Source organism: Helicobacter suis (assembly GCF_902196125.1).
Lineage (GTDB): Bacteria > Campylobacterota > Campylobacteria > Campylobacterales > Helicobacteraceae > Helicobacter > Helicobacter suis_B.
Map to the genome: position 1 here is coordinate 1 of NZ_CABIKG010000010.1, position 57,671 is coordinate 57,671.

Annotated in this window: 57 protein-coding genes, 1 rRNA gene and 3 pseudogenes (1 of these 61 running past the window's edge); 32 read left to right on the top strand and 29 right to left on the bottom strand. The window is 40.1% G+C overall.

Annotated features, from left to right (window positions below):
- Positions 1 to 81: ribosomal RNA gene (rrf, locus tag G6Q00_RS04850) — 5S ribosomal RNA — on the bottom strand; the annotation flags it as partial.
- Positions 82 to 380: 299 nt separating this feature from the next.
- Between rrf and G6Q00_RS04855 the strand changes: the two are divergent.
- Positions 381 to 574, top strand: a pseudogene (locus G6Q00_RS04855) (BglII/BstYI family type II restriction endonuclease); the annotation flags it as partial.
- 1 nt (position 575) lies between these two features.
- Here G6Q00_RS04855 and G6Q00_RS04860 read toward each other — a convergent pair.
- Both G6Q00_RS04860 and G6Q00_RS04865 read right to left on the bottom strand, forming a co-directional pair.
- Positions 576 to 1,565 (bottom strand): C45 family autoproteolytic acyltransferase/hydolase, encoded by a 990-nt coding sequence (locus G6Q00_RS04860; protein ID WP_205426517.1) that lies wholly within the window; start codon positions 1,563 to 1,565, stop codon positions 576 to 578.
- A gap of 345 nt (positions 1,566 to 1,910) precedes the next feature.
- The gene (locus G6Q00_RS04865) at positions 1,911 to 2,552 is read right to left on the bottom strand and encodes a polysaccharide deacetylase family protein (protein WP_163532258.1); all 642 of its coding nucleotides are present in this window, start codon (positions 2,550 to 2,552) and stop codon (positions 1,911 to 1,913) included.
- A 226-nt stretch (positions 2,553 to 2,778) separates the two neighbouring features.
- Between G6Q00_RS04865 and G6Q00_RS04870 the strand changes: the two genes are divergently transcribed.
- Positions 2,779 to 3,912, top strand: a complete 1,134-nt coding sequence (locus tag G6Q00_RS04870; protein WP_163532259.1) for a glycerate kinase — start codon at positions 2,779 to 2,781, stop codon at positions 3,910 to 3,912.
- A 366-nt stretch (positions 3,913 to 4,278) separates the two neighbouring features.
- On the opposite strand, the gene fliY is transcribed toward G6Q00_RS04870, so the two are convergent.
- The 14 genes from fliY to fliI form a co-directional block, all read right to left on the bottom strand.
- On the bottom strand, positions 4,279 to 5,160 hold the full coding sequence (gene fliY, locus G6Q00_RS04875; RefSeq protein WP_163499259.1) for a flagellar motor switch protein FliY: 882 nt from the start codon (positions 5,158 to 5,160) through the stop codon (positions 4,279 to 4,281).
- A complete protein-coding gene (gene fliM, locus G6Q00_RS04880; protein ID WP_163532260.1) occupies positions 5,157 to 6,218 on the bottom strand; it encodes a flagellar motor switch protein FliM in 1,062 nt (353 codons plus the stop codon). Before fliM ends, fliY begins: the two co-directional genes overlap by 4 nt.
- Positions 6,211 to 6,921 (bottom strand): RNA polymerase sigma factor FliA, encoded by a 711-nt coding sequence (locus tag G6Q00_RS04885; RefSeq protein WP_163532261.1) that lies wholly within the window; start codon positions 6,919 to 6,921, stop codon positions 6,211 to 6,213. Before G6Q00_RS04885 ends, fliM begins: the two co-directional genes overlap by 8 nt.
- A gap of 3 nt (positions 6,922 to 6,924) precedes the next feature.
- Complete coding sequence (locus G6Q00_RS04890; protein WP_163499262.1) at positions 6,925 to 7,236, bottom strand: hypothetical protein; 312 nt, start codon at positions 7,234 to 7,236, stop codon at positions 6,925 to 6,927.
- 8 nt (positions 7,237 to 7,244) lie between these two features.
- The gene (locus tag G6Q00_RS04895; RefSeq protein ID WP_006564388.1) at positions 7,245 to 8,117 is read right to left on the bottom strand and encodes a P-loop NTPase; all 873 of its coding nucleotides are present in this window, start codon (positions 8,115 to 8,117) and stop codon (positions 7,245 to 7,247) included.
- Positions 8,114 to 9,445: a flagellar biosynthesis protein FlhF gene (gene flhF, locus G6Q00_RS04900; protein ID WP_163532262.1), complete on the bottom strand. Its 1,332-nt coding sequence runs from the start codon at positions 9,443 to 9,445 to the stop codon at positions 8,114 to 8,116. The genes G6Q00_RS04895 and flhF overlap by 4 nt, the downstream gene beginning before the upstream one ends.
- Positions 9,442 to 9,924 (bottom strand): 2-amino-4-hydroxy-6-hydroxymethyldihydropteridine diphosphokinase, encoded by a 483-nt coding sequence (gene folK / locus G6Q00_RS04905; protein ID WP_163532263.1) that lies wholly within the window; start codon positions 9,922 to 9,924, stop codon positions 9,442 to 9,444. The genes flhF and folK overlap by 4 nt, the downstream gene beginning before the upstream one ends.
- Before the next feature lie 7 nt (positions 9,925 to 9,931).
- Entirely contained in the window at positions 9,932 to 10,951 is a 1,020-nt protein-coding gene (locus G6Q00_RS04910; protein WP_163532264.1) for an aminopeptidase P family protein, read from the bottom strand.
- Positions 10,948 to 11,439 (bottom strand): type II 3-dehydroquinate dehydratase, encoded by a 492-nt coding sequence (gene aroQ / locus G6Q00_RS04915; protein ID WP_163499266.1) that lies wholly within the window; start codon positions 11,437 to 11,439, stop codon positions 10,948 to 10,950. The genes G6Q00_RS04910 and aroQ overlap by 4 nt, the downstream gene beginning before the upstream one ends.
- Positions 11,440 to 11,496: 57 nt before the next feature.
- A complete protein-coding gene (locus G6Q00_RS04920) occupies positions 11,497 to 13,137 on the bottom strand; it encodes a methyl-accepting chemotaxis protein (RefSeq protein ID WP_163532265.1) in 1,641 nt (546 codons plus the stop codon).
- A 93-nt stretch (positions 13,138 to 13,230) separates the two neighbouring features.
- Positions 13,231 to 14,031 (bottom strand): HpaA family protein, encoded by an 801-nt coding sequence (locus tag G6Q00_RS04925; protein ID WP_163532266.1) that lies wholly within the window; start codon positions 14,029 to 14,031, stop codon positions 13,231 to 13,233.
- Positions 14,032 to 14,107: 76 nt separating this feature from the next.
- Positions 14,108 to 15,088 (bottom strand): iron-sulfur cluster assembly scaffold protein NifU, encoded by a 981-nt coding sequence (locus tag G6Q00_RS04930; RefSeq protein ID WP_006564382.1) that lies wholly within the window; start codon positions 15,086 to 15,088, stop codon positions 14,108 to 14,110.
- Positions 15,089 to 15,097: 9 nt separating this feature from the next.
- Positions 15,098 to 16,279 (bottom strand): NifS family cysteine desulfurase, encoded by a 1,182-nt coding sequence (locus tag G6Q00_RS04935; RefSeq protein WP_163532267.1) that lies wholly within the window; start codon positions 16,277 to 16,279, stop codon positions 15,098 to 15,100.
- Between the two features lie 133 nt (positions 16,280 to 16,412).
- Positions 16,413 to 17,717 carry a flagellar protein export ATPase FliI gene (gene fliI / locus G6Q00_RS04940; RefSeq protein WP_163532268.1) on the bottom strand — a complete coding sequence of 435 codons (1,305 nt, stop codon included), beginning with the start codon at positions 17,715 to 17,717 and terminating at the stop codon, positions 16,413 to 16,415.
- Between the two features lie 95 nt (positions 17,718 to 17,812).
- Between fliI and tig the strand changes: the two genes are divergently transcribed.
- From tig to G6Q00_RS04970, 6 genes are read left to right on the top strand one after another with little or no spacing between them, the layout of a single operon-like run.
- Positions 17,813 to 19,117: a trigger factor gene (gene tig / locus G6Q00_RS04945; RefSeq protein ID WP_163532269.1), complete on the top strand. Its 1,305-nt coding sequence runs from the start codon at positions 17,813 to 17,815 to the stop codon at positions 19,115 to 19,117.
- Positions 19,118 to 19,119: 2 nt separating this feature from the next.
- Entirely contained in the window at positions 19,120 to 19,713 is a 594-nt protein-coding gene (clpP, locus tag G6Q00_RS04950) for an ATP-dependent Clp endopeptidase proteolytic subunit ClpP (RefSeq protein WP_064429811.1), read from the top strand.
- Entirely contained in the window at positions 19,713 to 20,228 is a 516-nt protein-coding gene (gene def, locus G6Q00_RS04955; RefSeq protein ID WP_205426518.1) for a peptide deformylase, read from the top strand. The genes clpP and def overlap by 1 nt, the downstream gene beginning before the upstream one ends.
- Before the next feature lie 44 nt (positions 20,229 to 20,272).
- Positions 20,273 to 21,754 carry a YifB family Mg chelatase-like AAA ATPase gene (locus tag G6Q00_RS04960; protein ID WP_205426525.1) on the top strand — a complete coding sequence of 494 codons (1,482 nt, stop codon included), beginning with the start codon at positions 20,273 to 20,275 and terminating at the stop codon, positions 21,752 to 21,754.
- A gap of 18 nt (positions 21,755 to 21,772) precedes the next feature.
- Positions 21,773 to 23,830: a heavy metal translocating P-type ATPase gene (locus G6Q00_RS04965; RefSeq protein WP_163532270.1), complete on the top strand. Its 2,058-nt coding sequence runs from the start codon at positions 21,773 to 21,775 to the stop codon at positions 23,828 to 23,830.
- Positions 23,831 to 23,883: 53 nt separating this feature from the next.
- Positions 23,884 to 24,348, top strand: a complete 465-nt coding sequence (locus tag G6Q00_RS04970; protein WP_163532271.1) for a DUF1104 domain-containing protein — start codon at positions 23,884 to 23,886, stop codon at positions 24,346 to 24,348.
- Here the strand turns inward: G6Q00_RS04970 and G6Q00_RS04975 are convergent, their stop codons facing one another.
- A complete protein-coding gene (locus G6Q00_RS04975) occupies positions 24,349 to 24,798 on the bottom strand; it encodes a Sua5/YciO/YrdC/YwlC family protein (RefSeq protein WP_240330996.1) in 450 nt (149 codons plus the stop codon).
- 240 nt (positions 24,799 to 25,038) lie between these two features.
- Here G6Q00_RS04975 and G6Q00_RS04980 point away from each other — a divergent pair, with 240 nt between their 5' ends.
- The 6 genes and pseudogenes from G6Q00_RS04980 to gyrB all read left to right on the top strand — a co-directional run bounded on the left by G6Q00_RS04980 (position 25,039) and on the right by gyrB (position 33,504).
- The gene (locus G6Q00_RS04980; protein WP_163532272.1) at positions 25,039 to 26,355 is read left to right on the top strand and encodes a methyl-accepting chemotaxis protein; all 1,317 of its coding nucleotides are present in this window, start codon (positions 25,039 to 25,041) and stop codon (positions 26,353 to 26,355) included.
- A 13-nt stretch (positions 26,356 to 26,368) separates the two neighbouring features.
- A pseudogene (locus tag G6Q00_RS04985) lies at positions 26,369 to 26,866 on the top strand (methyl-accepting chemotaxis protein); the annotation flags it as partial.
- 830 nt (positions 26,867 to 27,696) lie between these two features.
- Positions 27,697 to 29,373 (top strand): methyl-accepting chemotaxis protein, encoded by a 1,677-nt coding sequence (locus tag G6Q00_RS04990; RefSeq protein WP_163499277.1) that lies wholly within the window; start codon positions 27,697 to 27,699, stop codon positions 29,371 to 29,373.
- 3 nt (positions 29,374 to 29,376) lie between these two features.
- On the top strand, positions 29,377 to 29,844 hold the full coding sequence (ruvC, locus tag G6Q00_RS04995; protein ID WP_163532273.1) for a crossover junction endodeoxyribonuclease RuvC: 468 nt from the start codon (positions 29,377 to 29,379) through the stop codon (positions 29,842 to 29,844).
- The gene (gene dnaA, locus G6Q00_RS05000; protein WP_163532274.1) at positions 29,838 to 31,139 is read left to right on the top strand and encodes a chromosomal replication initiator protein DnaA; all 1,302 of its coding nucleotides are present in this window, start codon (positions 29,838 to 29,840) and stop codon (positions 31,137 to 31,139) included. The genes ruvC and dnaA overlap by 7 nt, the downstream gene beginning before the upstream one ends.
- Positions 31,140 to 31,200: 61 nt before the next feature.
- A complete protein-coding gene (gene gyrB, locus G6Q00_RS05005; RefSeq protein ID WP_163532275.1) occupies positions 31,201 to 33,504 on the top strand; it encodes a DNA topoisomerase (ATP-hydrolyzing) subunit B in 2,304 nt (767 codons plus the stop codon).
- On the opposite strand, the gene ruvB is transcribed toward gyrB, so the two are convergent.
- Together ruvB and panB are read right to left on the bottom strand one after the other, a co-directional pair.
- Entirely contained in the window at positions 33,501 to 34,508 is a 1,008-nt protein-coding gene (gene ruvB / locus G6Q00_RS05010; protein WP_163532276.1) for a Holliday junction branch migration DNA helicase RuvB, read from the bottom strand. The genes gyrB and ruvB overlap by 4 nt on opposite strands.
- Positions 34,505 to 35,311: a 3-methyl-2-oxobutanoate hydroxymethyltransferase gene (panB, locus tag G6Q00_RS05015; RefSeq protein ID WP_163532277.1), complete on the bottom strand. Its 807-nt coding sequence runs from the start codon at positions 35,309 to 35,311 to the stop codon at positions 34,505 to 34,507. Before panB ends, ruvB begins: the two co-directional genes overlap by 4 nt.
- Positions 35,312 to 35,416: 105 nt before the next feature.
- Between panB and G6Q00_RS05020 the strand changes: the two genes are divergently transcribed.
- From G6Q00_RS05020 to rimP, 12 genes are read left to right on the top strand one after another with little or no spacing between them, the layout of a single operon-like run.
- Positions 35,417 to 36,124 (top strand): hypothetical protein, encoded by a 708-nt coding sequence (locus tag G6Q00_RS05020; protein WP_430750788.1) that lies wholly within the window; start codon positions 35,417 to 35,419, stop codon positions 36,122 to 36,124.
- Positions 36,114 to 36,791, top strand: a complete 678-nt coding sequence (locus tag G6Q00_RS05025; RefSeq protein WP_240330998.1) for an outer membrane beta-barrel protein — start codon at positions 36,114 to 36,116, stop codon at positions 36,789 to 36,791. Before G6Q00_RS05020 ends, G6Q00_RS05025 begins: the two co-directional genes overlap by 11 nt.
- 11 nt (positions 36,792 to 36,802) lie before the next feature.
- The gene (locus G6Q00_RS05030) at positions 36,803 to 37,864 is read left to right on the top strand and encodes an outer membrane beta-barrel protein (RefSeq protein ID WP_240329554.1); all 1,062 of its coding nucleotides are present in this window, start codon (positions 36,803 to 36,805) and stop codon (positions 37,862 to 37,864) included.
- Between the two features lie 10 nt (positions 37,865 to 37,874).
- Positions 37,875 to 39,203, top strand: a complete 1,329-nt coding sequence (locus G6Q00_RS05035) for a M23 family metallopeptidase (RefSeq protein WP_240329555.1) — start codon at positions 37,875 to 37,877, stop codon at positions 39,201 to 39,203.
- 15 nt (positions 39,204 to 39,218) lie between these two features.
- Entirely contained in the window at positions 39,219 to 39,827 is a 609-nt protein-coding gene (locus G6Q00_RS05040; protein WP_240329556.1) for a septum site-determining protein MinC, read from the top strand.
- Positions 39,824 to 40,726 carry a UDP-3-O-acyl-N-acetylglucosamine deacetylase gene (lpxC, locus tag G6Q00_RS05045; protein ID WP_163532278.1) on the top strand — a complete coding sequence of 301 codons (903 nt, stop codon included), beginning with the start codon at positions 39,824 to 39,826 and terminating at the stop codon, positions 40,724 to 40,726. Before G6Q00_RS05040 ends, lpxC begins: the two co-directional genes overlap by 4 nt.
- Positions 40,723 to 41,205, top strand: a complete 483-nt coding sequence (locus G6Q00_RS05050; RefSeq protein WP_240330999.1) for a hypothetical protein — start codon at positions 40,723 to 40,725, stop codon at positions 41,203 to 41,205. The genes lpxC and G6Q00_RS05050 overlap by 4 nt, the downstream gene beginning before the upstream one ends.
- 40 nt (positions 41,206 to 41,245) lie before the next feature.
- Positions 41,246 to 42,136 carry a homoserine kinase gene (gene thrB / locus G6Q00_RS05055; protein ID WP_163499286.1) on the top strand — a complete coding sequence of 297 codons (891 nt, stop codon included), beginning with the start codon at positions 41,246 to 41,248 and terminating at the stop codon, positions 42,134 to 42,136.
- A complete protein-coding gene (locus G6Q00_RS05060; protein ID WP_163499287.1) occupies positions 42,126 to 42,389 on the top strand; it encodes a DUF448 domain-containing protein in 264 nt (87 codons plus the stop codon). Before thrB ends, G6Q00_RS05060 begins: the two co-directional genes overlap by 11 nt.
- Complete coding sequence (gene infB / locus G6Q00_RS05065; protein WP_163532279.1) at positions 42,382 to 44,991, top strand: translation initiation factor IF-2; 2,610 nt, start codon at positions 42,382 to 42,384, stop codon at positions 44,989 to 44,991. The genes G6Q00_RS05060 and infB overlap by 8 nt, the downstream gene beginning before the upstream one ends.
- Positions 44,991 to 45,329: a 30S ribosome-binding factor RbfA gene (gene rbfA / locus G6Q00_RS05070; protein WP_163532280.1), complete on the top strand. Its 339-nt coding sequence runs from the start codon at positions 44,991 to 44,993 to the stop codon at positions 45,327 to 45,329. The genes infB and rbfA overlap by 1 nt, the downstream gene beginning before the upstream one ends.
- Entirely contained in the window at positions 45,329 to 45,784 is a 456-nt protein-coding gene (gene rimP / locus G6Q00_RS05075; RefSeq protein WP_205426520.1) for a ribosome maturation factor RimP, read from the top strand. Before rbfA ends, rimP begins: the two co-directional genes overlap by 1 nt.
- Before the next feature lie 3 nt (positions 45,785 to 45,787).
- On the opposite strand, the gene G6Q00_RS05080 is transcribed toward rimP, so the two are convergent.
- Together G6Q00_RS05080 and G6Q00_RS05085 are read right to left on the bottom strand one after the other, a co-directional pair.
- Positions 45,788 to 45,985 carry a tautomerase family protein gene (locus G6Q00_RS05080; protein WP_163532281.1) on the bottom strand — a complete coding sequence of 66 codons (198 nt, stop codon included), beginning with the start codon at positions 45,983 to 45,985 and terminating at the stop codon, positions 45,788 to 45,790.
- Between the two features lie 93 nt (positions 45,986 to 46,078).
- The gene (locus G6Q00_RS05085; RefSeq protein ID WP_163532282.1) at positions 46,079 to 46,285 is read right to left on the bottom strand and encodes a tautomerase family protein; all 207 of its coding nucleotides are present in this window, start codon (positions 46,283 to 46,285) and stop codon (positions 46,079 to 46,081) included.
- 200 nt (positions 46,286 to 46,485) lie between these two features.
- Between G6Q00_RS05085 and G6Q00_RS05090 the strand changes: the two genes are divergently transcribed.
- The 6 genes from G6Q00_RS05090 (at position 46,486) to G6Q00_RS05115 (ending at position 52,425) form a co-directional block, all read left to right on the top strand.
- Positions 46,486 to 47,547, top strand: coding sequence for a DNA-methyltransferase (locus tag G6Q00_RS05090; RefSeq protein WP_163532283.1), 1,062 nt, complete (start codon positions 46,486 to 46,488; stop codon positions 47,545 to 47,547).
- A 243-nt stretch (positions 47,548 to 47,790) separates the two neighbouring features.
- Positions 47,791 to 49,476, top strand: a complete 1,686-nt coding sequence (locus G6Q00_RS05095) for an outer membrane beta-barrel protein (protein ID WP_163532284.1) — start codon at positions 47,791 to 47,793, stop codon at positions 49,474 to 49,476.
- 123 nt (positions 49,477 to 49,599) lie between these two features.
- Complete coding sequence (locus G6Q00_RS05100) at positions 49,600 to 50,454, top strand: menaquinone biosynthesis family protein (protein WP_163532285.1); 855 nt, start codon at positions 49,600 to 49,602, stop codon at positions 50,452 to 50,454.
- A 9-nt stretch (positions 50,455 to 50,463) separates the two neighbouring features.
- On the top strand, positions 50,464 to 51,378 hold the full coding sequence (locus G6Q00_RS05105) for an alpha/beta fold hydrolase (protein WP_163532286.1): 915 nt from the start codon (positions 50,464 to 50,466) through the stop codon (positions 51,376 to 51,378).
- A 210-nt stretch (positions 51,379 to 51,588) separates the two neighbouring features.
- On the top strand, positions 51,589 to 52,071 hold the full coding sequence (locus tag G6Q00_RS05110; protein ID WP_163532287.1) for an SEL1-like repeat protein: 483 nt from the start codon (positions 51,589 to 51,591) through the stop codon (positions 52,069 to 52,071).
- Positions 52,072 to 52,089: 18 nt separating this feature from the next.
- Positions 52,090 to 52,425 (top strand): SEL1-like repeat protein, encoded by a 336-nt coding sequence (locus tag G6Q00_RS05115; protein ID WP_034375074.1) that lies wholly within the window; start codon positions 52,090 to 52,092, stop codon positions 52,423 to 52,425.
- Positions 52,426 to 52,434: 9 nt separating this feature from the next.
- Here G6Q00_RS05115 and G6Q00_RS05120 read toward each other — a convergent pair whose 3' ends face one another.
- The 7 genes and pseudogenes from G6Q00_RS05120 to G6Q00_RS05145 form a co-directional block, all read right to left on the bottom strand.
- The gene (locus tag G6Q00_RS05120) at positions 52,435 to 52,806 is read right to left on the bottom strand and encodes a hypothetical protein (RefSeq protein WP_163532288.1); all 372 of its coding nucleotides are present in this window, start codon (positions 52,804 to 52,806) and stop codon (positions 52,435 to 52,437) included.
- A gap of 59 nt (positions 52,807 to 52,865) precedes the next feature.
- On the bottom strand, positions 52,866 to 53,738 hold the full coding sequence (locus G6Q00_RS05125; protein ID WP_205426521.1) for a DUF2156 domain-containing protein: 873 nt from the start codon (positions 53,736 to 53,738) through the stop codon (positions 52,866 to 52,868).
- A complete protein-coding gene (locus tag G6Q00_RS08770; RefSeq protein ID WP_430750789.1) occupies positions 53,728 to 54,423 on the bottom strand; it encodes a chorismate mutase in 696 nt (231 codons plus the stop codon). Before G6Q00_RS08770 ends, G6Q00_RS05125 begins: the two co-directional genes overlap by 11 nt.
- Positions 54,424 to 54,426: 3 nt before the next feature.
- A pseudogene (lysA, locus tag G6Q00_RS08775) lies at positions 54,427 to 55,656 on the bottom strand (diaminopimelate decarboxylase); the annotation flags it as partial.
- Between the two features lie 3 nt (positions 55,657 to 55,659).
- Positions 55,660 to 56,226, bottom strand: a complete 567-nt coding sequence (locus G6Q00_RS05135) for a 2-oxoacid:acceptor oxidoreductase family protein (RefSeq protein WP_205426522.1) — start codon at positions 56,224 to 56,226, stop codon at positions 55,660 to 55,662.
- 10 nt (positions 56,227 to 56,236) lie between these two features.
- On the bottom strand, positions 56,237 to 57,064 hold the full coding sequence (locus G6Q00_RS05140) for a 2-oxoglutarate ferredoxin oxidoreductase subunit beta (protein ID WP_163532290.1): 828 nt from the start codon (positions 57,062 to 57,064) through the stop codon (positions 56,237 to 56,239).
- On the bottom strand, positions 57,065 to 57,671 hold the 3' portion of the coding sequence (locus tag G6Q00_RS05145) for a 2-oxoglutarate synthase subunit alpha (protein ID WP_163532291.1). It continues 524 nt past the right edge of the window; the window shows 607 of its 1,131 coding nt (coding positions 525-1,131); its start codon lies off the right edge, out of view — the gene reads right to left on this strand; its stop codon occupies positions 57,065 to 57,067. It lies immediately after the preceding gene.

Here is a 57,671-nt window from a genome sequence, read left to right on the forward strand (position 1 = left end):
AGCAGTATCATCGGCGTTAGAGAGCTTGACTTCCAGGTTCGGGATGGAGCTGGGTATTTCCTCTCTACTAGGGACACGGGAGAAAAAGCGAAGCTTTTTCTTGGTGTAGCTTTCTTCTTCACAAAGCTTTCTTAGCAAAAAGCCCTCTTCAGTGTAGCTTTTTATAAGCAAAGTTTTTCTAGCACAGCCTTTAGTAAAGCTTTACTAGTATAGCTTTCCTCTTAAAGCTCTTGCAAGTTAACAATCCTTTGCAAAGAGTAAGCTTTAATCTTTTGCAAAAAGCAAACTTTGCTTTCTTTGCAACTTTGCCACATTCACTACACGAAAAGCCTAAATAGCTAAAACTTTAAGCTTACTTTAACTTAGACAATCTAAGAGGTTATGATCTCTTTTTCAAACACATGGCTTTTTGTGGCTAATGTGATTGATGTAGGTATTGAGATCATGCCCACAAAGGTGATGTGTGCACAGATGTCTAGTGGGATTGCCACCTTTGAGAGTGAAGTTTATAATCTTTATCAAGGGCGCAGCACCGCTAGCTGTACCTTTGATTTTGATAGGCATAGAACTTTGATCTAAAATCTCACCAAACTATAGGCCGTATTGATAGGAGTGCCGGGGGCTAAATAAAACTCTTCTCTAGATAAATCCATAATCATGCTAAAAACCGTGCTCATGCGTTTTGCCTCAGCTTCTCTGAGATCATCAAAACGACAAATGCTATCAGGGTAGCTGATTGTATCACCCAAAAATCTCTGCATGTCCTCTATACTGACCTTGCGCTTTAAGTTTTTGATGAGTTTTTTCATTCTCCCCAGCCTTTGATAGGTATCAGGCAGGGCACAGCGCGTGGTATCTTTAAAATGATTAAGTCTTGGGCTAATAAAATGATTGGTGTGAAAATCCTCATCTGCATAAAAAGCATCATGGCAAGCGGGCCCCACTTCAAGAGATATAGCCTCTCCTCTTTTATCTGCTAGCATAAAATGCGCACAACAAGCCAAATTTACACTTGTCGCCGCACGGATAGCACACTTAAGTGTAAAACTATCTAATATCCCCCTTAAGGCTATGTGTAAGGGGATGGTTTTGCCCTCTATCCTTGCATCACTTGCCAAAGCATTTAAGCACACACCTACCCCAGCGCTATTTAAGCCAATTTTACCAATGATTCCAGCCTCTGTAACCATGCTAATACTAGGCTTATTCTCTTGTTTGAGATGCAACAAAATAAGCGCGTCCTTAATACTTGTTTTCCAATCCCAGTTTTGTCCCAGTAAGACGCGCCCACTTGCACTTAAATCCGGTGTGAGTGCAAAGGTTGTACAACCATCTGTTATCACCTGCTTGCCTTGCAGTACGATCTCACTTCTAGTATTAAGCGCTAAAATTTCCTCTAGTAAAAAGCCAGAACCCTCCGCAAGACCCTTTATCTCCTCTAAATAGGCGCTATCATAGGCCTTAATGCTTGGGATAAAACTAGAAGCGTATTTTAGAGCATCCTCCCACTTGATATTAGAATAGTCCAAAAACATGGTTTTGTAGGTTTGTATGCTGCATTCCACCTGCTTTTTTGTTTGCCATGCACAAAGCCTAACTCATAGGGGCTACCCTCTGCTATGACTTTTGGAAATAACGCACTCATTGCTACCCCTTAGTCTGCAACAAAATTTGCGCCTATCTCTTTGGCCGTAGCAAACCACGCACCCCTATCCTCCATGTAAGCAATCAATTTTTCAAGCATGGTAATCATGTGGGCTCTTCTTGTTGTCTGTGGGTGTGTTGTGAGCACATAGCACGCCCCCTCTAGTTTGACTCCATAATCAAAGATAGCTGCCCACCTATCAAAAATATCCCCCGTTGGTCTTTGCCCCTCTTGTCCTCCTGTTAAATACTCGGTTTGGGGAAAATCATCTAAATACCAGAAATAGGCAATTTAAGAATTTTAGAGGGCTCACCAAATTCATTAGCTTTGTCTGAATGGGTGAAACAGGGCGTGGGTAATAGGGGTGTAAATCATTGCCCATTAGCGAGCTATCGTATTTAAACCCGTATTCCTCTAAGATACTTAGGGTATTGGGGCTAAAATCCCAGTAGGGTGAACGATAAGTTACAGGGCGAGGTGCTTTGATCCTCTCAAAGCTCTCTAATGCCATGTCCATGACCTTTTTTTCTTCCTCCAAAGTGGCATTTGTAGGATTTTCATGGATATAGCCATGGGCAGCTATTTCTGCCCTGAATGATTTCTTTACCAATTGCGCCGTAAAGCCTCTAGCTTTAGCTAAGCGGATTAAGGCGTTTTTTATGTTATAATGTTCGCCATAGAGTTGGGGCATCAACTCTTGGAGTAGAGGCTGTAAGACCCGCCAGCGGGCAAGCCTTGATGATCCCGTCAATCCCCTAGCTTTAGCTATGGGGGGTATGTCAAACACATCGCTAAAAGTATCTAGGGTATGCCCTGGAATACACCAAGTAGTGGCGATGTTATATTTTTTAAATAGTTTAAGTAAACGCGGCGTACCCACAACCGCTCCAAACTCCCCACGACTCATATAAGCCGGACTAAGCAGATTAAAAGAGCCATCCCAGATGCTCGTCTAAATCACAACCAATACTCACCGCTATTGTTTTTCCTTTTGGCAATTTGATTTTGCCAGACTTTTGACCATAAGCCATGTTTTCTCCTTTATTTTTGCCTATTTTACTCCCCCCCCCCAACGCAAGGTAAATAAGAACATTTTTTGTTGTTTTGGCTTATGATTTATTAAAGGAAAAACCATGAAATTTATTTTAGCTCCGGACTCTTTTAAAGAAAGCATGAGCGCTAAAGAAGCAGCTTTAGCAATGGAAAAAGGGATTAAACGGGTAATGCCTGAGGCGCATTGCGTACGCGTGCCTATGGCTGATGGAGGCGAAGGGACTTTAGAAAGCTTATTAGAAAGCAGAGGCGCAAAGAGGGTTTTAGTAGAAGTTAGAGATCCTCTTATGCGCAAAATACAGGCAAGCTATGGGATTTTAGAGGGAGGTAAAAGCGCTGTGATTGAAATAGCGCAGGCAAGCGGCATTCATTTAGTAAGCAGAGAGCAAAGAAACCCACTAGTAGCAAGTTCTTATGGAGTGGGCGAGTTGATTAAAGATGCCCTAGATAGAAAGGTTAAGCATATTTTAATCGGGCTTGGAGGGAGTGTGAGTAATGATGGGGGTGCGGGAATGTTAAGAGCTTTAGGGGCGCGCTTTTTAAATCAAGAGGGTATAGAGTTAGAAGAAGGCGGCGTGGCGCTGAAAAATTTAAATTACCTTGATTTAAGCGCCTTAGATCCACGGCTTAAAAGTGTGGCTATTGAAGTAGCTTGTGATGTTGATTGTGAATTAATAGGCAAGCAAGGGGCTTCTGTGATCTTTGGGGCACAAAAGGGGGCTAGTGTAGATATGATTAAAGAGCTAGATACAGCCCTAAGCCATTATGCACAAATAATTAAAAAGCAACTAGGGGTAGATATAGCCCATGTAGCAGGAGCGGGAGCGGCTGGTGGGCTTGGGGCGGGGACTTTGCTTTTAGATGCTTGTTTACAAAGAGGCATTGATCTAATCATTAAACACGCAAAATTAGAGGAAAAAATTAAGGGAGCAGACTTTGTCTTTACAGGCGAGGGGAGTTTAGATTGCCAAACCCTCTTTGGTAAAACTGCCTTAGGGGTGTCTTTGGTGGCACAAAAGGCTAAAGTGCCTGTGATAGTCTTTGCAGGCAATATAGGCAAAGAAGTAGAAGCGTTATATGATCATGGAATACAGGCTATGTTTGGGATTCTCCCCGGGGTGTGTGATCTCAAACAAGCTTTAAAAGAGGGGGCTATTAATTTACAAAATGCTACTGAAAATATTGTACGGCTTCTTAGATTAAGGTTAAACTAAATTAGATATACAACCCATAATAAAGGACAAATACAAGGCTGTGGCGATTTGGCTATGGTGGTAAAATTATTTATTTTAAAAACTTAGAGGATTGACAAAGCCACGCATGCAAACATTAGTAAAGCGCCTACCTGCTAAAGATTTGGGCTTGCTAGATTGATGTTAGCGCTCTTATAACCTATAAAATCTCATAAAACCCTACAAAATTTTACAAACTTATTTAAGAGTACGGGATTTTTGTTATACCCCATAGAAGAGTTTAGTTTTCACTCTATACCCCTGTAGGGATTTTAGTTTAAGATTAACACATTCAAAAACCCATAGGATTTTTTACAGCAAATGATTAAAAACAAACATGGGCTATTTTTAAGTTGTTTTAAGTTGTTCTAGTCGTTCTTTTTTTGTTCCAATTTCAGTAATCTGGATACCAAAGTTGCCATCTACAATCACCACCTCGCCCTTAGCAATCACCTTATCATCTACTAAAATTTCTAAAGGATCATTAACCATTTGGTTAAGCTCTACTACACTGCCAATATCCATAGAAACAACATCTTTTAAAATCATCTTTTTTTGCCCAATGCGTACCCTAACATTGAGTTTAATGTCTAAAAGCATGTTAATGTTGCGGATTTCAGTCTGTTCTAAGGGGTGATCACCCTCTGTATGATCATTATTATGCTGGATCACTGGGATATTTGGCATGGCTGGGCCCTGAATGGGCTTGGAGATATTTTTAACAGCTTCTTTTTTCTTAAAGGTTTCAATAAAAAGCCCGCCACAAAAAATAAAGAAACTAGATTGAATCTGATCTAAAGAAAAGCTAAATTCAAAGCCATCGCTATAAGGGTCTAGTAAAGAGGCATCATGGGCAAAAACCGCCCCCTCTATCTCAAAACTTAGTTTAGGGAGTACTTCTTGGGATTTTAAAGCCGTTGTAAGCGCCCCAAATACATTAGAACCAATTTCTTTAATCGCATCTAAATCATCTGGTTCTAAGGTTTCCTTACTCTTGCCCTCACCCCCTACCATTAAATCTGCTAGGGCTGTGGCCATAGGAATGGGGATAGCTAGAGTGATTGTTAAATTAGTATCTGCGATATGCACATTAATTGAAGCGTTATTGACAAAAATAAAATCCCCCACAGAAATTTCGCTTTTAAGCGCCACTTCAGGAACTTTACCTAGTAAACCACCAATGGTAGAAGTAAATTCTTGTGTGAAGAGTTTTAAGAAATCATCAATCATTCTTCTTCCTCCTTGATATTACCTATTTTGATTTTGCGTTGGTTTTCTAGCACTTCTAAGATTTCTTTAACGCGATCTTTTTCTGTTTGAATCACTTCTTTAATTTGGATAGTTTTACGATACCCCTTATACCCAACAGTGGCTAAGTAGCGCTCTTTTTTATCAATATTGACCACCACCACATCATTAGCCACTTTATTTAAGCGAATCGTATCTCCCACCACTAAATCTAAAACTTCCTTTAAAGTTAATTGCACGCCCCCTAAAAAGGCCGCTACATCTACACTAGCCCCCCCAACTAGAGCCTGCAACTCTTTATTACGGCTCTTTTTAGAACTCGTCTCAGTAAGCATCACATCGCGATTACCCATTTTAGATAAAATCCCCTCAATAGAAATCACCGGATAACACAAGTTCATCATGCCACAGCTATGCCCGATAACAATTTCCATAACCACCATGATCACAATCTCATTTTGTGCCACGATTTGTACCACATTAGCGCTTGACTCTTTAGCATCAATGGTTGGGTAAAACTCTGTAACAGGACTCCAAATTTCTTTTAAAATCTGCATCACCTGCTTTAAAATCGTATCTAAGAGGTTTAACTCAATATCGCTAAATTCGCGCATTTGATCATAAGCACTCCCCTTACCCCCTAAGAGTCGATCAATCATGGGAAATACAATACTAGGATTAACTTCTAATACCCCATTGCCCCCTACCGGTTTCATAGAAAACACATTAAAGCTAGTAGGGCTAGGCAAACTCATTAAAAATTCCCCATAGGTCATTTGATCTACGCTGTGTAGTTGAATCTCTACGATACTGCGCATAATGGCTGAAACCTGACTAGAAAGACTGCGCGCCATTTTGTCATGGATACTTCTAAAAGAGCGCAACTGTTCTTTACTAACCCGATTGGGGCGCTTGAAGTCATAAAGTGTAATTTGTTTTTGGGGGATAATTTCGCGTTTTTGTATCGTGCTAACATCATCGCCCTCATCAACTACTTCTAAAAGCGCATCGATCTCTTCTTGACTTAAAATATCAGCCATGCATGTCTCCTAGAGATTTACGGATTTTTTTAATCACCTCTTTGATGATTTGAGAAATACGCGATTCTGTAATGCCTAGAATTTCTCTAATTTCGCTTAAATTTAGCTCTTCAAAGAAATATAATTGAATCACTAATTGTTCGCGATCAGACATGGTTTTTAAAATCATCTGAGTGGCTTCTACTAGCTCTTCAAATTCTAATTTTTTAGTCATCGTGTCTTGTTCAATCACATTAAATTGTTCATCTATGGGCACATGGACATAAATATCTGAAGCCACCTTTGCATCGCGGATCTTAGAAATATCTTCCCCTAAAACCTCAGCCAAATACGCATCATCGGGTTCTTGTCCATGCACATTGTAATACTTAGAAATTTCATGATCGATATTTTTAATGAGTTTACGCGAGGAGCGCGACACCACATCTAAAGAGCGTAAATAATCAAGCATCGCCCCATTCACCCGTGTTTTAGCATAACCCCAAAACGAATCATTAAGCGCCACATCATAGCGTCTTGAAAGTTTGATTAATTCCTCAGTCCCGGCAGAAACTAGATCGTTAAAATCTACAGAACTAGGCAAGCGCTCTTTAAGACGAAATGCCATAGAACGCACGGCTGGTAAATACTGGATAGCTAATTCATTTTGGGAGTTTTGGATATGGGCATCATAAGGTGCGCTTTTTTTATAAATATCGCCCACGCCCTAATCCTCATTGTATTCGTAGTTGCGTACATAGTTAAGTAGATCTTCAATCTCTCTTTCTCGCTGTACAAATTCTTTATTAAAATAGACTAATTTACGCTCCAAATCTGCTTTGTTTAAAAGTTTTTTACGCGGAGAAACAAACCCCATATAAATAGAAGCAAAGAATAAAATAATGAGATAAAACCCTACAGTGGAGATAAGAGTGCCAAATAAAACATACTCGGGTTGATCAAATTTTAAAAGCGATAAGATCAAACCGATGAAAAACCCCCCCACAATGGAAAAATTCACAAAATTTTCTAATTTCATGTTTCACCTCACAAGTAGCGCAATAGACGCTTGAAAAACCCAATGAAATTATCCTTAGGGGTTTCTAGTACGCCTTGTTCTATTTTCATCGTTAAAATCTTGACAATTTGATTCATAGAAAAGGAAAATGCGTTAAAGGGTTCGCTTTTACAAAGTAGTTTGCGATCTTTAATGGATCGTTTGACGGCATTGTTATTTTGGATATAGCCCAAGTAATTTAAAGTCATGTTAGGGATATTTTCCTTAGCCACCCTTTGGATACCGCCAAAAATTTGTAAACCTTTTTCAGCTGAATCAACCATATTAACCAGTACAAAGGCATCATCTTTAGTTTTAGAATTAACTTTAATTGTGGTGTAGGCATCTGTAATGGCTGCTGGGTCCGAAGTGGTGATCACCACCACACAGTCGCTAGCCCGCAAAAACGCCTGAGTAAACTCCCCAATGCCAGCCCCCGTATCAATGATCATATAATCTAAATCATCTAATAGATTTTCCTCATCTACAAAACTATCTAAAATATCCTGACTAACATATTTAAAGATTTCCTCCCCGCTATCTCCGGGCACTAAATAAAACCCCTCTTCAATGGGATAAACCACCTCGCTAAAATGCGCCTCACCCCGCAAAGCGTGCAAAATATTTTTAGTGGTTTTAATGCCAAAAATAATATCTAAATTAGCTAGGCCAATATCTGCATCTAAAACCCCCACCTTATAACCAGCTTTAAATAAACTGTAGGCCAAATTAGCGCTAATTGTAGACTTACCCACCCCCCCCTTGCCACTAGTGATGGCTACAAATTTAGTCTTGCCTCGTTTGTTAAAAATACTTTGCGGTTCCATGATATGTTCTAGACCACTCGCTTGATTTTGTTTCATGCTTTCACCCTACCCGGATGGATAAATCCATCTAGCATGCAATCTACCAAATAATCATTACTAGCTACGAGTAAATCCATCGGCACTTCCTGCCCAATGGAAAGATAGCTAATGGGTTTTTTACTCTCATAAACCAAAGAGAATAAATTCCCAAACCCACGACTCTCATCTAATTTAGTAAAGATCAAACTATCAATTTCTAATGGACTAAAAGCCTGATAAATATCCTTCAAATCCTCATACTTCGTTGTTAAAGACAAAACTAGAGTCGTATCAATTTTATACCCATTTTCTGTAAATTTCTTTAAATTTTCAATCTTTTTGCTGTCATGTTGGGAATGCCCGGTGGTATCAATGAGTACCACATCGCAGTATTCTAAAGCCTGCATTTCCCTATCAAAATCTTGGGTATCCATAACCGTTTCAATGCTAATTTTCATCTTCTTAGCATACCACACCAGTTGTTCAACCGCTCCGATACGGTAAGTGTCTAAAGTCAAAATCCCCACCTTGTATTTTTTATCTAGCATTTTAGAATAGCGCGCGGCTAGCTTGGCTAAAGTGGTGGTTTTGCCCACCCCAGTAGGCCCTACTAACATCAAAATCTTTTTATAATTTAAATCTAAGCCTTCATGGCGGCAATAAATCATCTTGCGCAACACTTCTCTAAAGTAGCGCTTCACCGTAACAGAGTTTTCCCGCATTTTAACCGGCATAAGCTCTAAACTAAGGCGCATGATCTCATCTAAATGCACTTTAGCCATGCCACTTACCTTAGCCAAACGGTAAATTTCAGCAAACTCATGGGGAATGATAAAATTTTGTTCCTTTTCCTCACTCCAAACCATGTTTTGGATAAGTTTTAAATTATCATTGATCTTATTAAGTTCGCCCTTAATAGAGTGCAACGCCTCATCTTGCTTTTTAGGGTTTTCTTCTAAACGCTTTTTAGCATCTAATAAACTCGCTTGTGCGATTTTTGCTAACCCTTCAGAAGCGTTTAATATCTCTTGTTTTTCCTCAGAGGCTTCTTTTTCTACTCCGGCTAATTTGCGCATCTCTTTAATGGTCTCTGAAAGTTCCACCGCAACGCTATCTTGTGGATCTTCTTTAGGGGGCTGGCGGATATTTTCTAACCTTTGTTGTACATTGTTATTTTTAGGCACTTCTTGATCCACTGCCACCACCACCTCATAAAGTCCGGGCTGGGTTAGGGTTTTTTTGCGAATTTCTTTAGCCTTTACCACTAAGGCATTATGGCCATGCTCACTCTGGGCAAGTTTAAGCGCCTCTGCTGTGGTTTCTCCGCTATAAGTATAGAGTTTCATATCTCTTTCCATGCTAGGCGTTGTAAAATTAAAGGAATGAGTACGGATTCTCTATGCGCCCACTCTGGATGGGGGAGGGTGAGATAGGGTTGTTTATAGATCAAATGGTTATAAAAAATGAGATCAATATCTAAGGTTCTGGGGGCGTTTTTAAAAGATCTTTGGCGTGATCTACCCCAACGGCGTTCTAAGTAAAAGAGAAGCCCAAAAAGTTGGTTAATCCCCCATTTAGTCCTAAAAGAGAGGGTTGCGTTGTAAAAATCGCGCTGGTTTGTATAACCAAAGGGCGGGTTAAGATAAAGCGGGGAGGAGTGCAAACAAGAAAAAGCTTTGTGTTTAGCAAAATAACGCCATAGCGATTCAAAAATTTTTAGGGAGTTGCCCATATTGCTCCCAATCCCTAGCACCACTACATTTTTTAAGCGTTCTGTTCGTTGGCATTTTCTAGGAAAAAAAGCAGAGTACACCACAGTGCGCATCGCTCCATTAAAGAATTACAGCCCTTGCATGCTGCACCACAACTAAATCCTCAATCCGCACGCCATATTGACCGGGGATATAAATACCCGGCTCAATAGAAAAAACCATGCCCTCCTCAATAATGGTTTCACTCTTAGCAGAGATAAAGGGCAATTCATGGATATCTAAACCAACGCCATGCCCTGTACTATGAGAAAAGAATTGTCCATAACCTGATTTTTCAATCACGCCTCTAGCTATTGCATCAATTTCTCTACCTGTCATGCCCGCTCTTAAACGCTCAATGGTATCTTCTTGTGCTTTGCGCACAATATCATAAATCTTTTGTAATTCTTTGTCTTTAAAAGACTGCTCTTTATGAAAATTAAACCCATTACCAAAAAAAGCGCTACGGGTGCGATCAGAGCAATAGCGCTTATATTTAATCCCCATATCTACTAAGAGCAAATCCCCATATCCTAATGGGTCTAAACTAGGCAATGCATGGGGTTTGGCTGCATTAGCATTAATTGCAACAATGGGCTCAAAACTTAGATCAAACTCCCCTATACGGGTTAAAAATTCCTTGACTTTGAATTGTAAAAAGCGTTCTGTACATTTTGTCTTATCTTGTAAAAAATGCGCAAAGTGATCAAAGGCCTCTTTGTTGAGTTCTTGGGAGCGCTTGATGAGGGCAATTTCATCTGGATTTTTGGTGATTCGTTGTTTTCTGTGATAATCTGGCTCACCAATAAGTTTAGTAGCGCTCAAACTAGCCTCTAGGCGCTGATAAACCTGCAAGCTAATTTGATTTGAATCAAAATATAACTCTTTAGCCCCCTTAGATAAATTAAGCATTTCACCCCATAAGTCTGTAGCCTCTATTACCTCAGCGTTGTAAATATTTTGGCGTGCTTCTAAAGTGTAGCGCGCATCGGTGATAAAAAATGCCCGATCCTCTAATTGTAAAAAGATCGCATGATCACAACTGTAAGCGCAGGCAAAGTATTGGGCACTCTCATCGGTGGTAAAATGCGCCAAAATCACCCCTTAGCTTCAATGGATTGTTGGTTAGCCTGACTCTCTTTAATTGCTTTAATTTCAGCAAAAATTTGCATCATCGCAATCATAGCCACATGGTAGCCAAAAGCCCCAAAACCAGTAACCACCCCCGCACTCACCGCACCGGTATAAGTATTTTTACGGAAATCCTCGCGCGCAAAAATATTAGTAAGATGTACCTCAACAACGGGCATATCAGCTAGCATGATCGCATCAGCAATAGCAATGGAGGTGTGGGAAAATGCCCCGGGATTGATAATAATCCCATCACAATCACTCCCCACACATTCTTGGATTTTATCAATGATCTCGCCCTCAAAATTGCTTTGGAAAAACTCCAATTCTAGTTCATTTTGTTTAGCAAAGTCCTCCATTTTCTCATGGATTTGCTCCAAAGTTACAGGCCCATAAAGTCTAGGGTCTCTATGGCCTAGCATGTTTAAATTAGGGCCTTGGATCACTAAGATTTTCATACTAACTCCTTTAAAAATAAGGCTTTGATTATAGCATAAAACCCATGCCTACAAGTTTTAAAGCGTAAAATTGCGCACGATTTTTTGTAAGTTTGTAGCGGTGATCTCTAGGGCACTAATCTCTTTAGCATTACTTGCCATAGAAGAAGAAACCTCTGAAGCCATGCTAGCAATCTCTTGGATTTTAGTAGCAACTTGCTCGATTTGATCAAATTGTTGCTTAGAATATGATACGACATTTTTGACATTGTTTAAAGAATTAGTGGCTTTATCATAAATTGTTTGTAAAGCCAAAACCGCACCATCTACATATTCTTGGCTTTTTTTAATCGTATTAACCATGTTTTCCATACTCGTTGTTGACTTTTTAGTCTCCTCTTGAATCAACTGGATAATGTGGTTAATCTCTTGGGTGGCCTCACCTGTGTGTTCGGCTAATTTACGGATTTCATCAGCCACCACTGCAAAGCCGCGCCCATGTTCGCCCGCTCTAGCCGCTTCAATGGCCGCATTAAGCGCAAGTAAGTTAGTTTGATCGGCAATGCCTTGAATGAGTTCAGCACTATTGCCAATAGTTTTAACATGTTCATTAAGCGATTGGATTTGATTAGCCGATAAAGCCGCCCCTTCTCTAATGCCCTCCATGCCAGAGGCCATATCCTCCATAGATTTTTTACCCTTTTCACTCAAATCCACGCTTTGTAATGAGTTAGTCTCTGTTTGCCCTACGATGGTTTGTATTTTCTGGATACTCTTTTGTACTTCTTGCATGGAAATCATGAGTTCTGAGGCCATATTTTCCTGTTTAGTTGTCTTTTCTTTAGAAACACCGGATAGATCAGAAACAGAAAGAGATTTTTGAGAAATTTCATCAGAGGATTGGCTAATTTGTTTGATCATATGCGTAATAGAAGTTTGCATCTCTTTAATGCTATCTAAAGCACTGCCTTTAAATAGGGTAGTAACGGGTTTAGAGAGATCACCCCTTGCAATAGTGGCTATCACTTCTTTAATCTGCACAGGTTCAGCCCCTAAAGAAGCTTTGATATGGCGGGCAATGAAATAGGCAATACTCATGCCAATAGCAATCATGATCAAAGTCATAGCCAGCATGAGAAAACTAAAATGATTAGTGATTGCAACAGCTTTTGGGGTGAGTTGTTGGTTGACATGTTCTTCATAGTCAATAAAGGCATTGATAGCTGCTAACCATTTGGTAAAGTTAAGCGCTAAATGATTTTGTAAAACTAGAGTAGCGCTCTTTTCATTGTTTTGGCGTTTAAGAGCGATAATTTGTTGCATTTGGGGTAAAATTATTGCTTCAATCTGATCAATGCCCTTAGCAAGCAACCGTTCATGCTCACTGGCATGGCTACTCAAACGGGTAAGCATTTCTTTTAGATTAGTTCTATTTTGTTGGTAGTCTTGGTTAAGTTTGTTAATTAATTGGATTTGTTGGTTAAGATAGGCGCTATCTTGGGCTAGGATAACATCGCGAATCGCAATAGATCGATCGTGTACACTGCCGCGCATATTAATCGCGTAGCGTTGTTTGACAGCGTTATAATCGGTTAATTCTGTGAGGATATTGCGCACAATGCCTATTCTAACCACGCCCACAGAAGCAAGCACAACCATTAAAAGCATGGTAGCTGCAAATCCCCCAAAAAGCTTTTGAGAAATACTGAGTTTATCCATCAGTATGTTGCCCTCCTCTTAAAATATCAATTTTACCGCTAATGATCTCCAAGATGAGAGCAAGAAAGCAAAATACTTTAAAAACATAAAACCCTATTTTTTGATTTGCTCAATGGCATTTCTATACCGGTTGATATTTTTATCTGTGAGCTCATCTACTAAGCGTTTCATAACAATTCTATACACCCTATTAAGAATCCTACGAATCGCATCATCATTATTTTTATCCCGTACAAATTCAGATACAGCATTGGGTCCGGCAAATCCTCCCGAATTAGTGGGTTTATAAGTATAGATATGTGAAACAGCCTGTGCGCCACCTATTTGTATCCCAAAATTGTGGATAACCCGCCCTGTTTCTGGTTCAAAGAATTTAAGCCACACTGCACCCGAGCTTTGATCTACCATAGTGTCTGTATCTGTTTTTTCAGGATTATCCACATCCATTTTAACATCTTCTAATATCCCTATCCAGCCCCCCACATCTGAAACAGACCACATTTTATGTTTTTGCTCAGGTGTAAGCGCATCTCTATTAGCCAAAGTCTCCACTTGATACCCTCTTTTTTGGAAAATTTCTTTGATTTGATTAGCTAAGGCATTTTCAAACCGGTTAATGTAGGGTTTAAGATTATCAGTTACTTGGATATGGGGAAATAAGACGCCTACGGTGTGGTGTGTTAAAGGCTCTTGGGGAATTTCAACAGGGTAGGAAAAATCTAATAAAGTATTGCCAGAAACCTTAGGGGTTGCTTCCTTTGTTTGGGCTTTTTTCTGAGCTTTAGCAGGGCTATTAGGGCTCTTAGAATTAGAATTAGAATTAGCCGTATCCATTGCACAGCCTGAAAAAAGTACTCCGGCTAAACCTGCTAACAAAATTTTCTTATATGCCATGAATCCTCCAAAAATAATAGATGTAAAAAGCCCGCATTATACAACACACAAGGTAAAAATATCCTTTTTTTACCCCCTAAATTGGCAAAACCCGGATATGCTCATCTAGCTGATCTTGAAGGACTCCTTCAATGGCAAAGAGAGTCCCGCTTGCCGCACTCGCACACCCATCACAAGCCCCCATATAGCGGATATAAACATCTACAAATCCCCCGCCCTCTTTGATGTCTAAAATCTCTAAATTGCCCCCATCCATCATGAGCATGGGGCGGACATGGGCATCAATGGTTTTATCAATGGCTTTTACTTTTTGTACCATAGTCATTTCTTGGAAAGCCAAATCGCCTTCTAAGGATTTTTGCGCCACCTCTTTGCGTTTCTCTGCCTCCATTTCTGCGCGTACATCTCTTAAAATATCTACCAAATAATATTCTCGCTTTTCATGCCCTCCGGGTTGTACACAACTTTTACAAAAGCCCCCGGCCTTGGTGTAGTTAGTGATTTCCTCTACGCTTTTTAAATCATTGAGCCGAATCACCTCTTTAATCGTGCCCAAACTCACCCGCGCACATTCACACACAATGATTTCATCTTCAAAATCCTCCGGATTTTTGCCCAGATATTGCCCGGCTGCTTGTTTGATCACATCATAAGCCATCACTGAACAATGCATTTTTTGCCCCGGTACAGCTGGGACATCTGGGTGATCTCTAAGCCCTTTTTCTACATCTAAATTAGTGATTTTAACCGCATCTTGTACCCTTTTGCCTAAGCAAAGCTCTACCATCATATCTGAGCTAGCAATGGCCGTACCACACCCAAAGCTTTTAAATTTGGCATCAATAATGGTATCTGTTTTAGGATCAATGAGCCAATAAAGCCTAACAGCATCTCCACATGATTCAGCCCCATAGTCTGCTACAATGAGCTTAGCCCCTCTGGCTTTTGCATCTTCTTCTGTAAGTACCCCTAAATGTGTGGGATTATCCATGCGGCGGCTCACTTCTTTAGAATAAGCGTCCCATAAAGCCCCACCTAGTAGATTGTTTTTTGCCATATTTATCCTTTATTTGCTATAGCTATAAGAACTAGAAATGTTGCGTAACCTTTTTACAGCCTTTTGGAAAACCTCAATAGTGCGCTCAATTTCCTCAGGTGTGTTAAAACGGCTAAGTGAAAAACGAATCGCTGTATGGGCTAATTCTACATCTGCCCCAATGGCTACCATTACCGGATTAGCCCTTAAATCCTCACTCGCGCATGCACTCCCCGTAGAGGCTGCAATACCGGCGCGGTTTAAATCCCAAAGCATCGCCTCGCCCTCAATCCCGCGTACGCTAATCAGTGTTGTGTTAGGTACGCGCTCTATGCGATTGCCAATCACAAACACATCTTTAATTTGCAAAAGCGCATCCTCTAAGCGATTACGCAGTTGCCCTACAACCTCTCTTTCATAATCCAAATGCGTATAAGCTAAGTGCATAGCCTCACCCATTCCAATAATGTAGGGCACATTAAGCGTCCCGCTACGCCGCCCGCGCATGTGCTCGCCCCCGTGTAAAAGCGGGGTGATTTCTACGCCCGATCTAATATACAAACCGCCTATGCCTTTGGGCCCATGGAATTTATGCGCGGAGAAAGAGAGAAAATCCACTTGTGCCTTTTGCACATCTACTGGGATTTTACCAATAGCCTGAACGGCATCGCTATGGAAGAGTACGCCTCTTTGTTTACAGATTTGCCCAATTGCCTCAATGGGAAAAATCAAACCGGTTTCATTATTAGCCCACATCACGCTTACAAGCGCGGTTTTATCTGTAATGGCTTCCTCTACTTGTTTAGCTGTAATGCTGCCTTGTGCATTGATAGGCAGATAAGTTACACGCATGCCTAAGCTTTCTAAAAATTCACAAGTAGCGCGTACGGCTGGGTGCTCAACCTCTGTAGTGATGATGTGATCCTTGCCCTGTTTAAGATAGATGTCAAAATACACAGATTTTAAAACCCAGTTGTTACTCTCAGTAGCACAAGAGGTAACAATGATGTCATCTTCATCGCGGGCATTAATGCCCATGTAGAGTTTTTCTAGGGCTTTTGTGATCTCAGGGTGGGTTTCTGTGCCAAATTTATGCAAAGAATTAGGGTTTCCATAATGCTCTGAAAAATAAGGAATCATCAGATCTTGTACTAAAGGATCAACTTTAGTGGTGGCGTTGTTGTCTAAATAAATGCGGTTATGATCTTGCATACAAAGTCCTTAAGTGAAATAGGTGAAAAATATAGGGAAAACCAAAGGGTATAATTCTCATGGTCAAAGGATAATACTAGGCTATCCTTTAATTTTCCTAAATGTATGCAGTTTATGAGAATAACTATTAAAATTATTGCATGATCTCTTGGAGTTCTTGGATACTTTGATCGCTGGGCACAATTTCTTCTTCCTCTTGGGCTAAAAAAGCGTCCATTTTGCCCTTTTTATCCATCGCCTCGTCTAAATCTGGATCAAAACCTCTTTGATACGATCCAATGCGGATTAAGACCTCATTTTCTTTTAAAAGCGCGTAGAGTTTGCGGAATTTGCGGGCTGCTAGCATGTGATCGTGGCTACTTACCTCTTTACTCACCCTAGAGGCGGAGTGTAAAATATTAATAGGCGGATAAATCCCATGATCGGTTAGTTCGCGGCTTAAAACAATGTGCCCATCTAAAATACTTCGGGATTGATCGGCAATGGGATCAGAAAGATCATCGCCCTCTACAAGCACCGTAAAAAAGGCGGTGATACTCCCTTTGTTTTGTTCTTTGCCCGCTCTCTCCATTAACTGGGGCAAAAGCGTAAGAGCGGAGGGGGGATAACCCTTACTAGTGGGCGGTTCGCCTAAGGCTAGTCCGATCTCGCGCTGTGCCATTGCAAAACGCGTAACAGAATCCATCATAAAGAGTACATCATGCCCTTGATTTTTAAAATACTCCGCTACACTCATCGCACAAAAAGCCCCGTATTTGCGCATTAAAGGCGCATCATCGCTAGTGGCCACTACAAGTACGGTGTTTTCTAAATTGCCCTGTAAGTTTTTATGGATAAACTCCGGGATTTCTCGCCCCCTCTCCCCAATAAGGGCAATAACTTTAATACTTGCACTACAACCCCGCACCACCATGCCCATTAAAGTAGATTTACCCACCCCGCTACCTGCAAAGATGCCTAATTTTTGCCCCTTGCCACAGGTAAGCAAGCCATCGATGCTTTTAACCCCCACGCTAAAGGGTTCATCAATGATAGCGCGATCTAAGGGTTTAATAGGGGCTAACATCACCGGAGCAAAGCTACTTGCGCGTACAAATCCTAGCTTATCTAAAGGATTACCTAAAGGATCGAGCACGCGCCCTAAAAGCCCCTGACCTACTGGAAAACTCAAACCCTCTTTAACAAATAGTACGCGATCGCCTACTCTACAGCCTTCTACAAAGGAAAAAGGGGTAAAACCAAACTGATTTTTTTCTACCACCACCACCATACCCAAACACTCCCCCCCATCTGTGCGCTCTACTTGTACCATGTCCCCAAGGGAGGGTAAAAACCCGCTGACAAAAACCATATTAGGCAAGATTTTAACCACCACCCCATAACGCGGAGAAAGATCGCGTTTGTGTTGTAATTGCGCCCTTAAAACTTCTAAAGACACCCTAAAACACCTGCCTTTCTTTAATTTTGGATTAACCCACACTTAGGTAAAATAAGCGCCTAATTATACTTTAAAAATGGATATAGGGAGTTTGTATGGATTTAAAAACCAAAAGGCTAGATAGCGCTAATGCACGCGTGTATGCTAAGCCTTTAGTACAAGACTTTGAGAAAAAATCCCAAAGCATTGCCCAAAAGATCGCAAAAAACACCAAGCTAGATGGGTTTAGAAGGGGTAAAGTACCTTTAGACATCATCAAACAGCGCTATCAGGGGCATATTGAGCAAGAAAGCCAAAAGGAAATATTAGATGCGATTTTAAAAGAGGGTGCTAAGGCGCTTGAAATCACCAATCAGGATATAATTGGTAACCCGTCTGTAAGCAAGTTTGATAAACAGGAAGGGTATTTTGATATTGAAATTGAAATTGGTCTTAGACCCCAAATTGATCTAAGCGCTGTACTTGAATGTGTCCCTAGTTTTTCTTTAGATGCAATCCAAGAGAGCGCGATTGAGAAGCGTTTAGAAATTTTAGCCAAGCAAAGGGCTAGCTTTTCAGACGCACCGGCAGAAAAATCTGTAGCGCTAGGCGATGGGGTGATCTTTGATTTTGAAGGCTTATTAGATAACCAACCCTTTGAGGGCAATAGCGCGCAAAATTTTGCCCTTATTGTGGGTGAAAACCGCTTACTACCTAGTTTTGAAGAGCAACTAGTGGGCATGAAAGTGGGTGATGAGAAGTATTTTTCTGTAACTTTTCCTAGTGATTATGCTAATACTAATCTAGCCGGAAAAGAAGTTTCTTTCCATGTTAAATTGCATAAAATCCAGCTTAGGAAAATCCCAGAGATTGATGATGCTTTTATCAAAGCGATCTTAAATCAAGAGAAAGAACCTACTTTAGAACTACTCAAACAGCGCATTAAAGATCAATTATTCCTAGAGGCAAAAACCAAACTCTATAACCAACAACTCAAAGAGACCTTGATTGATAAACTTGATGAGTCTCTTTCTTTTGATCTACCACAAACCATTATAGAGCAAGAAATGGATTTAGCCTTAAATCAGGCTTTAGAGGGTATGTCTGCTGAGCAGGTTAAAGAATTACAAGAAAATTCTCAAAAACTCCAAGAAAAACGGGAGAGTTTCCGCCAACAGGCTAGACGCAGTGTTAAAGTAACGTTTATTGTAGACGCTTTAGCTAAACAAGAAAAGATTCAAGTTAGCGATAATGAGGTCTTCCAAACGATCTATTATGAGGCTATGATGACTAATCAAAATCCCCAACAGGTTTTAGAGTTTTACAAAAAAAACAACATGCTCCCAGCGGTTAAAATGGCGATGATTGAAGATCGCGTGTTAACCTTTTTGTTAGATAAACAACTCCCTAAAGAAAGTTAGGCATGAATTATATTCCCTATGTTATTGAAAAAACAGGACGCGGTGAACGCAGTTATGATATTTATTCCCGTCTTTTAAAAGATCGCATTGTTTTATTAAGCGGTGAGATCAACGATGCGGTGGCCTCCACTATCGTAGCCCAGTTGCTCTTTTTAGAAGCTGAAGACCCGGAAAAAGATATTAATCTTTATATCAACTCCCCCGGTGGCTCAGTTACTAGTGGTCTAAGCATTTATGACACCATGAATTATATCCATCCAGATATTTGCACGATTTGTATCGGTCAAGCCGCCTCTATGGGGGCTTTTTTACTTAGCTGTGGTACTAAGGGTAAGCGCTTTTCTTTGCCCCATGCACGCATCATGATTCACCAACCCCTAGGGGGCACAGAAGGCCAAGCCACCAATATCGCTATTTATACAAAAGAGATTTTGCGCTTAAAAAATACCCTCAATCAGATCATGGCAGAAAACACCGGCCAGACCCTTGAAAAAATTGAGCAGGATAGCGATCGGGATTTTTTCATGAGTGCAGAAGATGCTAAAGAATACGGGCTTGTAGATGCGGTTTTAAGTAAAAGCACTAAGCAGGCATAATGGCTATTTTAGAACTTGTACATTATCCGGATAAGCGCTTACGGGGTCTATCTACAGATGTGGAGGTGTTTGACACAACTTTACACACCCTTTTAGAGGACATGCAAGAAACCATGCTAGCTAATAAGGGCATTGGTTTAGCGGCTATCCAAGTGGGGGTTGCAAAACGCGTTTTAATTATCAATTTACCCCGCCAAGATGAACAGCAATACCCGGAGGATTGTTTAGAAATTATCAATCCTACTTTATTACACGCAGAGGGCCAAATTTTTTGGAGGGAGGGGTGTTTATCCGTACCAGAATTTTATGAGGAAATCCAGCGTTTTGCGCACATTAAACTAGCCTATTATGATCGCTATGGAGACCCCCAAGAACTCCAAGCTAGCGATCTATTAAGTGTGGCTATCCAACATGAAATAGATCATCTCAATGGAATTTTATTTGTGGATAGACTCACCATGCTAAAGCGTAAAAAATTTGAAAAGGAGTTTAGAAAAAACTCCAAAAGTGCATAATGCCGCCCCCTGCTAGCGCGCTTAACACTCTTTACTGTGCTACCATGCAGGCTACAGTAGCCCAAATCGTAGAAGTTGAGGCGACATTTACGAGGGCTCTTCCAGCCTTTGTTATTTCAGGTTTGCCCAATAGTGCCATTCAAGAATCCAAACAAAGGGTACAATCTGCCCTCCAAAACAATGGCTTTAGCTTCCCCCCTCTTAAAATCACGATCAATCTTTCCCCAGCAGATTTACCCAAGAGTGGGAGTCATTTTGATCTGCCTATGGCTTTACTCGTGGCTTTACAAAAAAGACCCTTAGAGGGAAAATGGTTTGCCTTCGGGGAATTAGGCTTAGATGGCCGTGTTAAATACAACCAAGCGATCTTTCCCATGCTTTTAGACATCGCCATTAAAAAACCCCATGCCCATGTAATCGTACCTAAATTGGGGCAAGAACTTTTTGCTCTTATCCCTAATTTACACTTCCACTATGTAGAAAATCTCCAAGAGGCTTTAAAAACTATTTTACACAACACCCCTGCTACAGCTCAAAAAGCCCAATTAGCCTTTGAATCTTTAGAACTTCAAGGGCAACGCTACTATTACATGCGCGATTTTGCGCTAGATTTTAAAGATGTAAAAGGACAAGAACTAGCCAAAGAAGCCGCTCTTATTGCTGCTTCTGGAATGCATAATATTATCTTTGAAGGTAGTCCGGGCTGTGGTAAAAGCATGGTGGCTAAGCGCATGCGCTATATTTTGCCCCCCACAACTCTTTCTGAAATGATTGAGGGGGTTAAGCTGCGCATTTTAAGCCACCAAGATAGCACCTATAGCCCGCTTAGAAGTTTTAGAAACCCCCACCAAAGCGCCTCAAAAGCTAGTATTTTAGGTTCTACAAATGCTAATTTGCCCAGACCCGGTGAAATTGCCCTAGCCCATAATGGCATTTTATTTTTTGATGAACTCCCCCATTTTAAAAGAGATGTTTTAGAGTCTTTACGCGAGCCAATGGAGAATAATAAACTGGTGATCTCTAGGGTGCATAGCAAAATTGAGTACAACACTTCATTTTTATTTATAGGGGCGATGAATCCTTGCCCTTGTGGGAATTTAATGGATAATAATAAAGTATGTCGCTGCCAAGAAAGAGAAATTATTGCTTATAAAAACCGCTTGAGTGAACCTTTCTTAGATCGCATTGATTTATTTGTCCAAATGGCTAGTACAAGAGAAGATGTTAAAAGTAGGGTGAGTTCAGAAGCATTGCACCAACAAATGTTAGAAGCCTTTAAAATGCAAAAGATACGGGGGCAAAGTGAGCTAAATGGAAAACTAGAAGAGAGTCAAATTGAGGAATTTTGTTTATTAACACAGGAAGCACAACACTTGCTAGATCAGGCAATTTTACGCTTTAATTTTTCAGAAAGAGCCGTACATAAAAGTAAGAAAATAGCGCGCACCATTGCTGATTTACAAAGAAGCGAGATCATACAAAAAGAACATGTGTTAAAGGCTTTGCATTTTAGAAAAGTGGCTTAAACTATATGGAGGAAGGACATGCAAAAGTATTATTTTAAAGGGCTTGATTGTCCGGATTGTGCCAACAAATTAGAAGTAGAGTTAAACAAACAAAGTTATATCAAAGCCGCTCAAGTATCTTTTAACACGGGTACTTTGTATTTAGATACAAAAGATATTCAAAAGGCTTTAAAGCTCATTAAAGAATTAGAGCCGGAGATGATTCTTTCTAGTCAGCAAGAACAACAACCTTCTACAGACTCTTTAAGTATCTATCCAATTTTAAGCTCCATTGGGCTTTATTTGGTTGCCGTTGTGGCGTTACATTTTATACAAATTACCCTAGTGCGCTATTTGGCTTATGTAATTTTAGGTGGGGTGTATGCATTTGCTGGTAAAGATGTTTTTTTAGGGGCTCTTAGAGGTGTAAAAAATAAGCGCTTTTTTGATGAAAACACCTTAATGTTAAGCGCCACCATTGCTGCCTTTTGTGTGGGGGCTTATGAAGAGTCAGTTTCTGTCATGGTCTTTTATGCAACCGGAGAATTTTTACAAAAATTAGCGATTAAGCGCTCTAAACGATCGCTACAATCTTTACTAGATGTCGCGCCTAATTTTGCCTTTCTAAAACAAGGGGATGCGTTGCAGCAAGTACGCCCGGAGGATTTAAAAATAGGCGATGTGGTGGTGGTTAAAGTGGGGGAGAAAATCCCTACAGATGGGGTTGTGCTTTTAGGAGAGAGCATGCTCGATCAAAAACCTCTAACCGGGGAGTCTTTGCCTGTAAATGTAAGAGAAAAAGATAAGGTATTAGGGGGGAGTATTAATTTAAAGGCGGTGTTAGAAATTGAGGTGAGTAAGGCTTATGCAGATTCCTCTATTGCTAAGATTGTTGACATGGTCTCTCATGCGGTTAGCCAAAAATCTCGAACCGAAAAACTCATTAGCGTATTTGCCCGTTACTATACCCCCGCTGTCTTTTGCATTGCTTTAATGATTGCTTGTATCCCGCCTCTTTTAGGACATGGGAGTTTTGATGCATGGATTTATCGCGGGCTTGTGGCTTTAATGGTGAGTTGCCCTTGCGCTTTAGTGATTTCTATTCCGCTAGGCTACTTTGGAGGAGTGGGGGCGGCTAGTAAATGTGGGGTTTTAATTAAAGATGTGCACACTTTAGAAACCCTCAATCAAGTTAAAAATATCGCCTTTGATAAAACCGGAACTCTAAGCAAGGGGGAGTTTAAAGTTATAAGAGTAGTCAGTGAGCCTCCCTTTGCTCAAGAAGATGTCTTGCGTTTTGCTAGTTGTGCACAAATTTTATCCACCCATCCTATTGCCCTTTCTATCCAAAAGGCCTATACAAGTGCTTGTAAACATAAAATTGAAGAGTATCAAGAAATTAGTGGTCTAGGCGTACAAGCTAAATGCCATGCTAATTTAATCATTGCGGGTAATGATCAAATTTTGCATAAATACAATATCCCGCATACTTGCTGTAGTTTGGAGGGTACGATTGTACATGTCGCCTCTAATGGGGAATACATCGGTTATATCGTGTTAGCGGATACCCTCAAAGAGGATGCTAAAGAGTGCTTAGAGCGCTTAAAAAAAGAAGGGATTAGTAACTTTTGTATTTTAAGTGGGGATAATGAAAGCACCACTAAAAACATGGCAAAAATTTTACAGTGTGATTATCAGGCCGGATTATTACCAGAGCAAAAAGTCCAAGCCTTTAAATTTTTCCAGCAAAACAACAAGGGTAAAAGCGCTTTTATTGGAGATGGGATTAATGATGCGCCTACTTTGGCTTTAGCCGATGTGGGCATGGGTATGGGCAGTGCTAGCCAAATTAGTAAAGATAGTGCAGATATTATCATCACAAATAACACGCTAAACTCTGTAGTGCAGGTTTTTAAAATCGCTAAGAAAACAAGACATATTGTGTTAGAAAATATCATCTTTGCTTTAGGGGTGAAAGCGGCTTTTTTAATTTTAGGGGTTTTTGGGGAGGCGACTTTGTGGGAGGCTGTATTTGGAGATGTGGGCGTTACGCTTATTGCCCTAGCTAATTCTATGCGCACGATGTGGGTTAAATAATGGTTAAATTTATTAAGTTAGAATACGCGCCTACTACATCATAAAGGATAGGAATGAAATTATTGCATGCTGTTGTTGTGTCTGGAGCACTTTGTGTGGGTCTGAATGCCCAAACAATTGGTTTGAATGCTTTTCCAGAATATAAACCCAAACCCGATCAAGAAATGCTAGATCTAGCCGGTAAAGTGAGTGCAAAAAAATTGCTTGAGTATTTAACTGAAATGCGCGTGCGCTATAATAAAATGGACGATAAAGAAAAAGCTGAATTTTTGAGACACTTCCAAGATACTTTGGCTAAAAATATTGCTAAACTCAAACCCGCACAACTAAAAAAGAGACTAGCAACCATTAAAAAAGCCTTGGAAGCACGGGCTCAACACCTTGATCTGTTAAGAAAAGAAGTGAATGAGGAATTTGAATACATTAGCTTTTGGCGAAAATCTTTAGATGCCGGGACATTTGAACAAGATCTACACAAATACGGCTTTGTTCCCCCTGTTAAACCCGTTAAAGAATAACTAACGCAAACGCCTTTTACGCCTACGCCCTAGCTTAATGATTTTTGAGGGGGGCTTAGGGGTTAACCCCCGATTATCTTCAATAATAATATCTGCTAATTGTTTGGCTATCTCTGCATTATAACTTTGCGCGCTTAAATTAGCCGAAGTGCTAAAAAGGGGGCCTAGTTGCTCTAAAAATAATAAAACCTGTGGATCATAAATCACTCTAAAGGCTTTTGAGCCTTGCGCGCTTGGATAAATAAAAGTTGCTTTTAGACGGCGCACTAGAGATCTTGCATGGGGAGGTACGCGTTTAGGGAGAGCTTTTAAACTGGGTAGTGTTTGTAAAAGTGGCTTATTAGGCGGGCTTTTTTTAACCCGGTTAAGTGTATCTCTTCTGTGGCTAAAAAATCCCACTGTGGTATCACTCTGGGCTAAAATCACACCTAAATTAAAATTTTGCTCCATTATTGCCCCCTTAATTGTGCTAACTAAAGGCTTTAATCTTGTAGTGTATTTTATCTCTTAAAACAAACGCGCTTTTATTTGCTAACTTTTGCTAACTAATATTAAGATGAATTATGATAATAATCTACAGAGTAAAATGTACATGAGGTGTTGGTGGGGTTTAAGGAAAAAATTTCTTGGGCGTTAGTTGGTGTTTTGATTGTTAGTTTTGTCGCCTTTGCTATATTTACAGAATCATTCATGCGTAGAACTATGATTCATGATGCTGAAACCGCTTTATTCTCATTGGCTAGAGCTAATACAGATTGGGTTAACTCTTGGGAACATAATATCTCTAGAATTTTTACTGTGGGGGCAAGATTTGTAACTTTAAACTGGTCAGAAACAAGGAGTAATGAACAAACTCTCACTAAAGAATTAGATTATTTAACCGAAAGTTTGGGAGCTTTGCAAGCTTTTGTAGGGCTAGAAGATGGTTCTATGCATGTTAGTAGCGGCATGGGGTCTCCTCCAAAAGGATATGATCCTAGAGAGCGCTTTTGGTATAAACAAGCGCGTACACAGAGAAAAACAGTGCTTTCTAAAGTCTTTAAAGATGCTTATAGTGGTAGGTTAGTCATTTCTTATAGCGCCCCTTTAATTGTAAATTCAAAGTTTATAGGTGCGCTAGGGGTGGATATTCCCATTGAATTTTTTAAAACCCATGCCAAGCATTTAAGTAGCAAACAGGGCGAGGAATTAGAATTTATTGATGCCCATGGGCTTGTTCTTGGATCTAGTGTATTAAAGAGTGGTTCTAATATTGCAGATGAAAATTCCCCTCTTAAAGAAGTTGCTTCTAAAATTTTAAGTATCAAAGAGGGGATTTTATATAGCACTGGGGCAAAGGGACAAAAAAGCTTTTTAATTGTACACACCACAGTACCTGAGTATAACTGGAAAGCCATAGCCCGTATCCCTGTTTCCGTTGCGTTTAAAGATATTTCTAGGTTACGCTTGATTATGATTATTACTTCCTTATTAGGACTCTTTTTTACTCTGGGGGTTATTCTTGGCTGGATTTATTACTTAATGCGCCCCTTAGATCACTTAAGACATTTAAGTTCTGATTTAACACAAGGCAGTAGAGATTTAACAAAGAGATTACCCGTTAAAAGCCAAAGTAAAAGAGATGACATTGCCATCATCACGCGCAATATCAACACATTTATAGAGAATATGTGGAGAATTATTAGCCATTTTAAAGAAATAGTTGGTAGCCAAAGGGAATTTTCCACTACTTTAGATACAGAGATTAAAATAATGCAAGAGGGGGTTAATCAGATCGTAGGGGCGGTGCAAAAATCTATTCAGATTAGTAAACATAGTGTAGAGGAGGTTTTAGATAATACAAAGCGCGCCAATAGCAATGTTGAAAGGTTAAATCAGGCAAGCACGCAATTAGAAAAGATGATTGAAGAGATCAAAGATTTAGGCAAGCATGCAGAACATAACGCCACGCAGAGTTTAGAATGCTCGCATAAATTAGGAAACAACCAAAAGTACCGATGCTATTAAAAAGGTTTTAGTGATCATCAATGATATTGCCGAACAAACTAATTTATTAGCCCTGAATGCCGCCATTGAGGCCGCACGCGCGGGTGAACATGGTAGAGGTTTTGCAGTGGTGGCTGATGAGGTTAGAAAGTTAGCCGAAAAAACCCAAAAAAGTTTAGTTGAAATTGATAGTACAATTAATGAAGTAGTACAAAGCGTGGGTGATATTAATAAAGCTTTAGGGGTTAATGCCCAAAATCTGTTAAAAACCTCTGAACTAGTCTTTAAAATGCAAAGCAGTATCCAACAAAATTCATCAAATATTTTAGCCGCTGTAGCCGACATTCATGAAAACACTAAACGGTTACAAATTATCATGCATGATAGCCAAGATGTTGATTCAGAAATTAAAAGAATTAGTGATCTAGCCAATGCACAACTAGAAAATATTACACATGTGCAAAAGGCTAATGCATCTCTAGGAAATGTTTGTTCTAATCTAAATAATGAAATCCAACAAATTAAGGTATGATGGTTTTAACAAATTATTTTGCTTAACTTAATTGGGGGGTGTTGGCTATCCCGCACCCCTAAAGAGGCTTAAAAGTGCAAAGTTAACATGGGATAGAGATTAACAAGGCGGGGTATCACGATTGGGGTTAATGTGCTTGTGTTAGCGGGCGTTTATGCGGAGCTTTGTACTAGCACGGATTAGTCTAAAGAGCTTTGTTGCAGGTTTGAAAAAAATTAATGATAGCAGAGATTTAAACTAACTGAAATTGCGCGCGTTTTAACCCGTTAAGAAATACGCATTCTCTAATACGCGCCCTTATGCAAAAATAACGCGTTTTTACTCAAAGATCGGTTTATAATGGCATTAACTTGCTTGAAAATTTTTACCCACTGCGCGCTAAAGCCCGCAAGCTTGAGCTAAGCAGATTAAGGCATTTTTGCTCATAAATCTATCATAGAGTAAGGGTTCAACTCTAAAGAGTAGGGGCTGGTAGAGCCTAGCTACCAAGCCTTGATGATCCTCTCAATCCCTAGCTTTGAGCGCGGGGAGTATGTCAAATTGTCAAATGAAAAATTGCATTGTTTGAAATTAAAAAGCGCGGTAGTTGTTCTCTTTTCTTGTAATTGAAAAACCCATATTTATATACGCTTAAAGTGGTTTTGTTTGATTAAAACCAAAAAAAGCAATTAAAGAGATTTCAAGCACTAAAAAAAACCCTCAATCAATTAAAAATAGCCTTGATATTTTGTCGTCTATACCAACCCCTTTTACTTTTAGGCTACACACTAATAAATCGTGTTAGAATGGCGCGTAAAATCTTTAAATCTTAAACTTATTGGGGTTTTGTTATGAGTCTTGGAATTAAAATCGCTGGTATTATTTTCCTATCCTTTGTTATTTTAGGAAGCTCTATTATTTACATCGCCACCCATGAACAAAATAATTTGCTCTCCTCAATCTTAGAAAGCCAAAAGCGCGGTAATACAAAGCAACGCGAAGAGGATTTGCGCTACGCCACGCTTTTAATAGAACAAGGCATAGCGGGTTTTTATGCTAGCCTTCCAAGAGAGCAAGCCCAAAAAAGGGCGCTTGAATACTTTGGCAAAATCAATAACGATAAGGGCATGATTTATATGGTGGTTGTGGATAAAAATGGTGTGGTGCTTTTTGATCCAGTCAATCCTAACACGGTGGGCAAGAGTGGTTTATTACTCTCAAGTGTAGACGGGGTGCATTATGTAGAAGGGTATATCAAAGCGGCTAATAAGGGAGGGGGTTATACTTACTACCAAATGCCTAAATTTGCTGGGGGTACGCCAGAGCCTAAAGTGGCCTATAGCCATTATGATCCGGTAAGCCAAATGGTGATTGTCTCTACCACCTATTACAGCGATATTTTGCATGCTTCAAGTAAAACCCGCAGAGAAGTGCAAGCCAGAGTTTTAAAAAATATCCACACTCTTGCCTACTGGATTGTCAGTATCGTCATTGCTTTAATTATTCTAGCTTTTATTCTTACGCATTTTGCCGCGATTAAACGGCTTGAAACTTTAGTTGCAAGGGTGCATGATTTTAGTTCAGGTGATCGCGATTTAACCCGCCGTATCCGAATCACTAGAAACAACGATGAGATTAGCAAAATTGGCGAGGGGGTTAATCACTTTGTGCAAAATATCCAAGAGTTTTTCAATGCGATTAAGTCTAATATCCGGGATAATACCGGAGTTGCTGAGAATCTAAACGCAAGTATTAGTAGCGCGCTTGCTGGCATGGGTAAAAGAACCCAAATGATCACACAAATTAAAGATAAAAGCGTAGAAATTAGCACGGTGATGAGTAAAACCGTTGGTGAGGCTCAAGAAAGCCAAAAAAGTTTAGCAGAAGTACAAGACTCTATTAAAACCTCTAATACAGCCATTACCGATTTATTTGAACAGGTTACAGAAGCCTCCCACACAGAAGAAGAACTAGCTAGCAAAGTAGAACAACTTAGTAAAAACGCTGATAGTGTTAAAAGTATTTTACATATCATTAATGATATTGCCGATCAAACTAATTTATTAGCCCTGAATGCCGCCATTGAGGCCGCACGCGCGGGTGAACATGGGCGCGGGTTTGCGGTGGTGGCTGATGAGGTGAGAAATTTAGCCGCTAGAACTCAAAAAAGCTTAGCTGAAATTAATTCAACAATTGGGGTAATTGTACAAGAAATTAATGATGTGAGTAACCAGATGAATTTAAATTCTAAAAAGATTGAGGAATTAAGCGGGGTGAGTTTAGGCGTGCAAAAGCAGTTTACAAGTATGAGTGAGAATTTGGCAAGCACGATAAAGCGCGTTAATGCTTCCATTGATGGGGTTGCTGGTACTAAAAAAGATGTTGATGGCATCTTGCATGATTTTGCTCTAGTTGAGGAAATTAATGCAAAATCGGCTAAAGAGGCCACGCAAATTATAGAAATTACCAAGTTTTTAAGCGATGCCACGGCTGATCTAAATAGTAAAATAATCCAATTTAAATCTTAATTTATGATTTTAGGCATTGATCCGGGTAGCTCTAAATGCGGGTATGGAATTATTCAGGGGGGTAAATTAATGGGAGCGGGTTTTATCCGCATTAAGGCTAAGCACTTGCAAGCACAAATTTTAGAAGTGGTGGCAGGGTTTGAGCAAATTTTAAAAACCTATGCCATTTCTGAGGTGGCGATGGAGGATATTTTTTATGCCTACAACCCTAAAACCGTGCTTAAACTAGCGCAATTTAGAGGGGCTTTAGGCTTAAAGATTTTACAAGAAATGGGGCATTTTAGCGAATACACGCCCTTGCAAGTTAAAAAGGCCATTACCGGACATGGAAAAGCAAGCAAAGAACAGGTGGCATTCATGGTTAAAAAAATCTTAGGGATTAAGAGTGCTATTAAACCCTTAGATATTACCGATGCCATCGCTATTGCCCTTACCCACGCCCAGCAAAACAAAAGCTCTTTTCCATGCTAGAGGCCATTTTAGAAACGCTTAAAGCAGATTTAAGCGAGTTTGAATTTAAAACCTATGTAGAAATTTTGCGCTTTGATGAAAAGGCTTCTAGGGCGGATTGTTTTGTGTTTTACGCCCCTAATATTTGGGTGTGTAGTTACATTAAAACGCGCTATAGTGCGCTTTTAGAAAATGCTATAGGGGCTTATAAAGGTTATCCTGTAAGTGTAGAGGTGCGCCCAAGAGATCAACAAATCAAAAACCCCCCTTTAAAACCTTTATGCCAAGCCCACCAAAACCCCTCTCTTAACCCTGCTTTTACCTTTGATACTTTGGTGGTGGGTAGTTGCAACCATTTAGCTATTAAAGTGGCTTCACAAGTGGCGCAAAATAGCGCATCGTATAACCCGGTGCTTTTCTTTGGCGGGGTGGGTTTGGGCAAAACACATATTTTAAATGCCATTGGCAATAAAGCTAGCGATCGCCTCCAAGATGTGCTGTATGTTACCGCTGAACAATTCTTAAATGACTATGTTTTTAGGCTTAATAACCACAGCATGGATAAATTCCAAGATAAATACCGCACGCGTGATTATTTGCTAATTGATGATGTGCAATTTTTTGGCGGTAAGCAAATGGTACAAGAAGAGTTTTTCCACACTTTTAACGCTTTACATAGTCAAGGTAGCCAGATTGTGATGACTTCAGATAAACCCCCAAGAGATATTAAAGGCTTAGCTGATAGATTACTCTCGCGCTTTGAAATGGGCATGATTGCAAGTATCCAACCTCCCAAGCTAGAAACCAAAATTGCTATTATCAATCAAAAATGTAAATTTAATCATATCCGTATGGACGCGCCGGTGGTGGAGTATTTAGCTAGCCACACAAATGAAAATATCCGCCAGATTGAAGGCGCGCTTTTGCGCCTTAATGCAACCGCTATGCTAACAGGCGTTCAAATTGATCTCTCTTTAGTAGAGGCGGTTTTAAAAGATACGATTAAAGAGTCTTTACAAGAAGTGAATTTAGAGCAGATTTTAAAGGTAGTGGCAAAAACCCTTAATTTAAAACCCTCAGATATTTGTAATAATTATCGCAACAGACAAGTCGCACTAGCGCGCAAACTTATTATTTATCTAGCCCGCACTCTAACTAACTCTTCTACCACAGCTTTAGCCCAATTTTTAGGCATGAAAGATCATAGCGGGGTGAGTAAGGCAAGTAAGATCGTTGCAAAGTGCATGCTAGAGGATAAGCACACTAAACTACTCATAGAGGAGATGCGCGCTAAAATTTTATCCCATGTAGATTGAAGCGTTTTCATAGTATAATCTCCCCACACAATGTACATTAAAATTAGCAAAAAGGGTGGCGATGCATTCGTATATGGGCGATAAAATTAAAGTATTGAAAGGTTTAGAGGGGGTGCGCAAACGCCCGGGTATGTATATTGGGGATACTAATATTAATGGCTTACACCACATGGTTTATGAAGTGGTGGATAACTCCATTGATGAGAGCATGGCAGGTTTTTGTACAGAAATTAAAATCACCTTAAGCCAATACGGATCATGCATTGTAGAGGATAATGGGCGGGGTATCCCGGTGGATATTCACCCTACAGAGGGCATTGCTGCAGCTACGGTGGTGTTAACTACTTTGCATGCGGGCGGGAAGTTTGATAAGGAGAGTTATAAAGTTTCTGGAGGCTTGCATGGGGTGGGGGTGAGTGTGGTTAATGCGCTTTCTGCTAAATTAATCATGACTATTAAAAGAGAGGGAAAGGTTTATGAACAAGAATTTGCTAAGGGCATTCCATTAGACACGCTGAAGCAAACAGGAATAACTAAGCAAAGAGGAACTTGTATTGAATTTTTCCCCGATGAAAGCATTATGGAAGTGGTTAGCTTTGATCCTCAGATTTTAAGAAAACGCTTTAAAGAAATGGCCTATTTAAACCACAATGTAACCATCACCTTTTGCGATCAACCCAATAATATAGAGGAAGTTTATCATTATGAGGAGGGGCTTAAACAATTCATTTTAGATACTAATAAAGCTCCCTTACTCTCTGATGTGATTACCTTTAATGGGCAGGCTGAGGACATGGAAGTAGAGGTGGCTTTGGCCTATAATGAGGGTTATTCTGAGCAAATGTTTAGCTTTGTGAATAATATCCGCACACCAGAGGGAGGCACGCATGAAGCTGGTTTTAGAATGGGTCTTAGTCGGGCAATTTTAAATTATATCCAGCAAAATGCTAGCGCGCGGGAGAAAGAGATAGGGGTGATTCAAGAGGATATTAAAGAGGGCTTAGTGGCTATAGTGTCGGCTAAAATCTTAGAACCCCAGTTTGAAGGGCAAACTAAAGCTAAATTGGGTAGTTCTTTTGTACGCCCCATTGTGGCTAAGTTAGTTTATGAAAAAATGGCACAATTTTTTGAGGAAAACCCTAGTGTGGCTAGAGCGATCATGCAAAAGGCGCTACTAGCTGCTAGAGGGCGTGAGGCGGCTAAAAAAGCTAAAGAACTCACCCGTAAAAAAGATAATTTAAGTGTGGGTACTTTGCCGGGTAAACTTGCAGATTGTCAAAGTAAAGACCCTAGAGAATCAGAAATTTATTTAGTGGAGGGGGATAGTGCGGGTGGATCGGCTAAACAAGGCAGGGATCGTACCTATCAGGCAATTTTACCCTTGCGGGGTAAGATTCTTAATGTAGAAAAATCCCATTTAAGTAAGATTTTAAAATCTGAGGAAATTAAAAATATGATCACGGCCTTTGGGTGTGGGGTAGGGGAGGAATTTAACATTGAAAAACTACGCTACCATAAAATCATTATCATGACTGATGCAGATGTAGACGGTAGCCATATCCAAACCCTTTTGATGACCTTTTTTTATCGCTACTTAAAACCCTTAATTGCTAATGGCCATGTTTACATCGCCCAACCTCCCCTTTATCGCTTTAAGAAAAAGAAGATTGAAAAATACCTTAAAGATGAAAAGGAGCTGAACCATTTTCTGATCGAACATGGGATTGATAGCGCACAGATTGAGGGCATGGGCCGTAGCGATTTATTAGCCTTGCTTAAAACTCTAAGCGCTTACCGGTTAGTGCTTAAAGAATTAGAAAAACGCCCCTTAATGGCAGAAGTGTTGCGTTATTTAGTTGAAATGCCCCAAAGACCTTCTTTAGAGGTTTTGGCTGAAGAAATCCGTGATCTTTTAGAAAAAATCCACTGCCATGTTTTAAGCCAACAGATTTTAGATCAAAGTTTACATTTCTTTGTACAGACTAAACTAGGTTTAGTAGAACTCTTAATAGATGAGGCTTTGTTTAACGATCCTTTATTTTTAGAGGCTAAGGCCTTAGTACAAAAAATCCAAGAATTTGATTTAAATTGTCTTAACATGGACGCGCTAGATTTTTTAGAAAATATTGAAGAACGCGCCAAACAGGGGGCTTATATCCAGCGCTATAAGGGTTTGGGTGAGATGAATCCAGAACAGCTTTGGGAAACAACGATGTCTGCGGCTAATCGCAATTTATTGCAAGTGTCCTTAGAAGATGAACAAAGCGCGCATGACGCCTTTAATTTACTCATGGGCGATGAGGTGGAGCCACGACGCGCCTATATCCAAGCCCATGCTAAAGATGTTAAACACCTAGATATTTAGGAAAAAAGAGAAGTTTGGGGGGGTCTTAGCTTGAGAATTTCATAAGTCTTAGGGGTGGCGATGCGCCCTTTAGCGGTGCGCTCTAAATAGCCATTAGCTAGTAAAAAAGGTTCAACAACCTCTTCAATCGTGCTTTCATCTTCATGCATGCTAGCAGCCAGAGTGCTTAAACCTAAGGGTCTATTCTTAGCATTAGCTAGTAATTCAAGATAGCGCAAATCTAAAGTATCCAAACCATAAGCATTTACCCCTAAAGCTTCTAGGGCAAGCTGGGTAGTGGCTAGATCAATGCAAGCCTTATTAGCGCTATCTGCAAAATCGCGTACGCGTCTAAGTAAGCGCAAAGCGATACGAGGCGTACCCCGACAACGCTTAGCAATTTCTAAACTCGCATCTGCATCAATGCTCTTTTTAAGTTTTAAACTTGCTTGGGTGGTGATGGTGCTTAGCTCTTCTACACTATAAAATTCTAATCTAAAATGCATGCCAAAGCGATCACGCAAAGGATTACTCAGCATTCCAGCGCGAGTAGTAGCTCCGATTAAAGTAAAAGGGGCTAGATCAATTTTAATAGTCTGTGCAGCTGCTTTTGAGCCAATGATAATATCTAGCCTAAAATCCTCCATCGCTGGATATAACACCTCTTCAATAGCCGGGCTAAGCCGGTGGATTTCATCAATAAAAAGAATTTCTTTAGGCTTGAGATTGGTTAAAACTGCGGCTAAATCGCCGGTCTTTTCAATCATAGGGGCTGTTGTAACTTTAATAGGCGTGTTGAGTTCTTTAGCAATGATATAGCTTAAAGTAGTTTTACCTAAACCCGGTGGCCCAAAAAATAAAATGTGATCGAGAGTATCGCTACGCTTCCTAGTTGCCATAATAGAGACTTGCAAGAGCTTTTTAAGGGGTTCTTGGCCTATGTATTCCTCCCAAAGACTAGGCCGCAAACTGGTATTTTCTTGTTCTTCAAACTCTAATTGCTCTAAATGAACTACCCGATTCACGAATAACTTTCCTCTGGGCTTGGAAAATTCCCCATTTGTATATCTTGTACATAGTTTTTAATGGCCTCTTGTACAAGTGTAGCGCCTTCTAGGTACGATCGTACAAATTGGGGCTTAAAGGCTGTAAAAAGCCCAAGCATGTCGCTAAAAACTAAAATTTGCCCATCGCAATGTATCCCGCTACCTATTCCAATAGTGGGGATTTTAAGGGTGTTTGTGATTCTTTGTGCCACATTAGCCACCACTCCCTCTAAGACAATTAAACGCGCCCCTGCCTCCTCTATAGCTAAGGCATCCTCTAAAACCTGCTGAGCACTCTGTGCTGTTTTACCCACAATCTTATACCCACCTACTCCTCGTACAGATTGGGGCGTAAGCCCGATGTGCCCTACTACTGCTAACCCCTCCTCTACTAAAGCTTTTACAACCCTTGCGCGCTGCACCCCTCCCTCAAGCTTGATCGCATCGGCTAAAGTGTGCTTATAAAAGCGCAAAGCATTTTTAAGGGCTTGTAACTCATTTGTATAACTTCCATAGGGCATATCTGCTACTACAAAGGCGCGCTTAACCCCTTGACATACAGCTTTAGTGTGATAAAGCATTTCGCCCATGCATGCGCTTAAAGTATCACCCTGCCCTTTAAAACTCATATTCAAACTATCGCCTACTAGAATAAGATCTACTAAAGGATCAAAAAGAGAGGCAAAGAGCGCATCGTAGGCTGTAATGGCGCTAATTTTAGTGGGAGTACCTGATTTTGGGTGCTTTTTTGCATGCAAAAAACCTAGCGTGATCTTTTTCATGGTTGGCCTAGTTTTTGGTCAGATTTTACCTTTAAAATGCTATGATAGCCCTGAAAACACGGGTTAAAAATAGAAATATAAAGTATCTTTAGGGTCGTTGGAGTATTGGGTTTGAAAGCGATTTATTGGGTTTTGTACCCTTTTTTGTTTTTGTATTTGTTGCAGGGTGCAGAGATTATAGATTATGAGCATTTAGACCCCAAATATTATAAATACATTAAATTCTATGGAGCAAGCACTGATCAAGAGATCAAACGGCTTGTCATGGATATAGACGATGCAGAAAAAAAGACGGGTTTAATCATCGGGCTTAGCACGGGGTTTTTCTACAACAATCAAATTAGACTAAGCACGGGTAGCAAGAGTATTATTAGTAATAGTTTAAATTATCTGTGGGCTATTGGGGTGCGCTTTGGTTATCAGACCTATCGCCCCTCTTTATTTGCTAAAACCATGCGCCCTAATATCGTTGGGCGGCGTATTTATATCCAATACATCGGGGCCATTCCTAAACAAGCTAGTATCGGGCGGGTGGGTTATCAAAGCGCAATGATTAATGCAGATTTAATGATTGATCCGGTGTTGCCTTTAGTGGGGCGGTATTTGTCTATGGGTTTTTTAATTGGCGTGGGGGTGGGGGTGGTTACTCAGGGGGTGAGTACGAATTCTTTTTTTGGCATGATGGCTAGTACTGGGATTGCCTTTACTGTCTTTGGGCATAACCGCGTAGAATTAGATTTTAAACTACTGGCTAATAAAGATGTTTCTTGGTGGGGGGGGATTGTCAATGTGGGGTATCAATATGTCTTTTAAACCCCCCCTTTTTCTTATCTTATGTGTGTGTTTTAATCTTAATGCAGATACCCATGCATCTGATCTTAACCACAAGAAGTTTGAAATTTACATGCTAAGAGGCCAGCTTTATGAGGCTAAGCAAGCCATGCTGGATCAAAAAATGGCTAAAAAGAAAAGTGGCGCGTTTATAGGGTTTGTGCTAGCAGAGGTGAGTTTAAAGGTTAATGGAATTACTAATCAAAGTTTCCCGCTTATTTATGGTCTTAAATTGGGTTATCAAAAGTATTTGGGGCATAGCGAGGTGGGGGGTTTGCGCTTTTATGGCGAGTATTTAGGGGGAGTGGCTAGAAGTGTATTACAACCCTCACAGAGTAGTTTTTATCAGATAGCTAGCATGAATGTAGATTTAGTGATGGATAAACCCATAGATGCCGGTAAAAAATACGCTTTAGGTGTTTTTGGAGGTCTTGGGGTGGGTTGGAATGGGTATAAAGATTATCCAAAAGCGACTAATAATCCTAATGGATTTGGGGTTATTGTCAATTTAGGGGTTGCCTTAACACTAAATACTAGACACCGCATCGAACTAGCCCTTAAAATCCCTCCCCTTAAATATAGCCATGCATTCTCCTACACTTTTGCAAGTGGGAATATCTACTACATTAGCTATAACTTATTGCTCTAAGGGATTATAAAATGAGATTTTTTTTAAGCGTACTTGTGCTTTTAAAAATGCAGGCTAATCCCTTGCCAGTTTTACAAGACACTAATTCAGATGTGATCTTTAAACCTACCCCTAGTACAGATTCAAACCATGTTAACCCCACTCCTTTAAAACAAACGCCCCAAGAAATCCAAAAAGAAGCCACACAAAAGGCAAACCAAGAAGCCAAAGAAAGATCACAAGAGGCTCAAAGGCTAGATGAACAGATTAAAATCTTACAAGAACAGATTAAAAACCAAGCAGTACAAACAAAACCTTCTTTACAGCAAAAACGATCTAAAATGAGCCAGCGTACTCAAAAAAAGAAAGCCATGAATTATCAAATTAGTAAACAAAAGAGCGGTTTTTTCTTAGGGGGAGGGTATGGGGTTGGGATTATCCATGAATCTTATAATAGCCAGCAAGCTAATAGCACTACTCTAGGGATTGCACAAACTCAAGAGATTTTCACAACTTTACCCAATCTTAGCGGTGTGGCTAATATGGCTAATTTAGAATTAGGCTACCAGCAGTATTTTAACCCCTATTTTGGATCGCGTGTTTATGGGGATTTGCTTTTTATTCCCGGTTTTACTAGCTTTAATAAACTTAATAACACCCCCTCTAAAAATCTAGGCTCTTTCTTTTATGCTTTAGGATCATTAAACATGGATCTTTTATTTGATGCGCCATTAGAGCGGCAAAAAAAGCATTTTCTAGGTTTATATGCAGGGTTTGGGGTGGGGTTAATGGTGTTAAGAGATCAAGGTGGTAAGGCTTTTAAAGGGATATTAGCCAATGGATATACAAGTTCTAATGCGCTATGGAAAATGTTATTAGAAGTAGATTACACGGTTAATTTAGGTATCGCCTTTACTTATAATCGCAACCTGCGCTTTGAGGTGGGGACTAAAATCCCTTTAACCTATTTACGGCTAGGCTTTCAAACTCCTGCAACTTATAAAAGTAGTACAAATAGCCAAACACTTATTAGCCAAGATACAGGCTTTAAGCGCAGTACTTTACTGGTGATGAATGTGTTATATGTCTTTTGAGGAGATTTAAATGTTGTGGCGTCTAATGCTTACCTTACTGCTAGTAGTAGCGGGGTATTTGGGTTATAATTATAGCATCACTAAAAAAAATGCCATTGGTATTGCCCTTTCTATGAAAGTGGTGGGTACTAAATACACTATCAATAACCCCACACATTGGAATCTCAAACATAGCATGCAAGTTACACTACAATCCCCCGTTAAAATCCGCTCCTACCATGTTAAAACCACAACTAGCGATCACTTAGTGGTGTATGAAAAAAACCAAATTGTCCTAGATGAGCCCACAATTTTTAGCTTTGAATTGCCCAAACCTACTATCCAGCTTAGCGATCAAACTTTATTGCACTATGAAATCAGTGTGAGGGATTGGAGTTATGCTAACTTTTTTAGTGGCAACACCAGCACTAAAAAATTTGATCTCATTTTAGACACCACGCCCCCTAAAATCCAAACCATCGCCCAATCAAGCAGCATTACTTATGGCGGGAGTGCTTTAGTGGTGTTTAAAGTTATAGAAGATAATTTAGATCGAATCTGGCTTAATAATGGGTATGAGGATTTTCAAGCCTTTTCTTTTCTTAAAGACGGTTATTACATCGTTATTTTGCCATGGTCTATGCGCCACCGCAGTTTTAACGCCCAAATTTTAGCAAGAGATAAAGCCTATAACACCACAACTCTACCCTTAAGATTTATGAAAAACACTAAAATGCGCTACCCTAAATACACCTCTGATTTAAGCAAACAATACCCAGATGAACAAAGTGCTTTAAAAAATTTTAATCTCAATTCTGATCGCCTCAATGCCCGTTCTAGCATCAAACAAACAATTAAGGACGATTTGAGTAGTACCTCTGTTTATAGACCAATGGTATTTGAGCCTTTTAAACCACTGGGGAATAAATTCCGTGTTCTTTCTCTTTTTGGTGCTAAGAGAACTTATACATTCAAAGGCAAACCAATAGGACAATCCATGCACATGGGTATTGATCTCTTTGGCAGGCATTCTAAAGTGCTAGCTAGCAATACCGGACGCGTCATTTTAGAAGAAGAAATAGAAGGTTATGGTAAAAGTGCTTTGATCTCTTATGGTTTAGGGGTTTATGCTTTATATGGAAGTTTGTCTGAATTATTAACCAAAAAGGGAGATGTTGTAGAATCAAGTAGCGTTTTAGGTTTAAGTGGTAAAAATAAAACGGGTAGATTTGATCATGTACATTTTGATTTGTTGATACAAGGAATATCTGTTTATCCTAATGAGTGGATGAATCCTAGTTTTATAGGGAGTTTAAATGATGTGATTAAAGAGGCGCAATATAAGATCGAAGCGAAATGATTGAAAGGAGAGTGCGTGTTAAGGACCAGACAAAAACAAGTCCGTTGTTTTGAATTAGATATTGCCAATAGCCAGCAATATTTGAGTTTTATCCATAAAAATGCCCCACTTTTACAGGATTATTTGATTCTGTTTAAAGAACCTATCCCTCCTGATGTACAAGAAATGCTAGGAAAATACCAGCTAGCCTATAGTTTTAGCACTAAAGAACTTAAGGGCAAGGCTAGCGATCAGGTGGTGGTGTATGAGGCTTTGGAATTAAAAGAGCAAAAAGAAACAAAACCTTTAAAACCCTCTTTAGAAGAAGATCACCATGTTCAGATTTATGAAAGACATATTAGAAGTGGCGAGGAAATTGATAGTTATTCTAGTCTAGTTTTCTTAGGCAATGTCAACCATGGGGCTAAAATCCACTCTGAACAAAATATTAGCATTTATGGGCGGTGTGAGGGGATCATCATTTGCATGGGAATTTACATGGTTCTTAAAAATGTTTATTCCTCACACATCGCTTTTCAAGGGCAAATTTTAGACACAGCCCAACTAGCGCGCATTAATGAGAATAACAAATTAAAACTGATTACTAGAGTCGACGATATTATTAGCATAAAGGATATTGCATGAAAGAAAGAACAATTGCAAGAAGTGTAGAATTAGTTGGAATTGGTTTACATAAAGGTGTACCGGTTAAAATGGTTTTAGAACCCATGCAAGCAGGCAGTGGGATTGTCTTTAGCCGCTCAGATTTGGGGATAGACATTCCTTTAAACCATAACAATGTGATAGACACCACAATGGCCACAACGCTAGGCTCTGTTTCAAACCCCCAAGTTAGAATTTCCACCGTAGAACATTTGCTTTCAGCTATTAATGCCTACGGGATAGACAATTTAAAAATTTCTGTTGATAATGAGGAAATCCCCATTATGGACGGTTCTGCCCTTGCTCATTGCATGCTATTAGACGAAGCGGGCATTATGGAGTTAGATACACCTAGGGCGTTTATGCGCATCACCCAAGAGATCAAAGTAGAGGAGGGGCCTAAGTTTGCTAAGATTAGCCCAAGTCCCACCCTTTCCTTTGATTTTAAAATTTGCTTTACCCACCCGGCTATTAATGAGCAGCACTATTATTTTTCTTTCTCCAAACACGCCTACAGAGAAGAAATTGCTAAGGCTAGGACTTTTGGCTTTTTACAAGAGGTAAATTATTTGCGATCCAAAGGTTTAGCTAAGGGGGGTAATTTAAATAATTGTATTGTACTAGATGAACATGGCATTGTTAATAAAGAAGGGTTGCGCTATGAAGAGGAATTTGTACGCCATAAAATCTTAGATGCTATGGGGGATTTGGTGTTTTTAGGCATGCCTATGATAGGGGCTTACCAATCTTGTATGGGTAGCCATAAACTCAATGCAAGATTAGTCCATGAGGTGCTTGCTAAAAAGGCCTATGAAGTGATCTATTTAGAACCCAAGCCCAGTGTAGAACCTGTTGCAGAAATGGTGCTAGCCTATCATTGAAAAAAACTTGCGGGTGTTTTATCCTTGTTTTATCCTTGCAAAGCCCTGTTTATGTGGGTGTTTACAACTCAGATTATCGTTTAATCCATGTTTTTAGCGTGTCTAAACCAACCAATTTTGCTTTGAGTGAAATTTTTGAAATATTGCTTAAATGGATCAAAGAGCGCTGTTATCAGATACAAGCTTTATACTACGCCAAAGGTCCGGGAAGTTTTATGGCCATGAAGCTTACCCATGTCTTCATGCACACATGGGTACTTTTAAACCCTGTGCCCCTTTATTCAACTTTGAGCTTTGTATTTAACCAACATACGCCTATTAAAGCCTTTGGGAAAATGTATTATGTCTTATCTCAAGAACAAGTCAAATTATGCGCTTTAGAGTCTGTATTAGAAATACCCATGTGCTTACCCCCTGTACTTGATTTTTCTGCATTTTGTACCAATAACCAACCTCTCTATCTTTTACCTCCTGTTTAAAAAACTTAAGGTATAATGGCAGAAAACTTAGGATTGTGGATTGGTTGTTAGCGTGCCTGCCACGAGTGCTAACTTGGGTCCGGGCTTTGATTGTTTAGGTTTGAGTTTGGATTTGAGAAACCGCTTTTCTGTGTTGCCCTCTATCTATACAAGCATTAAAATCCAAGGCGAGGGCGAGGGATTTTCTAAATTTTTGGTTGATAATATTTTTGTGAAACTTTTTAAAGAAGCCCTAAAAAAACAAGGAATCCAAGAAAATTTTGAATTCTCTTTTTATAATTCCATTCCCATTTCCAGAGGTCTTGGGAGCAGTTCAGCTATTATTGTAGGGGCTATGAGCGCTGTTAGTCATTATTTGCATGGGAGTTTGCATAGGGAGGAAATTTTAGATGCTAGCCTTATGCATGAATCCCATCCAGATAATGTAACTCCAGCTGTATTTGGGGGTTTTAATGTGGCTGTTGTGGAAAAAATCTCTAACAAATTAAAAGCCCACCACCTACGCACAGCTGTTCCTAATTATCTTAAAGCCGTTGTTGTGATCCCTGCTCATTCTATTTCTACTAAATTTGCCCGTCAAGCTTTGCCAAAACGCTATAGTAACATTGATGTAGTCTATAATCTATCTCGATCTAGCCTAATGGGAATGATTTTCATGCAAGAAAAATGGGAACTCTTGCGTTTAGCCTCTAAGGATAGATTGCATCAAGATAAACGCATGAAACTCTACCCTGTGCTTTATGGGGTACAAAAGTTAGCCTTAGAAAATGGAGCGCTCATGAGTACTCTTTCAGGGAGTGGATCGTCTTTTTTTAACATGTGCTATACAGAAGATGCGGCCAAGTTACAAACAAAGCTACAAAGGAAGTATGGTAATTTTAGGGTTGTGGTTTTAGATTTTGATAATCAAGGAGTACAGGTTGAGGAGTGATGGTTTTTTTTCTAAAAATGCGGTACGCATGTGTGTGTGCTGTCGGGGCTCTTTTGCGCAGGATAAACTTCTGCGCTTTAGCGTGCAAGAGGGGCGCATTGTGCCCTTTGCAGGGAGAGGCCGTAGTTTTTATGTATGCCATGCATGCTTAAATGATAAAAATATACTCAAACAAGTATTAAGAGCCAAAAATATCCCTAGGGATAAAAAATATGTGCAAGCATGGCTAGAGGAGATCAGGACATATGAGTGAAATTACCTTAAAAGAATTTGCCTTAGAATTGGGTAGAACAGATACAAAAGCGGTGATTGAAGAGGCTAAAGAGATGGGGTTAAATCTTAAGGCTAATTCTAAGCTAAATGAAGAGGAGGCGCTTAAACTTTATGATTTTATTGTCAATAAAAACGCCCCTCGTGTATCCAAAGCCCCTACAAAGAAAGAAGAAAGCGCTGATAAAAAGCCAAAAGCTAAAGCTAAGATTAAAGAAAAAGAGCAGCCCTCTAAAGTCTCTTCAACTAAACCTGATCCTGCTACCCCTGTTAAAAAGCGTAGTATTGAAATTGTTAGCCTAGAAGAAAAGGAAAAAAAATCCCCTCCAGCTACTAAGAGTACTCCAACTAAAACTAGCCCAATCCAAGTAGACATAGCCATTAAAAAAACACCTCCCCCCTCTACTCCCACAACCAACCCCCTTTTAGGGCGTACCCGTGGTATCCGCATTGTTAAGCGTACCGATCAAGAGGAAGCAGCTCTCGCCCAGGAAGCTTTAAAAGCTACAGCTACAAAGCCCAAAGAGGAGCGCAAACCTAAAAAATCTACAAAACCCCCTAAAAATGTGGCTAAACCGGGGAGCAAACGCGGCGCACAAAAACTTGATTTTGCACAGGATCGAAGCTTTCACGATCTCTATGAAGAAGAGCAAGATGAGGTGGTACTCTTTGATTTGCATGTTAAAGATGAGGAGGAAATTGAGGAGAGCGCTCCTAAACCTTTAAGCGATCGGGTTAAAATCCAGCGTAAAAATCCTTGGATGAGTGAGGGGGGAATTCGCCGTTCGGCTAAAAAAAGACGGGTCTATCGCCCTGAAAACACCCCTAAAAGCGTGCAAAATAGCATCGTTGTGTCTGAGGAAGTACGGGTGTATGAATTTGCTGAAAGTGCTAATCTTAACCTTGCTGATGTGATTAAAACTTTATTTAATTTAGGCATGATGGTTACTAAAAATGACTTTTTAGATCGCGATGCTATTGAAATTTTAGCCGAAGAGTTTGGGTTAGAGGTGGCTATAGAGAGTACGCAGGTTTTTACAGAGGAGGAGCAGGATAAGGAGGAATTAGAATTAGAGGAGCGCGCGCCTGTAGTAACGATTATGGGGCATGTTGATCACGGTAAAACTTCTTTACTAGATAAAATCCGTAACCAAAGAGTAGCCGGAAGCGAAGCTGGGGGGATCACCCAGCATATCGGGGCTTACATGGTTAATAAGGGGGATAAAAAAATTGCCTTTATTGATACCCCCGGACACGAGGCTTTTAGCGCGATGCGCAAACGAGGGGCACAGGTTACTGACATCGCTATTATTGTCATTGCCGCAGATGATGGAGTTAAGCCCCAGACAATAGAGGCCTTTAAACAGGCTAAAGAGGCAGGCGTGCAGATTATCGTAGCGATGAATAAAATAGATAAAGAAAATGCCAATGTAGACAAGCTTAAGGCCGCTTGTGCAGAGTTAGGTTTTAATCCAAGAGATTGGGGCGGGGAGTATGAATTTATCCCTATTTCAGCTAAAACCGGAGAGGGGATAGATACGCTTTTAGAAACTATTTTAATCCAAGCAGAGATCATGGAGCTTAAAGCCGCACCTAATGCTAGTGCGCGAGCTGTAGTGTTAGAGGGGAGTGTAGAGAAAGGGCGCGGGGCGGTGGCTACGGTGATTGTGCAAAATGGAACGCTTAAGATAGGCGATGCGGTGGTGGCTGATGTAGCCTTTGGCAAGGTGCGCACCATGACAGATGATCTAGGCAAAAATCTAAAAACCCTTTTACCCTCTGAAATGGCGCTTATCACCGGGCTTAGTGAAGTACCCGCAGCTGGTTCGATCTTAATGGCAGTAGATAGCGAGAATACGGCTAGATCTTTAGCCAACAAAAAAGCAACTTATCTACGCCAAAAGGCCCTTAGTAAGAGCACAAAAGTACACCTAGATGAATTAGCCATGATGGTGGCTAATAAAGAGTTACAAAATATCCCAGTGGTGCTTAAAGCCGATACACAGGGCAGTTTAGAGGCGATCAAACAGAGTCTACTAGCCCTTAATAATGAGGAGGTGGGTATCCAGATTTTAAGCGCGGGTGTGGGGGGGATTAGCGAAAATGATTTAAGTTTAATAGCCAATAACGAACATGCCCTTGTGCTAGGTTTTAATATCCGCCCAACGGGCAATGTCCGCACCAAAGCCAAAGAGTTACGCGTAGAGATTAAAACCTATAGCGTGATTTATAGCTTGCTAGATGATATGAAGGCGCTTGTAAGCGGACTCATGAGCCCGGTGATTGAAGAAGAAGATACCGGTCAAGCACAGGTACGCGAAACCTTTGTAATCCCTAAAGTAGGTACTGTGGCTGGGTGCATGGTAGTTGATGGGGTGATTAATAAGGGCATTAAAGTACGCTTGATTCGTGATGGGGTGGTGGTACATGTGGGTAAAATTATCTCGCTTAAGCGCTTTAAAGACGATGCGCAGGAAGTGGGTAAGGGTTATGAGTGTGGGATTATGCTAGAGCATTTTAACGATGTGCAAGTGGGCGATGTTTTTGAAAGCTTTAGAGAAATTAAGAAAACAAGGGTACTGTAATGAGTGTACATGCAAAAAGATTAGATGCAAGGTTGCTTGAATACCTACAAGAGGCCTTAGGTACTTTGAATAATCCAGAATTAAGTAATCTCACCCTTACAGCGGTACACTGCTCTAGGGGCAAATACCACGCTGTGATCTATGTAGATGGTTCGTTTATAGAAACAAAGCAAAGGGGGCTACTTCTTAAAGCGCTTAAAAAGGCCACGCCGATACTCCGCGCCCATGTTTTGCAGGTAAGCGGGTGGTTTAAATGCCCACAACTGACCTTTGAATTTGACACCCAGTTAGAACAAGCACAAAGACTAGATAATCTTTTTGCCCGCATAGGTTTATAATGGATAACACAGAATTAGAAAATCTCTTAGAGACAACGCTAAGGGGTATAGGTTGTGCGCTCTATGATGTGGCTTTTTTAAAGGAGAATCAAAGAGATATTTTGCGCATTAGCATTAAAGCACTCAGTGGCCCTACCAGTTTGGACATCTGTGAGGAGGCAAGTTTACTTATCTCCCCTCTTTTAGATGTGCACGCCCCCTTTAAAAATGCCTACACACTAGAGGTAAGTTCTATGGGATTAGAGCGCAGTTTAAGTAAGCTAAAGCATTTTGAACTCTCTATTGGGGATTTAATAGAGTGCAAAACCACAGAAAATACCCGCTTAAAAGGTGTGATACAGGCTGTAAATGGCTCTAGTATTTTACTCCAGTGTGCAGAAAGGCTAGAAAACTTGCCCTTTGAAAATATCAAGAAAGCCAAAACAATCTTTGAATTGAAAGCAACAAAACCCTAAAATTTACTTGAGCTCTGTAACGCTTTGGCCTCCAATGCCCCAGTCATCTTGATCAACCTCCTCAATAATCACTATAGTTCTTGCCCTTGGTTTTCCTAGTACATCAACTAGTAAATCTGTAGCCCCCTTAATCAAAGCCTTTTTATTGGCAACACTTAAAGGGGTAGACTCGCGTGTAATTTTAATACTCACAAGAGGCATGCTCGCTCCTTAAAAATGATATAGAAATTTATACTAGCATAAAAAACCCACTAAAAAAGCCAAAAATTTTTACACTAACACAGCTAAGAAATCTTAAGATTTTTTCCTAACTTCTGTAATGCTTTCGCCCCCAAAACCATAACTATCTGGATCAATTTCTTCAATGATCACTACAGTTCTTGCCCTTTGTTTTCCTAGTACATTAACTAGTAAGTCTGTAGCCCCTTCAATCAAAGCCTTTTTTTCCTTAGCATTAAGAGGGGTGGCTTCCCGTGCAACTTTAATATTAATAAGAGGCATGTTAGCTCCTTAAATGATGTGTAGAGATTTATACTAGCGTAAAAACTTCTACATTAACTAAATCTAGTTAAAACAGGCTTTTATATTGTGCATTACTTTTACAACTAGCTATAACCGCCAAAGTAGGGGTACTCTTGCTTAGATATTTTTCTTAATCAAAGTTTAGGTACAGTTCAGCCTAATATTTTAAAGGAGAGTTTTTGCAAATTAACACCATTTTACAAGGCAATTGTTTAGATATTTTAAAAGATTTACCAAGCCAAAGTATAGATTTTATTTTTGCAGACCCTCCTTATTTTATGCAAACACATGGCGCGCTTTTGCGTGTAGGTGGGGCTAGATTTGAAGGAGTGCAAGAGACTTGGGATCAATTTAAAGACTTTGCCCATTATGATAACTTTTCTTGTCTCTGGCTTGCTCAATGCCAACGGCTCTTAAAAAATAGGGGGAGTATTTGTGTGATTGGATCGTTTCAAAATATCTATCGCTTAGGCTATTTAATGCAAAATTTAGGTTTTTGGATCATTAATGACATCATTTGGTATAAAACTAACCCTGTGCCTAATTTTACAGGAAGCAGACTTTGTAATGCCCATGAAATAATTTTATGGTGTGCTAAAGATAAAAAAGCCTCTTTTACTTTTAATTATAAAACTTTAAAGTCTTTAAACCAAAACAAACAAGAAAAATCAGTGTGGGCTATCCCTTTGTGTACAGGAAGTGAACGGCTAAAAAATCAAGAGGGCAATAAGTTACACCCCACCCAAAAACCTGAAAAACTCTTAGAAAAACTAATTTTAATGGCAACAAAACCCCATGATCTCATTTTAGATCCCTTTTTTGGCACGGGAACTACAGGGGCTATGGCTAAAAAATTAGGGCGCTTCTTTTTAGGCATTGAAAAAAATGAAATCTATATTAAAGCCGCACAAAAAAGAATAGAAAAGATAGTTATTAGCCAAGATACCATGACTTATTTAGAGGAAAAACCCCCTAAAGTGCCTATGAAAGTTTTAATAGATACAGGGTATTTAAAAGTTGGAGACAAATTATACTCTCCAGATTATCAAGAAAAATGCCAAGTTTTAGCAGATGGAAAAGTTTGTGATGCTAGTGGGCAGGTGTTGTCTATTCATAAAATGAGTGCTAAGATTTTAAATAAAATTAATCATAATGGCTGGGATTATTTTTATGTTAAACATGGCATGCAATTTATCCCTTTAAACCAGTTGCGCTATTGTTATAACGCCATAAAGCCCTAGCTTTAGTTATAAGAGTATGTTAGCCCCTCATTCCTACACAACCCTTTAATTTTACTTTTGATAATCTACACTCAGGCTTTTTAGAGTTTTTTTATAATCGTGTGGATTTTAAGATAACATTAAGATAACATTAAGATAACATTAAGATAACATTAAGATAACATTAAGATAACATTAAGATAACATTAAGATAACATTAAGATAACATTAAGCATGATACTGATCTTACTTTAAAGGAGTTTCATGCGAAAAAATAATCAAAAACTAGGCTTTCAATGTAGTTTGGTGCTATGTGCATCTTTGGCTTCTCTTGGTGCGCGCGGGGGCGATATTAGAGATGGGGTTTATCTTGAGGGAAGTGCGGGGGCGCAAAACATGGCCCTTACTTCTCAGACCCAACAGCCCCCAGTTATGGCTATGATTCATAGCACAAGTTTACAAAATAGTATCAAAACGCATTTACAAGAGTTAATTACCAAACTCACAAGTTTAAATGGTACAGCCGCCCAAGTTGGCACAACAAAAAATGTTTCAGAAATTAGCAAGATTGATGCATCAGCCACTTTAGCAGAGATCCAAAGCCTAGAAGCTCAAATTGCTAATGAAATTAGCCTACTACAAAGGTTAATCGCCTCTTCACAAGATTCGCAGGAAAAATCCTCTAATCAATCCATTTTGTCAGCCTACCAGCAAGTTTTAGAAAGTCTAAAAAGTGTGGGTAGCTCTTTAGGATCACAAATTGATCAATACAATAACAAACTTTCTACAGAGAAAAGTACATATAAAACGGCTCAGGGTGCTATAGGTACATTACAAAACGAAATAAGCTCTTGTATTGGTGTCTCTAAATGTAACGCCGGAGAGACACCTCAAACTTCACAACTCAAGCAAGATATTAAAACGCTAATTACCACTTCTTATAACATTCTTAACAACGACATTCCAGCATTTCTTAAAAATCCTTTAACAAGATCTTCTGTCATTTCACAAAGCCAATTTGAGCAGGCTAAAGAAGCCGCAGATAATGAGGTTAAAACATGCAATTTAAATAGCAGTTCTGGTATTAGCTCATGCTTTACTACTTTACGCAGTGAGATGTTTAACGGTAAAACGCCTAGTGGTATTTCTGTTGCACAACTTGCAGAGATTTATGAGTGGTTTAGTAAAGTTGGTAGTCAGTTTTTGGCAAGTAATAACGCAAGCCAAGAGCTCGAATTGCTTAAGATCTATAACGATTCTATCGGGATTGCCACTACCTCCCCTAACTACCGCCTAAACGTCCCTGCCATCAAAATCCCCACTTTAAATTTGACTTATACCAACCAAGAGAGCAAGATTAACACCGATCAAACTAAAGCAAACCAACAGCATAACCTCACACCTATGCAGGCTTTAATCAGTCTTGCGCCTTTAAGTAATACCATTAATAGTCTTTCACGCCCTTTTGGCAATGTTAATTGGAATGCTAGCATAGGCGTTGGATACCAGTATTTCTTTAGCCGCCATTTTGGTTTTGATGCCTATATCAACACGACATATAACTATCTAAACAGCCCGCTTTTAAAACACCTAGATAATTTTAAAGCATTGCAGGGGGTTTCATGGGGAATTGGAGCAGATTTAATTTATGACATGCTTGTTGCTAAGGGACAACAAAAGTGGTTTGCCGGTTTATTTGCCGGATTTGCAGTGGCGGGTAATTATTATTATTTAGACATGAAAGAGACCCCCTTAGCCCGTACGCGAGGGTATAATGTCCTCTTTAATTGGGGGGTACGTTTCCAAAGACAGCATAGTATTTTTAAAATCGGGGTCAAAAATCCTCTTATCACCCGCAATTTATCCATGCAAGCTAATAACACAACAGTGACTTTAAACAAAAGCGCTAAAAGCGCAAATATCTATATTTCATATGCCTATCTCTTTTAGGTTTTAATTTGTTTCTACCTAGCCTTAAGCTTAAGGCTAGCAGCGTGGCTTTTAATTTAGCTTCTTTAAGTGGGCGATCTTTTAATAAAATAAGCTAGAATGTTTGAAAAGCAGGAGTTTTTAATGCTTAGCATTGCCCATAGCCCAGATGCAGATGATGTTTTTATGTTTTATGCCCTAGCATTTGGCTGGGTTGACTTCCCTAAACCCTTCACTCACCACGCCCTAGACATTCAAACCCTCAATACAGAGGCACTTAAAGGCACGCATGCTATTAGTGCGGTGAGTTTTGCCCTCTATCCGCTGATTAAAGATCAATACGCCCTTTTAGAGTGTGCTACTAGCTTTGGAGAGGGCTATGGGCCTAAGCTAGTGCGCCTTAAAAACAAACCCCTAAAAAAGAATTTTAAAGTGGCTTTGAGCGGGCGCTATACCACTAATGCCATGCTCTTTAGGCTTTATTACCCACAAGCGCGTATCGTGTATAAAAACTTTTTAGATATTGAAAGGGCAGTACTTAACTCAGAAGTAGATGCGGGGGTTTTAATCCATGAGAGTATTTTAGATTTGCATGCAGATCTAGTAGTAGAAAAAGAAATTTGGGAGATCTGGTGCGTACTAAGTGATTCTACCTTGCCTTTACCGCTTGGTTGCATGATCTTGCGCCGGTCTATCCCGCTTTTACAGGCAATTTTGATGCAAGAGGCTTTAAGCAAGGCAGTAAAAATTGCCCTTAATCACCAAGATTTACTCTCACAAATGCTTTTAGAGCGGCATTTATTGCGGGTAGAACAGGATCAATTAAACACCTACTTAAAAATGTATGCCAATGAAAGCGCTTGTTCACTAAGCCCTAAACAACAAGCAGGCATTGATAAACTTTTTGAAATAGGCTTTAAACACGGGTTATATCCCGAATTAATTAGCTGTGTTGATCACTGTATCCCTACAGATTATAAACATTTGCGTTTGTCTTGAAGGAAAAGCATGCAAATATTCAAGAATCAACGCATTAGTAGTACCAACCCCTCTTATTTAGAATTGTATTTTGATTATTACAAACCTAAAAAACCTAAAGGCGTGGTGATTCAAATTGCTACAGGCATGGTTGAACACAAAAGGCATTATATTTGGCTAGCCACTGAATTATGCCAGCATGGCTATAGTGTGTTTATCTACGATCATAGAGGGCATGGTTTAAGTGTACTTGAACATGGGAGTGAAATTTATTGGGGAGAGATGGGAGTTGATGGCTTTGAGCAGGCAGCAAAAGACATGGCAAAATTAGCTAGCCATATTCAACATATCTGTAAGGGTTATAAACATGTTTTATTAGGCCATAGCATGGGCTCATTACTAGCCAGACGCTTCATGCAACATAACTACCACCCTATCCATGCCCTTGTACTAGCCGGTACTCCCGCGCCCTTTTTAGGATTAGGTCTATGTGCATGGGCGCTTAAAATTTTAAGGGCTTTACGAGTTTCTTTTACATGGAATATTAATACGCTATTTCATTTACACCCCCGCGTGCGGGCTATGGGGGGCTCTTGGATTAGCCGTAATGTCCAAACCCTAAGAATTATGCGCAGCGATCCAGCATGCCACTTTTATTTTAGCACTAATAGTTTTGCTTGCCTAGTAGAGGGTGCTTATAAAGTGTTTTATACCCATGCTTATGGGCCTAAAGATTTACCCATTCTTTTAGTCAGTGGGCTAGATGATTTATGTGGGAATTTTGGGGTGGGGGTGATTAAGGCTAGAGAATGTTTAAAAAAGCAGGGTTTTACAGATGTTAGTTTGCGCCTCTTTGATCGCGATCGCCATAAAGTTTTAGATGAACCGGATAGAAAAGAAGTGTTAGCATCTATTCTAGCTTGGCTTAAATGCAAGGGGCTTTAAGATTGGACTTAGAATGAGCGGTTATTATCACTCGCTAAAGCCCGTGAGCTTAGCAAAACGATTAAGACGACTGCTAAAGGTTTTATGCTACAATTGCCAGAGTAAGGGCTCATCTTGGAGTAGAGGCGCTAGACCGGTTTAGCTACCAGACCTTGATGATCCTCTCAATCCGCTAGTTTAAGCTATGGGGAGTATGTCAAAAGGATATGCATGGGTCTAGGTGATTTAAATTTAAGTGATGCGGCTCTTTTAGAGATGTTTAATGCCTATAATGGGTGTGGAAAACGGCATACAAAAGGGCATGTCTTTTCCCCGCATAATGTGCAAGACTACCTTAAGGCTTTTTCCTTGTATAAACAGATTATCTTAGGGGATTGGCGTAACGGGCAGGTTTTTTACCGCTTAGCGCAGATGTATGAAAGAGGGCAGGGGGTGGCTCAAGATGAGCAAAAGGCCTTATCCTGTTATCAAGGGGTTATTCAGGTGGCTTTTAAAACCCAGTGGATTTATATCCATGCGCTTAATAAATTAATTGGGGCTTATGAAATGGGAAATGGGGTGGCTAGAGATGTGCAAAAAGTGTTGCATTATCAAAATAAACTCAAAGAGGCTAAGTTAGAGGTTACTAAAGCTTATTTGCACCTCTATCTTAAAAAAACCCTCTCTAAAACAGGGAGAAAACTTTCTCTTTAAACTAAAATAAGGATGGCCATGTTAGAGAATTTACCTAATTTACCCGTTCAACTAAGCGATGATGCTTTGCTAGATTTATTTAACCAGTACAACGGCGATCAACAAGGTGCGCCTCATATGGTGCAAGCTTATTTGCAAGCCTTTGCTTACTTCCGTTGCATTGCTCTTAATGAAAATGACTTTGGCTATGAATTTTACGCTTTAGGGGAAATGTATGAAACAGGACTAGGCGTACCCTTAGATTTAGAGAAGGCTAAGAATCTCTATACAGAGGCAATTAAGCGCTACCAGACCTATGAGGGCGATAGCAAAAAACACACAGAGGCTATGCAGATTTTAGAAAAATGGCTCTAAACTTCCGCGTTAAATGTCCATATCAAAACCAGAATCAGACCCTGTATTGTAATGGCGCCAAGGCTTATTAGTTACACGAGAAGAATCATCGCCTTTGATTTGGCGGTTATGGCTTTGCCTGTGGGTGTTGAGTGGGTTATGGTAGGAATTACAAGAATGGGCTTGTTTGTAAGGGTGTGTCTCGCCTAGATGGGTAGATAATGCCCCTCCTGTAAGAGGTAAACGCACTTTAACAGGCTCTTTAGAAAGCCGTTGCAATATAGATGCCCGTGGCACATTCTTTGCTTTCGGAAGAACAGAGATTTCAACCCCAAAAGGGGCAACTGCGTCTTGGAATTTTTTAAAATCCTCTTGTTTTAGATGATAAACTAGTAAATCCATGTTTGACTCCTTATTTGAGTTAGCCCTATCCTACTCTTTTAAAAACAACCAACGGGCAATCAGTGTTTTAAGGCGTGGTATTTTTCTAATAAAAATAAGGGATGATAGCCCATTTTTGCCTGCCTCAGGCCTTCAATGCCTAAATCCTCCTCGCGGTTTACCAACTCACAATCTGCAAAGGCATTTTTGAGTAGTTGTTGGTTAATCATTTGATAAGCCCCGCGTATTTCTGGGTCTGCCTTTTCAATGTGAATCACCGCTACTTTTTCTTGGATTTTCTCCCCAAAACTAAAGCTCGCCACGCGCTCCTCTAAAAAAATCACCCCCCCCTGCAAATGTAACTGCTCATAAACGGCTAAAACCTCTAAAATCCCTTGATATTCATGTTCTAACCCCATATCATTAGGATTATCTAGAGCATGCCAGCTTTGTAAAGCCTTTCTAACTTGGGATATATTGCTAGCCAAAAGGGGCTTGTAGGTAAAATGTGGGTAGCTTTTTAAAAAGGCGTTGAGGTGGTTTTTCTTTTTATGAAATTTCTTACCCTGCAGGCTGATAAGCTCCGGTACGCTGTAGATATAATCAAAGCGATCGCGCTGTGCTTGAAAATCAAAGACGCCCGGGAAAAAGCTTTCTAATTCTTGCTTGTGTTTTTCTTCTAAAGCCCGTATCTCTAGCGCCTCCTCTGAGAGTAATTCCTCAAGCACCGCCCTTTTATCACCCGCTCCAATGGGGTAAAAATAAAAGGGTTTTTCTTGGGGATATTGCGTGCGAATTAGCAAGCAACCATGCACTATACAAAGGCTAATTTCTCGAGCCAAGCGCCACAAATAAAGATTGGTAAAATTCACATCGGCAATCAAAAAATCATCTTGCTTTAAAAAGGCATCTACTACGCTTTTATCCTCTAAGCAAATGGGTTTAAAGTGCAAGTTCTCTCCGTGTACTAGAATAATTACCCAGTAAAATAGGCATAGGTGTAGGTAAATTTTGCAAAGCCAAAGCGCTTATCTCCACCAAAACCCCCTCTTTTATGGCTAGAAATTTAAAAACCTCTAAAGTCTCTAAAAAGGGCTGGATTTGCTCTTTTTGCATGCTAGCAAACCACAGCGCACACAAAGTAGGGTCTATAGAGGGGTTAGAAAAATCCACTCTTCCAAGCACAAAATACCAGCGCTGGTTTAAAATAAAGCTATGCACAATTTTAAGGCGTTGGTGTACTAATTCTGTAACAAGTTTTGCTAAATTCTCTTTTTCTAGCGCATAAAAACCAAAATCCACCCTACGCGCCTCTATAGCTTTAAAAAGCTCCTCTGGATTTAACTTTAAAACTTGCGCGCGCCTACCAAAAACCCCCCGTGCATCGTCTACAAGCCCGCTTAAGCCTATTTTTTCTACGCTAATAAGGCTTCTTGAAACCCCTAAAATTTCGGTATAAATATTTTCTAAATCCTTACCAACCTTGTCAAAAATGGCATTCTCGCGCACGGGGTTATAAATACTCATGCCTTGTTTATGCTTTTGTTTGGCAATTTGGCGGGTACAGGCAAAGCGGGCATGCAAAAGCGCGCTGATTTTACGATCTAAACTATCAATATAGGCGCGCTGCTTAGTAATTTCTCCTCCCTCTAAAGCGCCTAATTCATGTAAGATTAAATCTAAAAAATCCTCCCGCTCTCTTAAAACACTAATACCCTCCTTTGTGATTCCTAACTCTAAAATCTGTGGGCGGCTATTATAACGGCTAGCCATGCTTGATCCATATGCCCCTGCTTGATAAAAGGCGATTAAATCCCCCTGTTTTATTTCTGGTAAAGCAATAGCCTTAGCAAAACAATCCGCACTCTCACACACAGGCCCTACAATATCATAGGTTTTTTGTGTGGAGGGTTGCTCTTTAAGTACCTTAATCGGGTGGCTTGCCTGATAAAGCGCGGGGCGTAAAAAATCATTCATGCCTGCATCTACAATTACAAAGCATTTATGCGCTCTGTGTTTGATATACTGCACACGCGTGATTAAAACCCCATTAGGGGCTACAATACGCCGACCCGGCTCACAAATAATCGTACAATCCAGCCCTTTAAAAGCCTGTTTAATTGCCTTGCTATAATCATCAAGGGCGATGGTTATTTGATCTTGCTCTTGGCTATAATCCACCCCAAGCCCTCCGCCTACATCTAAAAACTTTAAATCAATCCCACTAGCCATTAAAAAACGCGCCAAATCTGCTAGCGTTATACACGCCTCTTTAAGAGGTTCTAAATTATTTAATTGTGATCCAATATGGCAATGTAAACCTATGGGCTCTAAAAAGGGGGATTGTTTGGCAAACATAAACATCTGCACCGCCTCCTTTTGCTCCACCCCAAATTTATTTTCAAAAAGGCCGGTAGAGATGTAGGGGTGGGTGCTAGCATCAATATTTGGATTAAGCCGCACGGATATACGGGCGGGGGTTTTTTGCTCAGAGGCAATTTGTTCGATTCGTTTGAGTTCTGCAAAAGACTCCACATTTAAAAACAAGATTTTAAGCCGCAGGGCTTCTTTAATCTCCTCCTCTAATTTACCCGCCCCACTAAAGATAATCTTATAAGCTGGAATACCGGCTAAAAGCGCTCTTTGTACTTCATAAAGAGACACACAATCTGCTCCCGCCCCCTCTTTTGCTAGGGTTTGTAAAATTTTCAGATTAGAATTAGCCTTAAGGGCATAGCAGATTAAAGACTTATGCCCCTTGAAAGCTTGCTTAAAGTCTAAAAATGCCTGTGTTAACCCCTGTAAATCGTAAAGATAAAAAGGGGTTTTGTGCTCAGAGGCTGCCTTTAAAAGGCTTGCCAAATCTAACATGGATTAAGAAATTTTTCTGTCTTCTAAAACTTTATGGGCGTGGGCTTCCCCGATTTCAAAGGCTTTTTTGTTCAGATCCACTACCTTAGCCGGTACCTTAGAAACCATGGTTTTAATCACATCTTCACGATCAACACACTGGGTTAAAACCACAGTGATAGCCAAAGCCACCACAGATTGGGTAATAATATTGCCCACCTCTTCTTTAGCAATGGTGATAATGGGGATTTTATAAAGCTTAAATTTAGCCTCATCTTCTGGGGTGGGGCTAACTAAGTGTGGATCAACTACCACAATCCCCCCCTCTTTTACATCGCCCTTAAAGATCTGATAACTGCTTTGTGCTACAGAGAGCATAAAATCAATTTCACCCTCTCTAGCATAGGGGTAAATGATCTCTTTGTTATCTAAAATGATGTCTACCTTAGTAGGCCCTCCGCGTACTTGGCTGGTGTAAGTAGAAGTTTTAGTGCCAAAGCCTCCGGCTTCAATTTTAGCCTCTGCTAAAATCTCTCCTGCTAAAAGCACCCCTTGACCGCCCACACCGGTAAAACGCAATTGTGTTTCCATGTTTGCTCCTTTAAACTTTCTTTTTAGAAAGGGCTTTATCAATCACGCCTTGGTAAGCTTGGCAGTACTCCATTTTGCTAGTATCATGTTTTAAAACACCCACAGGGTATTTATCCTCCCTTTCTTCTGGCGTTAATTCCTCATACTTGCGCTGGCTTACCAAACGAGATTGTATCCAATTAAGGGTTTGTGCTGCCTCGCCCATTTTATTTTTACGGCCTAAATTAATATGGCAATTACTGTGCACATCAATAAAACTAAAGCCTTTATGCTTAAAGCCCTCACTTAAAACCCGCTCTAATTTTTTAGGGTCTAAAACACTCTCTCTAGCCACAAAAGTTGCCCCTGCTGCCATTGTAATTTGGCATGGATCAAAGTGGTTATCAATATTGCCCCCTTGAGCCGTTACTGTCCACATGCCATTTGGCGTTGTGGGGGAGGTTTGTGAATTAGTCAGGCCATAGATAAAGTTATTAACTAGCACTAAGCTTAGATCAATATTGCGCCTGCAGGCATGGATTGTGTGGTTACCCCCAATAGCAAAGCTATCCCCATCACCAGAAACCACCACAACATGCTTGCTTGGATTAGCCATTTTAATACCGGTAGCATAGGCCAAAGCGCGCCCATGTGTGGTGTGCACGGTGTTACAGTTGACATAAGAACTCATGCGCCCGCTACAACCAATGCCACTTACTAAACACACATCATCCATATTCCAGCCTAAACTATCCATAGCGCGGATAATGCATTTTAAAATCACCCCATCGCCACAGCCCCAACACCATAGAGTAGGCGTTTTATCTACCCGTAAATACTCATCATAATTAAATGCCATCTAAAACTCCTTGATTTTAGAAATGATTTGTCGTGGGGAGATGGGGCGCCCGTTGGCTTGGAGTAAACTATGCACTCTCTTACCCATGCTATGCTCAATCTCATGTAAATACTGCCCCTTATTAAGCTCCACCACTAAGATTTTATCAAACTTTTTACCTAGTTCTTCTAAGCGTTTTTTAGGGCTAGGCCATAGAGTTAGGGGTCTAAAAAGGCCTACTTTTTTGGGGTAGTTTTCTGCTTGAAGTTCTCTAAGCGCGTCTTTAATAGCTAGGCTAGTAGAACCATAACCAATGATTAAAATCTCAGCCCCCTCTATGTCTATTTCCTCATTATGGCTTATGCTATCTAGTTTAGAATCAATTTTATGAAATAAACGATCCATAAGATCCCCGCCTATCTTAGCATCTTCAGTAGGAAAGCCAATAGGTCCATGGTGAAGCCCTGTAATGTGGTAGCGATAGCCTTGAAAGAAAGGGTTTAAAATAGCCGGCTCGTCTTGAGGTACGCCATAAGGTTGGTACTCTTTAGGATCGCCTTTAAAAACCCGCCGATCCACTATACTTTTTTGCACTTCCTCTAAATCCGGCAAACGCACACGGCCATAC

What these genes read in the sequence shown, in the direction of transcription:
- G6Q00_RS04865 (WP_163532258.1), bottom strand. Translation starts at nt 2,552, where the DNA reads ATGAGTCGTGGGGAGTTTGGAGCGGTTGTGGGTACGCCGCGTTTACTT.
- G6Q00_RS04870 (WP_163532259.1), top strand. Translation starts at nt 2,779, where the DNA reads ATGAAATTTATTTTAGCTCCGGACTCTTTTAAAGAAAGCATGAGCGCT.
- fliY (WP_163499259.1), bottom strand. Translation starts at nt 5,160, where the DNA reads ATGATTGATGATTTCTTAAAACTCTTCACACAAGAATTTACTTCTACC.
- fliM (WP_163532260.1), bottom strand. Translation starts at nt 6,218, where the DNA reads ATGGCTGATATTTTAAGTCAAGAAGAGATCGATGCGCTTTTAGAAGTA.
- G6Q00_RS04890 (WP_163499262.1), bottom strand. Translation starts at nt 7,236, where the DNA reads ATGAAATTAGAAAATTTTGTGAATTTTTCCATTGTGGGGGGGTTTTTC.
- G6Q00_RS04895 (WP_006564388.1), bottom strand. Translation starts at nt 8,117, where the DNA reads ATGAAACAAAATCAAGCGAGTGGTCTAGAACATATCATGGAACCGCAA.
- flhF (WP_163532262.1), bottom strand. Translation starts at nt 9,445, where the DNA reads ATGAAACTCTATACTTATAGCGGAGAAACCACAGCAGAGGCGCTTAAA.
- folK (WP_163532263.1), bottom strand. Translation starts at nt 9,924, where the DNA reads ATGCGCACTGTGGTGTACTCTGCTTTTTTTCCTAGAAAATGCCAACGA.
- aroQ (WP_163499266.1), bottom strand. Translation starts at nt 11,439, where the DNA reads ATGAAAATCTTAGTGATCCAAGGCCCTAATTTAAACATGCTAGGCCAT.
- G6Q00_RS04920 (WP_163532265.1), bottom strand. Translation starts at nt 13,137, where the DNA reads ATGGATAAACTCAGTATTTCTCAAAAGCTTTTTGGGGGATTTGCAGCT.
- G6Q00_RS04925 (WP_163532266.1), bottom strand. Translation starts at nt 14,031, where the DNA reads ATGGCATATAAGAAAATTTTGTTAGCAGGTTTAGCCGGAGTACTTTTT.
- G6Q00_RS04930 (WP_006564382.1), bottom strand. Translation starts at nt 15,088, where the DNA reads ATGGCAAAAAACAATCTACTAGGTGGGGCTTTATGGGACGCTTATTCT.
- G6Q00_RS04935 (WP_163532267.1), bottom strand. Translation starts at nt 16,279, where the DNA reads ATGCAAGATCATAACCGCATTTATTTAGACAACAACGCCACCACTAAA.
- tig (WP_163532269.1), top strand. Translation starts at nt 17,813, where the DNA reads ATGGATTTAAAAACCAAAAGGCTAGATAGCGCTAATGCACGCGTGTAT.
- clpP (WP_064429811.1), top strand. Translation starts at nt 19,120, where the DNA reads ATGAATTATATTCCCTATGTTATTGAAAAAACAGGACGCGGTGAACGC.
- def (WP_205426518.1), top strand. Translation starts at nt 19,713, where the DNA reads ATGGCTATTTTAGAACTTGTACATTATCCGGATAAGCGCTTACGGGGT.
- G6Q00_RS04960 (WP_205426525.1), top strand. Translation starts at nt 20,273, where the DNA reads ATGCAGGCTACAGTAGCCCAAATCGTAGAAGTTGAGGCGACATTTACG.
- G6Q00_RS04965 (WP_163532270.1), top strand. Translation starts at nt 21,773, where the DNA reads ATGCAAAAGTATTATTTTAAAGGGCTTGATTGTCCGGATTGTGCCAAC.
- G6Q00_RS04970 (WP_163532271.1), top strand. Translation starts at nt 23,884, where the DNA reads ATGAAATTATTGCATGCTGTTGTTGTGTCTGGAGCACTTTGTGTGGGT.
- G6Q00_RS04975 (WP_240330996.1), bottom strand. Translation starts at nt 24,798, where the DNA reads ATGGAGCAAAATTTTAATTTAGGTGTGATTTTAGCCCAGAGTGATACC.
- G6Q00_RS04980 (WP_163532272.1), top strand. Translation starts at nt 25,039, where the DNA reads ATGCGTAGAACTATGATTCATGATGCTGAAACCGCTTTATTCTCATTG.
- G6Q00_RS04990 (WP_163499277.1), top strand. Translation starts at nt 27,697, where the DNA reads ATGAGTCTTGGAATTAAAATCGCTGGTATTATTTTCCTATCCTTTGTT.
- ruvC (WP_163532273.1), top strand. Translation starts at nt 29,377, where the DNA reads ATGATTTTAGGCATTGATCCGGGTAGCTCTAAATGCGGGTATGGAATT.
- dnaA (WP_163532274.1), top strand. Translation starts at nt 29,838, where the DNA reads ATGCTAGAGGCCATTTTAGAAACGCTTAAAGCAGATTTAAGCGAGTTT.
- gyrB (WP_163532275.1), top strand. Translation starts at nt 31,201, where the DNA reads ATGCATTCGTATATGGGCGATAAAATTAAAGTATTGAAAGGTTTAGAG.
- panB (WP_163532277.1), bottom strand. Translation starts at nt 35,311, where the DNA reads ATGAAAAAGATCACGCTAGGTTTTTTGCATGCAAAAAAGCACCCAAAA.
- G6Q00_RS05025 (WP_240330998.1), top strand. Translation starts at nt 36,114, where the DNA reads ATGTCTTTTAAACCCCCCCTTTTTCTTATCTTATGTGTGTGTTTTAAT.
- G6Q00_RS05030 (WP_240329554.1), top strand. Translation starts at nt 36,803, where the DNA reads ATGAGATTTTTTTTAAGCGTACTTGTGCTTTTAAAAATGCAGGCTAAT.
- G6Q00_RS05035 (WP_240329555.1), top strand. Translation starts at nt 37,875, where the DNA reads ATGTTGTGGCGTCTAATGCTTACCTTACTGCTAGTAGTAGCGGGGTAT.
- lpxC (WP_163532278.1), top strand. Translation starts at nt 39,824, where the DNA reads ATGAAAGAAAGAACAATTGCAAGAAGTGTAGAATTAGTTGGAATTGGT.
- infB (WP_163532279.1), top strand. Translation starts at nt 42,382, where the DNA reads ATGAGTGAAATTACCTTAAAAGAATTTGCCTTAGAATTGGGTAGAACA.
- rbfA (WP_163532280.1), top strand. Translation starts at nt 44,991, where the DNA reads ATGAGTGTACATGCAAAAAGATTAGATGCAAGGTTGCTTGAATACCTA.
- rimP (WP_205426520.1), top strand. Translation starts at nt 45,329, where the DNA reads ATGGATAACACAGAATTAGAAAATCTCTTAGAGACAACGCTAAGGGGT.
- G6Q00_RS05080 (WP_163532281.1), bottom strand. Translation starts at nt 45,985, where the DNA reads ATGCCTCTTGTGAGTATTAAAATTACACGCGAGTCTACCCCTTTAAGT.
- G6Q00_RS05085 (WP_163532282.1), bottom strand. Translation starts at nt 46,285, where the DNA reads ATGCCTCTTATTAATATTAAAGTTGCACGGGAAGCCACCCCTCTTAAT.
- G6Q00_RS05095 (WP_163532284.1), top strand. Translation starts at nt 47,791, where the DNA reads ATGCGAAAAAATAATCAAAAACTAGGCTTTCAATGTAGTTTGGTGCTA.
- G6Q00_RS05100 (WP_163532285.1), top strand. Translation starts at nt 49,600, where the DNA reads ATGCTTAGCATTGCCCATAGCCCAGATGCAGATGATGTTTTTATGTTT.
- G6Q00_RS05105 (WP_163532286.1), top strand. Translation starts at nt 50,464, where the DNA reads ATGCAAATATTCAAGAATCAACGCATTAGTAGTACCAACCCCTCTTAT.
- G6Q00_RS05110 (WP_163532287.1), top strand. Translation starts at nt 51,589, where the DNA reads ATGGGTCTAGGTGATTTAAATTTAAGTGATGCGGCTCTTTTAGAGATG.
- G6Q00_RS05115 (WP_034375074.1), top strand. Translation starts at nt 52,090, where the DNA reads ATGTTAGAGAATTTACCTAATTTACCCGTTCAACTAAGCGATGATGCT.
- G6Q00_RS05120 (WP_163532288.1), bottom strand. Translation starts at nt 52,806, where the DNA reads ATGGATTTACTAGTTTATCATCTAAAACAAGAGGATTTTAAAAAATTC.
- G6Q00_RS05135 (WP_205426522.1), bottom strand. Translation starts at nt 56,226, where the DNA reads ATGGAAACACAATTGCGTTTTACCGGTGTGGGCGGTCAAGGGGTGCTT.
- G6Q00_RS05140 (WP_163532290.1), bottom strand. Translation starts at nt 57,064, where the DNA reads ATGGCATTTAATTATGATGAGTATTTACGGGTAGATAAAACGCCTACT.